The following is a 55821-nucleotide window of genomic DNA, read 5'->3' as shown; positions in this document are numbered from 1 at the left end:
TGCTGTTGCTGATCGTCTTCATGATCAAGGCGGCGCTGTTCCCGGTGCAGTTCTGGCTGCCGGGCACCTATTCCAACGCCCCTGCCCCGGTTGCGGCGCTGTTCGCGATCATGACCAAGGTCGGCGCCTATGCCATCATCCGCCTGCACACGCTGGCCTTTCACCCCGGCGCGGAACCGACCAAGGACGTGGTGACAACCTGGTTGTTTCCCGCGGCGATGGTGACTTTGGCGCTGGGTGCACTTGGGGTGTTGGCCGCGAAACGGCTGATGCCGCTGCTGTCCTTTTCCGTGATCGGGTCGATGGGGACGATGATGCTGGCGGTGGCGCCGGTCGATCCCTATGCGACGGAAACCGCGCTCTATTACCTCGTGCATTCGACCTTCTCGGCGGCGGCCCTGTTCCTTCTGGCCGATCTTGTGGTCAGCCGGCGGGGATCGGACGTGCTGGATGCGCGCCCGCCGGTGGTGCAGAACGGTCTTTTCGCGGCGCTGTTCTTTGCCGCCGCCATTGCAATGGCCGGGATGCCGCCGCTGTCTGGTTTCCTGGGCAAGCTCCTGATCCTTGATGCGCTGCGCGAACCAGAGCTGATGCCCTGGGCCTGGACGGGTATCCTGGTGGGATCGCTGGTGACAATCGTCGGCTTTGCCCGGGCGGGCAGCATGATCTTCTGGAAATCGACCTCGGTAAAACTGCCCGAGGGCACGGAGCCCATCCAGTCCGACCCGCCGCCAGCCCCCGCGCGGGGAACAGAGGTGGCACCGGTCATGATGCTGCTGGCGCTGCTGGTGGGACTGGCCGTCCTTGCCGGTCCGGCCACGGGCTACATGCGCGCCGCCGCCAACCAGCTGTTCGAGCCTTCGGGCTATATCGACTCCGTGCTGGCGCCGGTGGAAAAGCCCGAGAAAGCCAAGGCAGACCCGCCTCTCGACGCGGCCGACCCCCACGCGGAAGAGGAGCATTAAGCCATGCTGAAACGCGTCTTTCCGCACCCTCTGCTCAGCCTGACCCTGCTGCTGGTCTGGCTGATGCTGGTCAACAAGGTCACGCCGGGCAACATCCTGCTGGGCGGTTTCCTGGGGATCGTGGTGCCGATCCTGACCTCGCCCTACTGGCCCGGGCGGCCCCGGCTGAAACGGCCTTTCATGACGGTGCCCTACGTCCTGCTGGTGATATGGGACATCATCGTGGCCAACATCCAGGTGGCCCTGATAATTCTGTTCAAGCCGCGCTCAAAGATCCATTCGAAATGGGTTGTCGTCCCGCTCGACCTGACCTCGCCCGAGGCGATCACGGTGCTGGCCGGAACCATCACCATGACGCCCGGCACCGTGTCGGCGCTGCTGTCCTCGGACGGGACGTCTCTGCTGGTGCATTGCCTGCACACGGATGATCCCGACGGCGTCCGTGACGAGATCAAGACCCGCTACGAAGCCCGGCTGAAGGAGATTTTCGGATGATCACCTACGCTTTGTATTTCGCGATCGGCTGTTTCGGCCTCGGGCTCTTGTTCAACCTCTGGCGCATCGTGACCGGGCCGGGTCAGGCCGACCGGGTCCTTGCCCTGGACACGATGGTGATCAACATCATCGCGCTTCTGGTCCTGTACGGTGTCCTGCAGGGAACCGCGATCTATTTCGAAGCCTCGATGCTGGTCGCAATGGTCGGTTTCGTGTCCACCGTCGCCTATTGCCGCTTTCTTTTGCGCGGCGACATCATCGAGTAAGGAGGATGCCCATGTTTGCAGAAATCCTGGTGTCGGCCTTCCTTGTGATCGCGGGGATCTTTGGTCTGGTCGGGTCGTTTGGCCTGTTGAAACTGAACGACACGATGCAGCGGTTGCACGCCCCCACCAAGGCCACGACGCTGGGCGTCGGCGGCGTTCTCATCGCGTCGATGCTGTATTTCCTGCTGGTCAAGGACAACCTGTCCTTCCACGAGTTGCTCATCACCCTGTTTCTTTTCCTGACCGCTCCGGTCTCTGCCCTGTTCATTGCCCAGACGCATATCCTGATGGGGCTGCGGCGCACCGACCTGCCGCCAACCGGAGGTGAGCATGACTGGTCGATCTTTGACGATCCGCCAGAGCAGGACCCGCAGGAAACGGATCAGCCACAGACCTGACCGCCATTGCAGAACGAAAAACGCCCGCCGGATCGCTCCGGCGGGCGTTTTCCTTTGGTTTGTTCGGGCCTTACCCGATGATCGCGTTCAGCGTCGCGGAGGGGCGCATCACGGATGCGGTCTTGGCCGGATCACCGTGGTAGTAGCCGCCCAGATCCGCAGGGCTTCCCTGCGCGACGGCAAGTTCCCCGGTGATCGCTGCTTCGCCATCGGCCAAGGCCTTGGCAATGGGTGCGAAATGCGCGGCCAGCTCGGCGTCTTCGCCTTGTGCGGCCAAGGCCTCTGCCCAGTAGCGCGCGAACCAGTAGTGGCTGTCGCGGTTGTCGGGCTCACCCACCTTGCGGCTGGGGCTGCGACCGTTGTCGAGGATCCCCTGCGTCGCGGTTTCCACCGCCTCACCCAGCACCCGTGCCTTGGCGTTATCGCGCGCGTCGGCCAGGAACTTGAAGCTTTCGCCCAGGGCACAGAACTCGCCCAGGCTGTCCCAGCGCAGGTGGTTGTCCGCCTGCAGCTGCTGGACGTGCTTGGGGGCAGAGCCGCCCGCGCCGGTTTCGAACAGACCGCCGCCGTTCATCAGCTTGACGATGGACAGCATCTTGGCGCTGGTCGCCAGTTCGAGGATCGGGAAGAGGTCCGTCAGGTAGTCACGCAGCACGTTGCCGGTGATGGCAATCGTGTTCTCACCCTTGGTGATCGTCTCAAGGCTGGCACGGGTTGCCTCGCGCGGGGCCATGATCTCGAACTTGTCGGCCACGCCGCGGGCCTCGAGGATCGGCTTGACGAAGGCGATCAGCTGCGCGTCGTGGGCGCGGTTTTCGTCGAGCCAGAAGATCGAGCGATAGCCTGTCGCCTTCTGACGTTCGATGGCCAGATTCACCCAGTCCTCGATCGGGGCCTTGCGGGCCGAGGCGGACCGCCAGATGTCCCCCGCCTGGACGTCCTGCGCATGCAAAACGGTGCCGTCGTCGAGGATCATCTTGACGGTGCCGTCCGCCGGGATCTCGAAGGTGGTCGGGTGGCTGCCATATTCCTCGGCCTTTTGCGCCATCAGGCCAATGTTCTGCACGGTGCCAGCGGTGGCCGGGTTCAGCTTGCCATTGGCTTTGAAGAACTCGATCGCCTCGTCATAGACCGGCGCATAGCAGTTGTCGGGAATCACGCAGGTGGTGTCCGATTCATTGCCATCCGGGCCCCAACCCTTGCCACCGGCACGGATCAGCGCGGGCATCGAGGCGTCGATGATGACATCCGACGGAACGTGCAGGTTGGTGATGCCCTTGTCGCTGTCGACCATGTACATCGGCGGACGTTCGGCGCGCACGGCCTCGATGGCGGCCATGATCTCTGCGTTGTCCTTCACACGGTTCAGCAGGTCGCCCATGCCGGCGTTCGGGTTCACGCCCAGCGCCTTCATCTCGTCACCGTACTTGTCAAAGACCGGCGCCAGCCAGGCCTTGACTGCGTGGCCAAAGATGATCGGGTCAGAGACCTTCATCATGGTGGCCTTCATGTGCAGCGAGAACAGCGTGCCGTCGGCCTTCACCTTCTCGATTTCCTCGGCCAGGAACTGGTCCAGCACGGCGGCGGACATGTAGGTAGCGTCCACGACGGTGCCCTCGGGGTAGGACACGCCCTCTTTCAGGACGGTTTCGCCATCGGCGGTTTCCAGCACGATCTTTGCGGTTGCGGCCTTGGGGAGGGTCGCCGAGAGCTCGTTGGCAAAGAAATCGCTGCCGGGCATCGAGGCGACGCGCGTCTTGCTGTCAGCAGTCCACTCGCCCATACGGTGCGGGTTGTTCTGGGCGAATTTCTTGACGGCGGCGGCGGCGCGGCGGTCAGAGTTGCCTTCGCGCAGCACCGGGTTCACGGCGGAGCCCTTGATGGTGTCGTACTTGGCGCGGACGGCCTTTTCCTCATCGGTGGAAGGGGAATAAGGGTAGTCGGGCAGCGCATAGCCCTGCGACTGGAGTTCCTTGACGGCGGCGACAAGCTGCGGCTCGGAGGCCGAAATATTCGGCAGCTTGATGACGTTCGCTTCGGGCTGTTTCACCAGTTCGCCCAGCGCGGCAAGGTCGTCGGACTGCCGCTGGTCTTCGGTCAGGACCTCGGGGAAGGTGGCGATGATGCGGCCCGCCAGGCTGATGTCCTTGGTGCCGACCGACACGCCTGCGGCGGCGGCGAATTTCTGGATGATCGGAAGCAGAGAGGCCGAGGCCAGCTCGGGTGCTTCGTCAACCTTGGTGTAGATGATGTCGGGAGTGGAATCAGACATGTGTCCGGCCTTTCTCAGCAGAGGTGACGGTTTGGCCCCTCCATAGGCCAAGCAGAGGGTCGCGTCTACAGTATGCAGCCGTATACAGTGTCGCATAGCCGGGAAAGGACTTGCCTGCGGCCATCTGTCTGACCAAAGGTCAGGGCGAAAGCGCTGTTCAGCCTTGGACTTTGCAGGTTTTCGCCCATATCATATATTGAAACTGATATATGTTTGAGATCGACATGACCCGACGCACAACCATCGCCGGACTGGCCATTCTGTTTTCCACACTAGCCTTTGGTCTGTGGGCCCGCAGCAGCGGCGACAGCAAGGCCCTGTCCGAATCCCGTTCTGCGGCGGACCTTGCACCGCGCGAAGGGCGTTTGGTGGTGGATATCCGCGAACCGGACGAGTGGAAGGACACCGGGGTCCTGCCCGGGGCGCGCCTGCATTCCTGGCGGTCCGCCGAAGGACTGGTGGCGGCCCTGGGCAAGGATCTTGAAAAGGCGGATGAAATCCTGATCGTGTGCCGGTCCGGGAACAGGTCCAGCCGCGCAGCAAGAGCCTTGGCAGATCACCTTGATCGAGAAGTCATCGACGTTGCCGGTGGAATGATCCGCCTGGCCCGCGAAGGCCAGGCAAAGGTTGTGGCGCCCACGCGGAAGATGGGCTGCCCCGTCTGCTGATACGGCTCAGGCCGTCTCGGACGAGACGTGCCAGGCCGAAAAGCTTTGCCGCAAACGACCGATCAGGGTGTAGAGCAGCAGGCCGACCATCGCCAGTACGACGATCACCGCGAAAAGCTCTGGCACCGCGAGGTTCTGCAGGTGCGCCACCGCGAGATAGCCCAGCCCCTCGTTCCCGCCGATGAATTCGCCCACGATGGCGCCGATCATGGCCAAAACCACGGCCACCTCTGTCCCGGTCAGGATCACCGGCAGAGCGGACGGCACGTCCAGCAGGTAGAACCGTTGCACGGGGTTTGCCTGCAGGATCGTGAAGACGTCCTTGTCCCCCGGCTCGACGGACTTGAACGCCTGTAGCGCGTTGGAAAACACCGGGAAAAAGGCCAGGGCCGCCGCGATGACGATCTTGGATTCCAGCCCGAAGCCGAACCACAGGATGAACAGGGGCGCCAGCGCAATCTTGGGGATCAGCTGAAGCAGAACGATAAACGGTTTGGCCGCCCATTCGACCGGCGGGATCCGCGCCATGATGAACCCCAGGCTGATGCCCAGGGCGACGGCGATCAGGAACCCTGAAACGGCCTCTGTGATCGTCACCAGCGCATGGTCCCAAAGCTCGCGCGTCTGCACCATCTCAATCAGCGCCACGAGGATGGCCTCTGGCGGGGGCAGGACAAAGGCCGACACCTCTGCCGTGCGGACATAGAGTGACCAGCCGATCAGGAAGAGGCAGACGGAAATCGCGGGCAGCGCGATCTTGAGTGTACGTTCCGGCATCATTCGCCCTCGCTCAGCTTGTGGCGCAATTCACCGACCATCTTCTGAAAGGCCATCGATTGTTGCAGGTCCAGCCCGCGGGGGCGGTCGAACGGCATGTCGATCATCGCGGTGATCCGTGCCGGGCGCGGGGCCAGGACAACCACACGATCCGACAGGAAGGCCGCTTCGGCGATCGAGTGGGTGACGAGGATCGTGGTGACGTTGGCGCGGGCGCAAACGTCCATCAGCTCGATATTGAGCGCATCACGCGTCATGGCATCCAAGGCGCCAAAGGGTTCGTCCAGCAACAAAAGCTGCGGCTCGGTCACCAGGGCGCGCGCCAACGAGGCGCGCTGGCGCATTCCCCCGGACAGGGCATTGGGCCGATGATGAAGGAACTCCCTCAGCCCGACGGTCTCGCAGATTTCGGTGGCGCGTTCGGTCCGTTCCTTGCGGCCGACACCCGCGACGCGCAGGGGCAGGGCCACGTTCTCGACGACCGTGAACCAGGGAAAAAGGCGCGCCTCCTGGAACATCATCGACACGGGTCGCGTGGCCGCAGCGGACCGGCGGGTGCCGTTCCAGACCGCATTGCCGCGAATTTCGACGGTGCCTTCGGTCGGCGATTCAAGCCCCGCGACGATGCGCAAGAGCGTGGTCTTGCCGCAACCGGACGGCCCAAGGAGCGAGACGAACTCACCCCGTTCCATTGTCAGGTCCGCATTCTTGATGGCGGTGACGGCGCTGGGGCCGTCACCGAACACCTTGGTCAGACCGGAAACATTGATTTCCATCCTGTCCTGTCTCGCGTCGAAGGGCATCACCCGATAGCCTTGTCGAGCGCCGCGTTCGTGTAAAGCGACTTGGGATCGGGATTGCCTTCGATCATGCCCGCGGAACTCAGCAGATTCACGGCGTTTTCCCAGACCTCGGGAATGTTGCGCAGCAGGTTTTCCTCGCCTTTGGCGACCCAATTCTGGGCGTTTGTGGCCAGGTCGAGCTTGGCAACCTCGACATCGTCCAGCCCCCGGACGCTATGCGCGTCGCCGATGGCCTTGAGGATCGGTTCCAGGTCGTCCGACTGGGCGATTTCCAGCGCGGCGCGATGCGTCGCTTTCAGGAAGGCCGCGTATTTGTCGACATTCGCCTCGACGTCGTCCGGACGGCCCACGTAGACCTGCCCCGGCATGCCGTCGTCCATCGGGATCGCCACGACGTTGTCGCGCGCGGCCTTGGCCTTGATCATCGACGAGGTGTTGCCGATGAAGGCCCCGGCCCGGCCTGCCTCGATCAGCGCGAAAGAGGCTGCGGTATCCGCCACCTTGACCTTGTCCACCGTATCCGGCGAGGCGCCGCCGCTGAGCATGAGAAGATCCAGCGTACCTTCCATCGACCCGCCGAGCGAAGCCATGCCCACGATCCGGCCGGGAAGGTCGGTTACGGCGTTGACCGGGTTTTCGGAGGAAGAGATCAGGAAGAAGGGCGAAAGCTGCGCGATTGTGGCAATCGAGATCAGCGGCGCGCCGTTGTTGACCCGGGACAGGATGTAGTTCGTGCCGCCGGTCCGGCCGGAGTCCATCTGGTCCGCCAGCACCATCTGGGCGGCCATTGCCGCGCCCTTGCCGGCCTGGATCTGCATGTCCAGCCCTTCGTCGGCGTAGTACCCGGCCGCATCGCCATAAAGCACCGAGGCGAAGGACAAGGAAAAGCTGAAGGGCGTGATGAACCGGAAGGTCCGGTCCTGAGCCGCCGCCGGTCCTCCGGCCGACAGATAGGCCATACCGGCTGCGGATGCCCCCAGGAATGTGCGGCGGTTGAACTGTGAACGGGTCATGTCGTGGCTCTCCTGTGCGGATCTGCGTTGTGATCCCGGCCACGTTAAAGATGCATGGATACCCCACAATTAGCTGTTTTATAGGCAAAACCTGTTGTCACAAGGCTTTACAAAACCGCAAATCAAAAGTCGCATCGTCCCGCAGGCCGGTCTATTTTGCACAAGTTGTTCAATTGTGGGCGGTTTGTGCGCCTAAAGACGACCCGGACCAGGATGATTTCCAGGTCCGGGGCCAGCTATTCCTCAGAAATCGAGGTTTTCGACGGTCAGCGCATTTTGCTGAATGAACTCGCGGCGCGGCTCCACCACGTCACCCATCAGCTTGGTGAACAGGTCATCCGCCTCGGCCATGTCGTCGATCGTCACCTGCAAAAGAGTCCGCGCATCCGGGTCCAGCGTGGTTTCCCACAGCTGATCGGGGTTCATCTCACCCAGGCCCTTGTAGCGTTGCAGGGACAGGCCCTTTTCGCCCTCGTCCAGGATGGCCTTGAGCAAGTCGAGCGGCCCCTGGATCAACTGGCGGCGGTCCTTGCGTTCCAGCGTCGAGGGTGTCCCGTAGATATGCTGCAGGCTCTCGGTAAAGCTGCCGGTCTTGCGGGCTTCGCCCGAGCGGAGCATGGGGCCGTCCAGCGTGCGGACCTCTTCGACACCGCGCAGGATACGCGCCAGGCGGATGCCCTTATCCTGCGTGATCCGACCGTTCCAGCCGCGTTCGTATTCCAGCGCGATCAGGTCAAGCCGGGCGGCAACCTTGTCGGCCACCCCCTGCAGGTCGGCGTCCACAGCCCCCGGGACAAAGGCCCCCGCGATGGCCGCCTGTTCCAGGATGTGACGCGGGTAATGGGTGGGGAAGGCATCCAGCACGCGCTTCAGCTGCCGCGCTTCATCGACCACGCGGACAAGGTCCTGCCCCACGATCACCTCACCCGAGCTGAGGTTCAGATGGGTGTTCTCGATCCCTTGCTGGATCAGGTAGTCGTCCAGCGCGGTCTGGTCCTTGAGATAGACCTCGGACTTGCCGCGCGCGACCTTGTACAGCGGCGGTTGCGCAATATAGAGATAGCCGCCTTCGATCAGCTCGGGCATCTGGCGATAGAAGAAGGTCAGCAGCAGGGTTCGGATGTGCGCGCCGTCCACGTCGGCGTCGGTCATGATGATGATCTTGTGATAGCGCAGCTTTGAGATGTCGAATTCATCCCGCCCGATGCCGGTGCCCAGCGCCATCACCAGGTTACCGATTTCCTGGCTGCCCAGCATCCGGTCAAACCGAGCGCGCTCCACGTTCAGGATCTTGCCGCGCAGCGGCAGGATGGCCTGATTGCGCCGGTCGCGTCCCGTCTGGGCCGAGCCACCGGCCGAGTCACCCTCGACCAGGAACAGTTCGGTCTTGGAGGCATCCTTTTCGGAACAGTCCTTCAGTTTGGCCGCGTTGAAACTGACATCCATCGCGGTCTTGCGCCGGGTCAGCTCGCGCGCCTTGCGGGCGGCCTCACGCGCAAGCGCAGCCTCGATGATCTTGCCGACGATGCCCCTGGCTTGCTGCGGGTTCTCTTCGAACCATTCGGACAGCTTCTCGTTCATCAGGCCTTCGACCGCCGGGCGCACCTCGGAGCTGACCAGCTTGTCCTTGGTCTGCGAGCTGAACTTGGGGTCGGGCACCTTGACCGACAACACCGCCGTCAGCCCCTCGCGGGCATCGTCGCCGGTAAAGTTCACCTTTTCGCGTTTCGCGATGCCCGACTCCTGGGCGTATTTCTGGATTGTCCGGGTCAGCGCCCCCCGGAACCCGGCCAAGTGGGTGCCGCCATCCCGCTGCGGAATGTTGTTGGTGAAGGGCAGAACCGTCTCGTGGTAGCTGTCGTTCCACCACATCGCGACCTCGACTCCGATGCCGTCCTTTTCGCCTTCCATGTAGACGGGATCCTCCATGACGGCCTGCTTGGACCGGTCGAGATACTTGACGAACTCGCGCACGCCGCCCTCGTAGTGCAGCTCGGTCTTGACCGGTTCGGCGGGACGCTCATCCTCCAGGATGATGCGCACGCCAGAGTTCAGGAAGGCCAGTTCGCGCAGGCGCTTTTCCAGAATCTCGAATTGATAGTCGAGGTTCGAGAACGTACCGGTGGAGGCGAGGAAACGCACCTCTGTCCCGGTCTCGCCTTCGGCATCGCCGACAACGCGCAGGTGTTCGGTGGTCTCGCCATGCTCGAACTTGGCGTAATGCTCCTTGCCGTTGCGCCAGATGCGCAATTCCAGCCAGACGGACAGGGCGTTCACGACGGACACACCGACCCCGTGCAGACCGCCGGACACCTTGTAGGAGTTCTGGTCGAACTTCCCGCCGGCGTGCAGCTGGGTCATGATGACCTCGGCCGCCGAGACGCCCTCTTCGGTGTGGATGTCGACGGGAATCCCCCGCCCGTTATCCCGCACCGACACGCTGTTGTCGGCATGGATTTTCACGTGGACATAGTCGGCATGTTTGGCCAGCGCCTCGTCGATGCCGTTGTCCACCACCTCGTAGACCATGTGATGCAGGCCCGAGCCGTCATCGGTGTCACCGATATACATGCCGGGGCGCTTGCGCACCGCCTCCAAGCCTTTGAGAACCTTGATGGAATCGGCGCCGTATTCGTTCTGCGACGCGGGCTGGTCGGACATTGGGGGATCCTTGGTCGTTTCGGCCCAATTTATAGAGGTTTAGCGGGGGATTGTCACGCGACGGACACAATATTTGGTAATCCGTCAGAGAGGGAATCGTGACAGCGTCAGATCACGGTGCAGCGCGTCCGCCCTGGCGTAGAGCGGGCGTTTTTCCGCAGCGCTCGCAGAGGCCAGCCAACGCTCTGCCAAGCCGGTTTCCGCGGCGATCAGATCGGTCAGGATCGGGTCCGGATCGTGGGATGTGGCGCTTTCGGGCGCGGCCATCTTCTCGGCGATCAGATGGTCGATGGCGGCCTCGGTCACATGATCGAGGTCACAGCCCGAACGCAGTCGCGCCATATCCATCGGCGGCATGGCCAGGTCGTTCACGCGCATCCAGCGCAGGGCCAGGGTCGGGCGCAGGATGTAGAAGAACCGTTTGAGCCGGGGCCGCCCGTCCGGGCCGATCAATCGGGCCTCCTGCCGCCGCAAGAGCGACAGGTAATGCCAGCTGACCGACTTCCGGTCCAGCGCATCGGATGCGAAGTCAGACAGGCCCCGCACGGCCATATCGTCGGCCGAATAGACCACCGGCGACTGCAGCCATTCCGCGATGACCGCGTTGGACCCCAGCGCCAGCGTCAGCGCCTTGGACAGTTCCCAGCCTGAGATATCAAGCTCGTCGTCGATGGGCCGTTCGATCACGTTGCGTTTCTTGCCCAGCTTCAGGTGCCAGTCGATCGGACGCGCATAGATGAACCGGACATCATAATCGCTGTCGGGCGAATGAAAGCCCCAGGCCCGCGACCCGCTTTCGACGGCAAGCAGGATCTGCACCCCTTCCTCGCCGGCGATCTCGTCCAGCTTGGCCCGGATCAGGGTCTTCATCTTATCATCGACCGGATCGGTCATGGGTCTCCCGCACGGTTTCCCTGGTGTTCTACAGGATTTCCGGGGTCAGAACAGCGGACCCAGCAGGTCAAGCTCTGCCTTTTCGGGCCAGGGCGCCGCTTTCAGCGAAAGAACGCGCAGAAATCGGCTTTGCACACGATCTACGTCACCGGTGTGTGCGCCCGTCATATCGACGCGGGTGTAGACGTTCGCGGCAAGCCGAAAGCCCGCACGGTCATACAGCGTCCGTTCCCCGAAGAGGAGCGCAAAACCGGCGTTGCTGTCCCTACCGATGGTCAGCGCGCGATCCAGCAGGGCGGTTGCGATGCCCTGCCCGCGCGCCTTCGGGGCCGTTGCGATATCGCCCAGCCCGGTCACGTCGGTCAGCTGCCCGTCCACGCGAATGGCACGGTAGAACAGGGCAATGTGCCCAAGGATCTCGGGCGCGCGCCAGACGATCCGCAGGTGGGGACGTTGCTGGTAAAAGCTGCGCCCGCCAAAATCCGTGGGGAAAGAGGCGCGCAGCAGCTGTGCCACCTGCGCCTCGTCCTCGCGTGTCAGCGCGTATTCCGGGATCACCTCAATCATGACGCCGGACCCGGCTTTCGCCATTCTCTTCCGTCACCTCGAAATGCTGCGCGCGGTCGCCCAGTTCGGCAAAGAGTTCAGGCCCCGTGCCCGTCATCCAGGCCTGCGCGCCCAATCCGCAAATCTCGTCATACAGGGCAGCCCGGCGGCCCGCGTCCAGGTGGGCCGCGACCTCATCCAGCAGAAGGATTGGCGCAGAACCAAAGTCCTGCGCCAAGGCGCGTGCGTTGGAGAGGATCAACGAGATCAGCAAGGCCTTCTGCTCACCCGTCGAACAGTCCGACGCCGGCACCCCCTTGGCCGCAAAGACCCCGTAAAGATCGCTGCGATGCGGCCCGACCAGCGCACGCCCCGCAGACATGTCGCGGAACCGGCTTTCAGCCAGGGCATCCCGCAGGTCGGCCTCTGTCTGCGGTAAGCTGCCCTCTGACTGCACCAACTCCAGATCGGCGGCGGGAAAGGCGGTTTCCGCCTCGGCCTGCGCGGCCTGCAGCCGGGCAAGGGTCTCTTGCCGGTTAACCGTCAACAAGGCCCCCGCGCGGGCCATCTGCGATTCAAGCGCCATGTACCAATGCGAATCGCGCACCTCTTCCTTGAGCAGGCGGTTGCGTTCGCGCATGGCCTTTTCATAGTCCAGCGCGGCCTGGGCATGGTCGGGGAAAAAAGACAGTGTCAGGCGGTCAAGAAAGCGACGCCGCCCTTCGGCCCCCTCGATCCACAGCCGGTCCATGGCCGGGATCAGCCAGACGGTGCGGGCAATCCGGCCCAGTGCAATCTGGCTGGCGGATTTGTCGTTGATCGTGACCTGCCGCGCACCGCCGTTTTCCGAGGTAAAGGCGATCTCGTGCTCACCTTCGGGGCCGGTCATCTGGCCGGTGATCTTCCACCCCAGGCTTTCAGGCCGACGCGCCATTTCCGCGGCCGAGGCCCGGCGCATGCCGCGACCTGGAGAAAACAGCGAAACCGCCTCGATCAGGTTGGTCTTGCCCGCGCCGTTCGGACCGAAAATCGCCACCGGACGCGGATCTGCTTCCACCCGCGCCATACGGTGCGAGCGGAAATGCGACAGGGTCAGCTGGGTGAGGGCGAGCGGCATGAGACGAGACGATTTTTCAGCGAAAAATCGTCCCTGATCAGACCCGCATCGGCATGACGACGTAGACCGCGCTTTCGTCGCCGCCTTCGCGCATCAGGGTGGGGTCGCCGGAGGAGTTGAACAGGAAGACGGCGTTTTCGCGATCCACCTGGCTGGCGATTTCCAGCAGGTACTTGGCGTTGAATCCGATTTCCAGCCGCTCGTCGCCATAGGCCACGGCCAGCTCTTCCTCGGCGGCGCCGCTGTCGGGCGCATTGACCGACAGGATCAGCCGGTCTTCGTCCAGTTGCAACTTGACCGCGCGCGAGCGTTCCGAGGACACCGTGGCCACGCGGTCCACGGCCTTGGCGAACTCACTTGCGTCGACCTCAAGCTTGCGGGTGTTGCCGCTGGGAATGACACGGGTGTAATCCGGGAACGTGCCGTCGATGACCTTCGACGTCAGCGTGATGTCGGGCGTGGCGAAACGGACCTTGGTTTCCGAGACAGACACCGCGATGTCCATGTCGTCCTGGTCCAGCAGCTTGCGCATCTCACCAACCGTCTTGCGCGGGACGATGACGCCGGGCATCTCTTCGGCACCGGAGGGCAGCGGCGCGTCGATCCGGGCCAGACGGTGGCCATCCGTGGCGACACAACGCAGCGATTTGCCATCGGCGGTGTCCGCGACATGCATGTAAACACCGTTCAGGTAATAGCGGGTCTCCTCGGTCGAAATGGCGAATTTGGACTTGTCGAAGAGACGCCGCAGCACCTCGGCCTTGGCCGAGAAGTTACAGTCGTATTCCGAGGTCGCCATGACCGGGAAGTCTTCTTTGGGCAGGGTCGCAAGCGAGAAATGCGACCGGCCTGCAGAGACCGACACCCGGCCCGACCCGGGATCGGCGGCCAGAGTAACAAGGGCACCGTCCGGCAATTTGCGGACGATCTCGTGCAGGGTGACGGCCGAAACCGTGGTACCGCCGGCCTTTTCGACCTGCGCAAGCGCGCGGTCCAGCACTTCGATGTCCAGATCGGTGGCGCGGAAGGTGACACTCTCTCCCTCGGCCTCGATCAGCACGTTGGCCAGGATCGGGATCGTGTTGCGCCGCTCCACGACTGATTGCGCTTGCGCGACCGCGCGCAAGAGCGCCGCCCGTTCCATGCTGAATTTCATCGCCCTACCCTCTCCGCAACGCCCGGGAGCGCAGCCTAGCCCGCGCTGACCCGCACTCCAAGTCGGTTTTCACGATTTGTCTTGCTCTTTTGCCTAGGCGTCAAGGCGTTGCGGGCGCACCAGTTCCGGCGCGCCGCATTTTTTCCACAGCCTGTCAGGCTTCGAGCGCCCGGCGCAACATTTCGACGTCCTCGTCGATCTGCCCATCCTGAAGGCGCAACTCTTCGATCCGCTTGACGCCATGCATGACCGTGGTGTGGTCACGACCGCCGAACCGGCGGCCGATCTCCGGCAGCGACCGCGAGGTCAGCTGCTTGCACAGGTACATGGCCACCTGACGCGGACGGGCAAAATTGCGCACCCGCTTGGGGCCGATCATATCCGACAGACGGATGTTGTAGTGCTCGGCCACCTTGCGCTGGATCTCGTCGATGGAAATCTTGCGCTCCGAGGCGCGCAAGACGTCGGCCAGGCTGTCCTGCACCAGGTCCATGTTGATCGGTTTGCCCACGAGGCTGGCAAAGGCGAACAGGCGGGTCAGGGCCCCTTCGAGGACACGGACGTTGGTGCTGATCCGGTGGGCGAGGAATTCCAGCACGCCGTCGTCGATCACCAGGCCGGGATGCATGTTGCGATAGCCTTCGACCTTGGACTGCAGGATGCCGAGGCGCAGTTCGTAGTCCGTGGGGTGCAGATCCACGACAAGGCCGGACTGCAGCCGCGAGCGAATGCGGTTCTCCAGGTCCTTGATCTCATCCGGGGCGCGGTCGGCCGAGATGATGATCTGCTTGTTCTGGTCCACCAGCGCGTTGAAGGTGTGAAAGAACTCTTCCTGCGTGCTGTCCTTGCCGGCGATGAACTGCACGTCATCGACCATCAGCACGTCGACCGAGCGGAACATCTCCTTGAAGTCCATCATCTTGCGCTCGCGCAGGGCCTGGACAAAGCGGTACATGAACTGTTCCGCCGAAAGATAGAGAACGGCCAGGTGCGGATTGCGCTGGGTCAGCTCATGCGCAATCGCGTGCATCAGGTGCGTCTTACCAAGGCCGACGCCACCATACAGGAACAGCGGGTTGAAGCTGACCGGTCCACCCTCGGACACGCGTTTGGCGGCGGCATGGGCCAGTTCGTTCGGCTTGCCGACAACAAAGGTGTCAAAGGTAAAGCGCGCATCCAGCGGTGCACCGGGCAGATGGCCACGGGCGGCAGGCTGGGGCGCGGCGGCCGGCTCTGCGCTGGCAGGCGCTTTCTGGACGGCGCGCGTTTCGGTCTCGGTCATCGCCGAGGCCACCTTGATATCCAGGCGACGCATCCGGGGCGACACCGACATGATGTGCTCCAACAGCTGGTCGCCGTAGTTTTGCGTGACATAGGTGCTGAAGAAATTGGTTGGCGCCTGCAGCGTTACCGTTCCTTCCGGGGTCGATCCCGCGAAACGCAGCGGTACGATCCATGTCTTATGGTTATTTTGCCCGATAGCCTTGCAGATCTGGTCCTGCAAGACCCCCCATTGCTCTTCGGTCATCTGCCGTTTTGTCCTCGTTCCTCGATCCCCACACCGAACACCTGTCGGCGGCGGGCTCGCTTGCAGGAGAAACAGAGAAACCGTCCCTTGCGCAGACGCAAAGGTGAGGGAGTGACCCCTGGTTTTGGTCGCAAAACGCCCCGGCAATCCCGTTCGGCGCGTTACAATGCGACCCGCATTCTCTATTCCTTGGACACGGCCGGGGTTTTTCCCCGATCGTTTGACAGGAGCGACCCAACGCCCTGACAAACAGGTTTGCACACACCCCATTCGGCGTAGTGCAACCGGCAGCCTTGTCCCCCCTGCGAGTCGTGCTCGCTTGCTGAAATTAGCAATCTTCGAGAAGAACCGGCAACCGAAACTAGAGCTTGACTCTGTCTTTCGCCGAAAAGAATCCCGTGTGTGTTCAATTGGTTATAGACGCAAAAAGGACGCCACATATAGTGGCGCCCTTTCCAAAACATACTAGATACAGATTGGGCTCAGCCCAGTGCCTTGACCCGCGATGCGAGACGCGAAACCTTGCGCGAGGCAGTGTTCTTGTGGAAAACACCTTTGGTTACACCGCGCATCAGCTCGGGCTGGGCGGCTTTCAGGGCTGCGGTTGCGGCGTCGCGGTCACCCGATGCGATGGCCTCTTCGACCTTGCGCAGATAGGTGCGGATGCGCGAGCGGCGCGCCTTGTTCACGGCGAAGCGTTTTTCGTTTTGACGGGCGCGTTTCTTGGCCTGGGGCGAATTTGCCATGTGATCGATCCTGCTGTTGTCGTCTGCCGACGATGATGTGTTCAAGAATTGCGCAACGCCGACGAACGGCATCCCGTGCCGAACCGATTCTTGCCAAAGCGGGCATCACGCGCATGTATGACGGGCGCCTATACAAGAGCGCCCATCATCGGGCAAGGTCTTTCTTCCACCCTGCCCTTTTCCCAAAGGACTCGGGCAGTTCGCGACTCAGCGGTCGCGAAACTGCGCGGTCCGCTTTTCGGCGAAGGCGGCCATGCCTTCGGACTGGTCGTCGGTGGCGAACAGCGCGTGAAAGAGGCGGCGTTCGAACAGCAGACCTTCGGAAAGGGTCGTCTCATAGGCGCGGTTGACCGATTCCTTGCAGGCGATGGCAGAGATCATCGACTTCTCGGCGATCTTCTCGGCCGCGCTGCGGGTCTCTTCCATCAACTGCTTGGTGGGAACGACACGGCTGACCAGCCCCGCACGCTCTGCCTCTTCGGCGTCCATGAAACGGCCGGTGAGGTTCATGTCCATCGCCTTGGACTTGCCGATGAAGCGCGTCAGGCGCTGGGTCCCGCCCAGACCCGGCATCACACCCAGATTGATTTCGGGCTGGCCGAACTTGGCGTTCTCTCCGGCGATGATGAAATCGCACATCATGGCCAGTTCGCAGCCACCGCCCAGCGCATAGCCCGCAACCGCCGCGATGATCGGCTTGCGGGTCGAGGTGATGGCGTTGCCCTCGCGGCCAAAGAAGTCCGACAGGAACATCTCGACGTAGCTTTTCTCCGACATCTCCTTGATGTCGGCCCCGGCGGCAAAGGCCTTGGCCGAGCCGGTGATGATGATGCAGCGCACCTTGTCGTTCTTGTCCGCCTCGGCCAGCGCCTCGGACAACTCTCCCAGGAGGTGAGAGTTGAGCGCATTCATGGCGTCGGGGCGGTTCAGTTTGATGGTGGCGACGTGGTCTTCTATTTCGACGATGATCGTCTCATAGGCCATGTGTTTGGGCTCCGTCCGGTTCCGTCAAGGGCCAAGCCTTAGCATTTCATTCACATGGTTCAAGCTATCTTTGACAGCTTGCACAATAGAAGGACGACCGCCCCGACTGCACGATCCGGCGCACGGTATCGGTGCAGTCCGCGCTTCGGCAGGGCGCGCCCTCACGCCCGTAGACATCAAAATTGTGCTGGAAATATCCAAGCTCTCCATCGGCTTGGCGAAAATCCCGCAGGGACGACCCACCCGCCGCGATGGCATCCTGCAGGACCTCGCGGATGATCGGAACCAGGGCTTCCAGCCGCGCTTCGGCGATCCGGTTGACCTTGCGCGCCGGATGAATCCGCGCGCGGTAGAGGGCCTCACAAACGTATATATTGCCCAGTCCGGCGATGATTTTCTGATCGAGCAGGGCGGATTTGATCGGCGTCCTGCGTCCCTTCAACATCCCGGACAGGTAGGATTCGCTGAAGCCATTGCCCAGCGGTTCGGGGCCAAGGCTGACCAGCAGCGGGTGCCGCTCTGCCTCTGTGGTCTTCATCAGGTCCATCGCGCCAAAGCGGCGCGGGTCGTTGAAGGTGACACGCGCGCCCTGCCCCATGTCCAGAACGACGTGATCGTGTTTCTCGGGCGCCGGATGATCATGCACAAAAGTGCCCATTTCTCTCGCAAACCTACGGTTTGACGGATCGCCCGAGACCAGCATGCGCCCCGACATTCCCAGGTGAATGAGCAGCGTCTCACCGCTCGACAGGTCGGCGAGGATGTATTTCGACCGCCGCCGCAGCCGCTCGACCCGTTCACCGGTCAGCCGTTCCGCCATGTTCTCGGGAAAGGGCCAGCGCAGATCGGGGCGGTTAACGCGGGCCTGCGCGATCACCTGCCCCTCCATGACCGGGGCCAGCCCGCGACGGACTGTCTCGACTTCGGGCAATTCGGGCATCGGGCAGGTTCCTTCGCGTTGTATCACCCCGGCGGCGCCCTATAAGAAAGCAATGCAATCGAGGACGGCAAGGGCCATGAGCGAAGACACCGGAAAAACGACGCATTTCGGATATGCCGAGGTGCCCGAGAACGAAAAGGCCGGACGGGTCCAGGGGGTCTTCAGCTCTGTCGCCTCGAAATACGACGTGATGAACGACGCCATGTCCTTTGGCATCCACCGGATCTGGAAGGATGCGATGATGGACTGGCTGGCCCCGCGCCCCGGCCAGCGCCTGCTGGACGTCGCCGGCGGCACCGGGGACATCTCGTTTCGGTTCCTGAAACGTGCGGGCAGCGGACATGCCACGGTGCTGGACCTGACCGAACCCATGCTGGTCGAGGGTCGCAAACGGGCCGAGGCCGAGGCGATGGTCGATTCGCTCGACTGGGTAGTGGGCGATGCGATGGCCCTGCCCTTTTCCGACAATACCTTCGACGTCTACACGATCTCTTTCGGCATCCGGAACGTGACCCGCCCGCAAGAGGCCCTGAACGAGGCCTTCCGCGTGCTGAAACCCGGTGGCCGGCTGATGGTTCTGGAATTTTCCCAGATTCCCAACGACCTGATGCAATGGGCCTATGATCTGTATTCGTTCAACATCATCCCGCGCATGGGCCAAGTGATCGCCCAGGACCGGGACAGCTATCAGTACCTGGTGGAATCGATCCGCCGCTTTCCCGATCAGGATACCTTTCTGGACATGGTCAAGGGCGCGGGATTCGAGAACGCCAAGTACCGCAACCTGACGATGGGCGTGGCCTGTCTGCACTCCGGCTGGAAGATCTGAGGTGCGCGGTCCGCACAATATCTGGCGGTTGATCCGCACCGGCGCCACGCTGGAACGCACCGGCGCGATGCGCGCCGTGCTGGACGCGCTGGAGGCCCCCGCACCACTGCGCGTCGCCGCCCGCGTCCTCGGCCGGCCCTTCCGTTGGCTGGGCGACGAGGGCGATCCCGCCATGCCCCCGGTGGTCCGCGCGCTGACCGCGCTTGGCCCGGCCTACATCAAGTTCGGCCAGATCCTGTCGACCCGGCCCGACGTGGTTGGCGACGAGATGGCGCAGGAACTGCGCGTCCTTCAGGACAAACTGCCCCCTTTCCCCGTCGAGGCCGCCAAGACCCAGGTCGAGGCAGAACTGGGCCAGCCGGTGGACGAGATCTTCTCTGCCTTCAGTGAACCCGTCGCCGCGGCCTCGATCGCCCAGGTGCACAAGGCGACGCTGGCCGACACCGGCGAAACCGTGGCCGTCAAGGTGCTGCGCCCCGGGATCGAACGCGCCTTTCGCAAGGACATCGACGCCTTCTACTTTGCGGCCAACGTGATCGAGCTGCTCTCGCCCGCGTCGCGGCGCCTGCGACCGACGGACGTGATCGCCCATTTCGAGGGCGTGGTCATGGGCGAGCTGGACCTGCGACTTGAATCGGCCGCGGCCAGCGAGTTCGAGGCCAATACCAAGGACGACGAAGGCTTTGCCCTGCCAGAGGTGAAATGGGCCTGGTCCGGACGCCGCGTGATGACGATGGGCTGGGTCGAGGGCGTGGCGCTTGGCGACAACGACGCGCTGGATGCTGCCGGGCACAACCGGGTGAACTTGTCCGAACGGGTGCTGCAACTGTTCCTGAACCATGCGCTGCGCGACGGCTTCTTTCACGCAGACATGCACCAGGGCAACCTCAAGGTCGCGGCGAACGGGGACATCATCGCCTATGACTTCGGTATCATGGGGCACATCGACGAATACACGCGCCGGGTCTACGCCGAGATCCTCTTCGGCTTTATCCAGCGTGATTACCAGCGCGTGGCCGAGGTGCATTTCGAGGCAGGCTACGTCCCCGCAGACCGGGATGTGGATGAGTTCGCCCGTGCCCTGCGCGCAGTGGGGGAACCGATTTTCGGGATGGACGCCACGCGAATTTCCATGGGCAAACTGCTGGCCTATCTTTTCGAGGTGACAGAGCGGTTCGGGATGGAAACGCGGACCGAGCTGATCCTCCTGCAGCGGACCATGGTGGTGGTCGAGGGCGTGGCCCGCTCTCTCGACCCGCGGATGAACATCTGGAAGGTCGCGCAGCCTGTCGTCGAAGCCTACATCAAGAAGTCGATCGGTCCGCGTGCAGCGGCCAAGGACCTGTGGAAAACGGCGCTGGTCATGGCCCGGTTCGGCCCGAGGTTGCCCACGCTGGTCGAGGCCGCCCTGATCCGACAATCACAGCCAGAGTCGGTCCCGACGCGAAACCCCTGGCCGGCCCGATTGGCCTGGGTTGGTGTCGGCGCGCTGATCGGCGTGGCGGCGGCCCTGGGCTGGACGCTGCTCTCCTGAATTCGACTGTCTGAGAGCCACGAACGGGCGCAGATTCGATCTGGAGGACCCGGAAAAGAAAAACGGCGGCCAGACGGCCGCCGTTTTCCATAAAACTCTGACCGATGAAATCAGTCGGTGCCCGAGGACGCGGCGATTGCGATGATCGCTGCAATACCGCCGATCACGACGAGCGGCAGCGTCTCAATACCGGCCGAGGAAACGAAGGGGTCTTGGGTGTTCTCCTGCGCGGCCACCGGGGCGGCTGCTGCAGCTGCGATCGCTGCCGCGGCAGCAATGATCGAAAGCTTTTTCATGTGTCTCTCCAAATCTGTACAGGCTTGGACGCGGCGCGCCCGACATGACCAAACGTACACACAAACTGTTTCGCGTTCAAATGACAAATAACCGCCGAACCGGAAATCATTGCTGCACTTGCGCGAATGCGCGTCAAATCAGCAACAACCGCCCAAAGCAGCCTTGGCATGGCTGCATAGACCTTAAACCCATGTCTCAAACGACGCCACAATTTTCTGATTTTTTTCAGACGGTTGGTTCCGGCACTGTCCGGGGGGTGCCGAAGACACCCCGGTCATTTGACGATCGGCAATGATTCGCCAGATCCACCAAATGCCACGCCCAATACGCGTGCAGTTGCCGTTGTCCGGAGTTGGCCCGTCGCAGCGCAGAACGCTTCACTAGCCGGGTCGGACGGGCCTCGCCGCAGGGCCCATCAGTTCATCGGGGCGCGCAGTCCGTCAATCTGGCCGGGGTCGAGTTCGGTCCCGTCCGCCATGCGCAGAACAAGCGTTTCGCCGTTTTGGCGAACTTCGGCCACCCGGCTGTAGGCTTGGGCCGCGATGGTATCGAGCTTGGCCTCATCCTTGTAGCTTTCCACTTCGAACTTGTAGATCCCGGCTGGCAGCGCAGTGCCAGTGTCGTCGGTCCCGGTCCAATAAACCTCATCCTGCGACAGGTCGAGGTCGAACCGCTGGATCGCGTCGCCATTTCCATCTCTGACCACCAGCGTCGCGGCATCCGCGTCCTCGGCGAACTCTGGCCGGACGGCGATTGGCGTGCCGGTGAACAGAACCGGCGCGCGGACCAGGGCCTCCATCCCGATCCAACTGCTGAGCTCTTGCAGCGCGTTGCCAGTGAGCGAGGCGCTGACCTCCCGCAACAGGTCATTGGTCAGAACCTGCTGTTCAACCGAGGAAAACGTTGCAAGCTGAGTCGCATAGTCCGTCGAGTCCACTGGATTGAGAGGATCCTGGTTCTGAACCTGGACGGTCAGCATCTTGAGAAAAGTGTCAAAGTCCGAACTGAGCACACCCTTGTCGTCCAGCCCCTTGGCAGAGGTCGGCGAGGCACTGCTGTAGAGCGGCGGCGGAGAAGTGATTTCTGTCATGGTCTGTCCTAGAATCTGAGGTCAAGTCCGTCCGAATTGACTTCGGTGTTGCGCGCCACTGTGGCTGGCACATCGTCTTGCGGCATCGGCTCGGCGCGTTCGTGGCGCGGGGCCGGATCTTCACCGCCCTCCCCGCCTTCGCCGAAACTGAAAGAGGCGCTCTCGTACCCGGCATCGGCCAGGTCGCGCGCAAGCAGATCGATATGGCGCCGCATGAGATCAAGCGTCTCGGGGCGGTCTGCGGTGATATGCACTGTCATACCGCCGTCGGACGGCACCATTTGCATGCGCACCTGTCCAAGTTCCTCGGGTGAAAGGCGGATTTCTACGGAGCCCTCCCCCAGACGTGCCATCCCATCCGAGACCTGCCGAAGAATCGCCGCAACATCCGCTCGCTGCATGGCCTGCGGCATCGCCGCAACCTGGGCGGGCGAGGAATGTGTCCCTGGCCCCGCGCCCATGGCCTGGCTGTCCAGGGGCAAGAGGTCCTCGGCAAGGTCATCGAGGAAGGGCGACGTCACACGCGCCGATGTTCCCGGCAAGGGGAGACCCGCCAGAGCGGGCGTCGCGCCGCCGGGCGCAGCCGCAAGGGCATCTGCCTTGCCGGCAGCCCCTCCCTGCACGTCAGGCCGCAACCGGATCACACTGTCAGAGAAAACCCGATCCGGGCGTGGCGTAGCTTCCGGATCGTGGCGCAGGTGATCCCGTTTCAAACCCTCCGGAACGCTTGTCGCCAAGGACTGCGCCGCAGGTTCTGTCCGAGTCGCCGGTGGGGCATTTTCTACTTTCATGACAGAGGGTTCGCGACGCGTCGCAGGGTCTGCACCCCGCTGTTCCGACGGAACAACAGCTTCCCCGTTCAATGACGAGCCCGCATGGCGGATCGCCCTTTCTGGACCCCGCCCATCAGCCGCAGCATGCCCACCTTCCGCAGGACCTGTGACCCCGCCCGGCGTCGCCATCGGGCGCGAAACATCCGGCGTCAACGTGGAGGTTTCTGCGCGATTCGTTGGCGCTGTCTCTCGCGGCACCCGTAGACCTTTGGTGACTTGCAATGTAGCGGTTGGGTCAGCCTGTGTCCTTTTTCCAGACGTACCCCTGTCGGGTTTGGCCACCAACGAGAGATCGGTATTCAATCGTTCCAGCACTCCGCGCGGATCAACCATACCGGTTGCGGATTTCGGTTGTACGTTCACTGGCTCCGCACCCGACACAGACCCGCGCGGGCCTGCCGCTCCCTGTTCCGATACGATACGGTAGGACCGGTCCTGAGCGGCTCCTTCGGACCAGTCGACCGGCAATGGCGAAGCGGGTTTTTCCCGTGCCTGGAGCGTCCCGGCAACCCGGTCTTCGGGACTCAAAGCAGCCAAACCGAAAGCAGACCCGGTGCGCACCGCATGGCCGGGAGGCACGGAAACCGGGTCCGATTGGGAAACAGGCGGCTCGAACATGCGCGGCCAGGCCTGCTCTTGGGCCGGTTGTGACAGGCCGAAACGAAAGACCGGGATATCCGGCAAGCCGGGGGCTGAAGCCGTGGCAGGTTTCGTGGCCGCATTGCCAGTCAAAGGGGAGGCTGACCCGGGATTGGCAGGAAGTCGATCCGCCACGTCCGAGCGCGCGCCGCCTTGCGACATGGTTGGCGGAACCGGCGCGTCAGGGGCGACTTCCCGCGCTGCGGCGCCAGCAGGTTTAATCACAGTTTCAATGCCTTGAAGGGCTGGATGCTGTTCCGGAGGTTGCGCCCCGGCCCCTGGCACGCCCCGCATCAGATCAGAAACGGGAGAACGGTCCATCTCTGCCTTGGGAAAGACTCCGTCCGATGACGTCCCATCGATCGGGTTGTCCGCCTTCCGCCAGTCCCTTGCCGTGACAGGCCCGAGGTCAGGCAAGTTTTCGGCATCCCGGCCCAGGTCGGACGGACCATCGAGAGGGCCTCGGTTCGGTAGCAATTCCTCTGCATGTTGCAGCCAGCTGTCCTTTGGCTCCGTGGGATCAGCGGGTTGACCATCAACCAATCTGGCCAAACCCTTGGCGTCCGAATCTCCTTCCGGTTCCGGATCCAGCCACTCGCCCACCGACTCACCATCTTTGGATTTTTCCGGGCCACCGCGCGCATGATCGAGGTCGTCGACCCATTCCGTTCCTGTATCCGGATCATGCACGGGGTCTGCCGGATCGACCTCATCGGCATCCGTCAGGAGCGCAGGATCTGGCTGGAAGGTCTGCGCGTCATCCTCTGCATCGGCGAAAACCCTGGCGAAATCGGTGTCCGGTTGGGCATCCTTGCGGGCCTCCGGAATGGATTTCGCCGGGGCAAGGCCCAGCAGGCTAGTCAATTGGCTCAGCATGAGTGCTCCGGGAATTCTTCCACGGGGGCACACTAGGGCCAAGCTCCTTACCACTTTCTTTACCGCGATCAGGCCAAATCACGAAGAGCGAGTCGAATTGGAGACAAAGCAAATGGAAATTCCAAATACAGTCGCAACCACGCCAACGCCGCAGGACCGGGCCCTTCGCGAAGCCGCCAAAGAGCTGGAGGCGAACTTTCTTGCCGAAATGCTGAAATCCGCAAAGCTGGGCGAGGCGCCAGAGGCCTTCGGCGGGGGTGCCGGTGAAAACCAGTTCGCCTCTTTCATGCGCCTGGAACAGGCCCGGCAGATGACCGAAGGCGGCGGGATCGGACTGGCCGAATCCCTGTTTCACGCCTTAAAGGAGAGAGTCGATGACTGACCAGACACTGACAAACCGCCTGAAATCCCTGCTCGAGGCCGAGCGAAAAGCGTTGCTCGAGGGTGATTTCGATCGCCTGGCCGACCTTATGACGGAAAAACAGAGCCTTGCCGCAGACCTGGAGAATGCGCCGCTTCGGGCCGAGGAGGTCGCGCCCATAAAGGACGGTTTGCGCCGAAACCAGGAATTGTTCGACCAGGCGCTGGCCGGCCTGCGCAACGTTGCCGCCCGCATCGGCGATCTCAACCGCGTGCGCAAGGCGACCGATACCTATGATGCCAAGGGACGACGGCAGACCATCGATGCGCCAGCATCGAAACGGCTGGAACGGCGTGCCTGAAGATTTGTGACAAATCCGCCGAAACGGCAGTGGAGGGATTAGGGCAACGTTAGGACTCGAAAGGCCAAGTTGGCCGCGCACCAAGACGGGTGGCGCAGGCCGACAAAGGGGTCGGACTGCATACGTCAGAAGGCGTCAGAGATGCCGTTCGCGGCAAATGCAAACCGGCGCAAAAGCGCCTTTTGAAAGCAAGGACAATCTATGTCTAGCATCCTGACGAACAATGGCGCGATGGTCGCGCTGCAAACCCTCAAATCCATCAATTCCAGCCTGGCGGACACCCAGTCGCAGATCTCCACCGGCAAGAATGTCGCCAACGCCAAGGACAACTCCGCCGTCTGGGCCATCTCGAAGGTGATGGAAGCGGACGTAAAGGGCTTCAAGGGGATCTCCGACAGCCTCAACCTTGGCCAGTCCACCGTCGCCGTCGCCCGCCAGGCCGCGGAAACCACGACCGAGCTGCTGACCGAGATCAAAGGCAAGATCGTTGCCGCCCAGGAAGAGAACGTCGACCGGGGCAAGATCCAGACCGATATCGACGCGCTGCGCAACCAGATCAGTGCAGTCGTCGGTGCCGCACAGTTCAACGGTCTGAACCTGCTGTCGAACACCGACACCGCCGCCGGTTCGGGCAGCATCAACGTGCTGGCCTCGCTGGACCGCTCCGGTACCGGTGTGACCGCGTCGGACATCACTGTGGCCAAGCAGGACCTCGGCACATCGGCCGCGTCGATCGACGTGGCATCGGCATCCGCCACCGCCGCGGCCTCGGACGAACTGTCTGGTGCGGCCAACACCGCCGCCGTCGCCCTGGCCGGTAACGCAACACAGGCGACCACCGCTGCCGTTGTTGGTCAGACCGCAGGTGCAGGCACCGCCACTGTGGCGGCCGGCACCGGTTTCTCGATCGAGATCACAGCGGGTGCCGCCGGTCTGGCGACCTTCAACACCACCGCAACGGCAGGCGCACAGGAAATCACCTATGTTGCCCGCGACGGTGACACTCAGGCCGATGTGGCCGCCGGTCTTGCCGACGCGTTTAACAAGTACGTGACCGACAACTCGGCCATCACCGACGGCCTCGGCATCGGCGCGGCGGTGAATGGCACCAACGCGAACCAGATCGATTTTACCGGCGCCAACAACACCGGTGACAACTTCTCGGTCCAGGTCCGCAGCTACGCTGTCGGGGACTCCACCATCGGTGGCCGCCTGGAAGATCTGTCAAGCGTCGACGTCACCACCCAGGCCGGCGCCGACGCTGCCCTGGAATCGATCGAGGGCCTGATCCAGACCGCGATCGACTCGGCCTCTGCCTTCGGCTCTGCCCAGGGTCGCATCGAAACCCAGGCCGACTTTGTCGGCAGCCTTACCGACGCCCTGAAATCCGGCATCGGCACGCTGGTCGATGCGGACATGGAAGAGGCCTCGGCCCGCCTGCAGGCGCTGCAGGTCCAGCAACAGTTGGGTGTCCAGGCGCTGTCCATCGCCAACCAGGCGCCGCAGTCGCTGCTGTCGCTGTTCCGCTAATCCAAGACACCCCGGGGGGCCGGGCAACCGGCCCTTCGGATCATCCCCCTTGATCCTCATAACCAGAAGGTTCTGAAGTGAACGCCCATACTCTCGCACAACGAGCATATGCCCAAAACGCCCGCTCGACCCAGACCCCCCGCGGCACCGAATACGAGCTGATCGCAAAGGTCACGCATCGTATCAAGTCCGCCGCCGAGGCTGGTCCCCGGGCCTATCCACGGCTGGTCGAGGCCCTTTCCGACAACCAGCGTCTCTGGACCGCCCTGGCCGTCGATGTCGCCGACAGCGACAATGGCCTTCCCGCCGAGTTGCGGGCGCGGATCTTTTACCTGGCGGAATTCGTGCAGCAACACACCTCGCAGGTGCTGACCAAGAAAGCGCGCGTCAGACCGCTTCTGGAAATCAACGCCGCGATCCTGAAAGGATTGAGCGGCAGGAGCATACGAAAATGAGTGGACTTGTCCTGAAACTTGGCCCGCGAGAGCGCGTGCTGATCAATGGCGCGGTCATCGAAAACGGTGATCGCCGCAGCCGCCTGTCAATCGTGACGCCGAACGCGAATGTCCTTCGCCTGCGCGATGCGATCCACCCGGAAGAGGCGAAAACGCCCGTGCGTCGGCTTTGCTACCATGCACAGCTGATCCTGACCGGGGACGCCGATGCCGAAGAGGCTCGCCTGAAACTTCTTCCTCGGATCGAGGAGCTGAGTCAGATCCTGACCGATCCGGACAGCCGGCGCTTGCTGGGACAGGCGACCGAGGCCCTGCTGGGAGAGCAGTTCTACCAGTGCCTCAAGGCGCTTCGGGCGCTGATTCCGCGCGAGGACAGGTTGCTGGCCACGAGGTCACAATGAGCTTTCAACCCATTGTCGTCGGCTCCGGTCTCACCGCCTGGCAGTTCCTGAAGGCCACGCAGGACTCTCAACGCGCGAATTTCGACAAGTCGCCGACTCTTGCACGCGATGCCGAGTATTTTGCATCCCGCATCGGCGAAATCAAAAGCGCGGAGGACTTCGTATCCGATCGAAGGGTCATGCGGGTCGCGCTGTCGGCTTTCGGCCTCGAGGACAAGATCGACAGCAAGTTCCTGATCCAGAAGGTTCTGGAAGAAGGGACGGAAAACGACGATGCGCTCGCCAATCGCCTGTCGGACGGGCGTTTCGTCGCGCTGGCCAATGCATTCAACTTTGAAAAAGTCCTGGAACCCAAGACCCGGGAAGCCGGTTTCGCCGATCCGATTGCGGATCGCTATCGCGAAACCGTGCTGGCAAACATGGAGGCCGGGCTGGCCGAAACCGGCGACACGGACACGCCCTATGGGGAATCGGTACGTCGGCAGGTCGTTCTGAACATCGAGACGGAAACACAGTTCTTTCGGGACAACATCGGCGCCGTGACCTCGGCCGAGGGGATGATCAAGAACCCGCGCCTGTTCACCTATGCTCTGGTCGCCTTCGATCTGGGTGAAAAGGCTGGTAGCACCAAGCTGATGCAGAGGGTGCTGGAACAGGGAACTGACGATGCCCGCGACCTGGCCAATGTCCTCGGCGACAGCCGATATATCGACCTGGCCAAAGCCTTTGAATTCAACCGCGATCCGGTATCCGCAACCCAGAAAGAGGGGTTCGCGGATGAAATCGTCTCGGATTTCTACCTGCATGAATTCGAAGTTGCGGTCGGCGATGTGGATGAAAGCCTGCGCACGGCGTTGAACTTTGAACGTGCAATACCCGAGCTGGCGGGGCGTGGGTCCTCCGACAATACCAAGTGGTTCTCGGTCCTTGGCACGACCTCGCTGCGCAACGTCTTCCAGGCGGCGCTGGGCCTGCCCTCGGGGTTCAGCCAGATCGACGTCGACAAGCAGGTCAAGATGCTGAAAGACAAGGTCAGCAGCCGCTACGGCGTCAAGTCCTTCTCCGAACTGGCTGAACCGGACGTCCTGAACAGGGTCATCAATACCTACCTGTTGCAGAACCAGATCAACCAGACGGCAAACGCCGGGTCGAACCAGATTGCATTGACACTTCTTTCTTCCATTCCGCGTCAATCGATCTTTGGCTGACAGGCGCGCCATGAACGCCGCGCCTGTCTTTCACATCTTGCGCGCCACCGGCATCTGGCCCCCGCGTCCCGGAGCCGGGCGACCCTGCGGCACGCCGGCCTGAGCCCGGCGCAGGATCAGTTCCAGCTTTTGAAAGGCGCCCTCCGGCCCATCCGGCGATTTCTCGGACAGGAACGCATCCAGGTCCGACCAGACCTTCATCGCCTGGTCCAGCAATGGGTCCTCACCTTCCCGATACAAACCCGCCCGCACCATCGTTTCGGATTTCGCATAGGCACCCAGCAGGCCACGGACCCTCTGGATCAGGGTGTTTTCATGGTCGCTTGCCGCCTCGGGCAGGCTGCGCGAAACGGACCGCAGAAGGTCGATGGCCGGAAAGCGGCCCCGTTCGGCGATTTGCCGGTCCAACACGACGTGCCCGTCCAGGACCCCACGCAGGATATCAGCAACCGGTTCATCCATGTCCGACCCGGCCACAAGCACACTGAACACCGCCGTGATGTCACCCGTTCCCTGCAACCCCGGCCCAGCCCGTTCCGCCAGGCGCATGATCTGATGGGCAACCGAGGGCGGATGCCCGCGCAGGGCCGGGAGTTCGCCGGAGGCGATCGCGACTTCGCGGTGCGCCTCTGCGAAACGGGTGATAGAATCGGCAAGGTAGAGCACGTGTTTGCCCTGGTCCCGGAAATGCTCGGCGATGGTCATGGCCGCCAGCGGGCACCGTCGACGTTCCAACGGCGACCGGTCAGAGGTTGCGGCGACCACGACACTGCGCGCCATGCCTTCAGGTCCCAGGACGGAGGTCACGAAATCCAGAACCTCGCGACCACGTTCCCCGACAAGCGCAAGCACGACGACATCCGCCTCCATCCCCTGTGCAAGCTGCGCCAGCAGTCTGGACTTGCCCACGCCGGACCCGGCGAAAAGCCCGACACGCTGGCCGGTCACGATGGGCAGCAGGGTATCGAAAACGGACAGGTCGGTGCGCAACCGCTCACCCAGGCGCCGCCGCGCCGCCGCCGGTGGCGGGCTGGCGCGGAAAGGCCGCCGTTGCGCCCCCGGGCCGATCGGGGCACCGTCCAGCGGGCGGCCATAGGCGTCGATCACCCGGCCGATCCAACTGTCGCAGGGCGCCAGCGTCGGCGGGCCAAGAACAGCAACGCGATCGCCGCGCGACACACCCTCGGCCGGCTCATCCGGCAGCATCGCCACCAGGTCGTCGCGAATGCGCAGGACCTCGCCGCCCAGCACATTGCCCGGGTGCATCAGGCGCAGCCGGTCACCGATACAGGCGTCCTCGGCCAGGCCGCGCACCCAGATGATCGTGCCATCCACCGATTGCACGCGGCCGACCGCGCGCACCGGCTGCATCTGCGCGATCCTGGCCCTGAGGCCGGTGATGTCTTCTTCCATCGTACGCTCCGTTCATTCCTCGCAAACCATATCTAAAGGAATCAGCGTTAAGCCTTGATTGAAGCAATCGAGGGAGAAGCCCCGATGTTCCAGAATTTGGACGTCTTCAGAACGGCAATGGCAATGGCGCGGCACGCTGGCACGCAACAGGCCTACAGCGCCCAGAATATCGCGAATGCGGATACACCCGGTTACCGGGCCCGTGCACTGCCCGAGTTCCAGGACACCCTGCGCGACTCGATGATGGGCCAGCGTGCCACGCGGGAAAAACACCTGAACGGCAGTCTCGGCCGCGATGTCGATATCCGCGAACGGCGCGACATGCTGGACCCGAACGGCAACTCCGTTTCGCTGGAAGAGGAAATGGTCAATGCGGCTGGCGCCAAACGCCAACACGACCGCGCGCTGGCCATCTACCGCAGCAACCTCAGCATCCTGCGCGCCAGCCTGGGCCGCAGCTAACCGGAGAGAGCAATGAGCGATTTTTCCAATGCCCTGAAGGTCACCACCACCGGCCTTCAGGCCCAGGCCGCGCGCCTGCGGATCCTGTCCGAGAACATTGCCAATGTCGACACGCCCGGCTACCGGCGCAAGACCGTGCCCTTTGAAATGGAGCCGACACGGTCGGACGTCACCGGCGTGAAACCGGGCGACGTGCGGCTGGACCGCAGCGACCTCGAGGTGATCCACGATCCCTCTCACCCGCTTGCCGATACGACCGGCAATTACCTTGGGTCCAACGTCGACCTGATCATCGAGATCGCCGACGCGCGCGAAGCCCAGCGTTCCTACGAGGCCAACCTCAAGATGTTCGACCAGACACGCCAGATGTCGAGCAGTCTGATGGATCTGTTGCGCCGATAACCCTCTGATTTGAAACCTTGAAAGGAATCCAGAATGGACGTCCGTTCGCTTTATGCCGCGCAGAAATACGCGGCCTCCAAACCCGCCCTGCAACCCGAACCGGAGACCGCCAAGGCCCCGCTGGAAAAGGAATTTGCCCGGGTCACGGAAGAGTTCACTCAACAGCTCAAGGCCGCCGAGGACACCGCCAAGGCCGCGATGACCAGCGATGCGGACCCCCATGCCCTGGTCGAAGCGCTGGCCCAGTCGGAACTGGCGGTCGAAACCGTCGTCGCCGTGCGCAACAAGGTGGTCGAGGCCTATCAGGAAATCCTGCGGATGCCGGTCTGACGCCATGCTGACAGAGGTCATCTTCTTCGACACCCTGCGCATGGGTCTGTGGATCGCCACGATCACCGCGGTCCCGATTCTGACGGCGGCACTGGTCGCCGGGGTCGGTGTCGGCCTTTTCCAGGCGCTCACCTCGATCCAGGAAATGACGCTGACCTTCGTGCCGAAACTCATGGCCATCGTTGCCGTCTTCTGGATGTCGATGAGCTTCATGACCCGGACTCTCATTGACTTTTTCCAGGGGCAGATCATTCCCCTCATCACCGGAGGCTGACATGGAAACCGCCGGCTACGCCGCCCTTTCGCGCCAGACGAGCCTGATGCGCGAGATGCAGGTCATCGCCAACAACATCGCCAACGCCAACACCACCGGGTACCGGCAGGAAGGTGTGATCTTTTCCGAGTACGTGGCCGAAGGCGACGGCATGGCCGCCGTCGCGATGGGCGCGGCCCGCATCGGCACCACATCCCTGAAACAGGGTACGCTGGAACAGACCGGCGGCATGTACGACATGGCCATCGAGGGGGACGGCTTCTTCCTGGTGGACTCGCCCGACGGTCCCCGACTGACGCGCGCCGGGGCCTTTTCGCCCAGCGCCGAAGGCACGCTGGTGACACCGGACGGTTATCCGGTTCTCGACGCGGGCGGGGCACCGATCTTTGTCCCGCCGCAGGCCATCGACCTGTCCATCGCCCATGACGGGACCATCAGCACCGAGGGCCGCCCGATCGGACAGGTCGGTGTCGTGCAGCCGTTGGACCCCAAGGCGATGATCCGCGAGGGTGGGCAGATGTTCCGCAGCGACGCCGGGTTTGAACCTGTCGATGCGCCCCGCGTCATGCAGGGCTTTGTCGAGGCATCGAACGTGGATCCGATCCTGCAGGTGGCCCGCATGGTCGAGGTGCAACGCGCCTACGAACTGGGCCAGAGCTTTATGGAACGTGAGGATGAACGCATCCGCAGCGTCCTGAAAAACGTCATCAAATAGGAGCCGTCACATGCGCGCCCTCAAGATCGCCGCCACCGGCATGACCGCCCAGCAGATGCGGGTCGAGGTCATCTCGAACAACCTCTCGAACATGAGCACCACGGGCTATAACGCCCGCCGGGCCGAGTTCGCGGACCTGCATTATCAACAACTTGCTCGCGCAGGATCTGTCAGCGCCTCGGACGGTACGGTGCTGCCCACGGGCATCCAGATGGGCCTTGGCGTCCGGCCAGCCGCCGTCTCGATGCAGCTTCAGCAAGGGGCGCTCTCGGCCACCGGCGGAGACCTGGACCTGGCCATCGAAGGCAATGGCTACCTCGAGGTCGTCCTGCCCTCGGGGCAGCTGGGCTATACCCGGGACGGTGGGCTGAAACGCAGCGGCGAGGGGCTGATCGTCACCTCCGAAGGCTATCCCGTCTCGCCCGAGATCGTGATCCCCGCCGATGCCCGCAGCATCTCGATCAACGCCGACGGCGAGGTTTACGCCTATTTCCCCGACCAGCCCGAGGGCCAGTTGCTGGGCCAGTTCACGATGGCCGGCTTTTCCAATCCCAAGGGGCTGGAGGCCATCGGCTCCAACCTCTTTGTCGAGACCGAGGCCTCTGGTCCCGCGATCCAGTCGACGCCGGGCCAGGACGGCCTTGGCACGGTCAGGCAAGGCTATCTCGAGGGCAGTTCCGTCGACGCCGTGAAGGAAATCACCGACCTGATCGAGGCCCAACGCGGCTACGAGCTCAACTCCAAGGTAATCTCGGCCGCCGACCAGATGATGGGCGCCACGGCGCAGGTGCGTTGATGCGCTGGCTGGTCCTCCTTGCGCTTGCGCCCGGGGCGGCGGCTGCCGATGCGGTGGTCGCCACCCAGACCATCCGCCCGCAACAGATCATCACCGCCGACGCGGTGCGGCTGGACCCGGCGGAGGTCCCGGGAGCCTATGCCACGCTCGACGCGGTTGTCGGGCAAGAGGCCCGGACCGCCATCTATCCCGGTCGCGCCGTCATGCGCGGCGCGGTCGGTCAACCGGCCCTTGTCGACCGCAACCAGGCGGTCGAACTGGTCTATGCCCATAGCGGGCTGCGGATAAAGGCCGAGGGCCGCGCCCTTGGCCGTGGCGCGGCAGGCGAACGGATTCGCGTGATGAACGTGGATTCCCGGACCGTGCTTTTCGGCACCGTCGCGCCCAACGGATCCATCCTGGTGAACAAATGAGGACAGACATGCTGCGATACATCGGCCTGATCGGGCTGGCCCTGACCCTTGGCGCCTGCGCACGGGTGAACCACATCGGCAAGACGCCCGATTTCACCCCTGACAAAAGCAGCCCGGAACGGGTGGCGATGATCGCCTCCGGCCTGCCGCAGGACCGCCCGCCCCGCCGTGGCGCCGACCGCGCCTCCTTGTGGAGCGGGGGCCAGACATCGCTGCTGGGCGACCGGCGCGCAATAAAGCGCGGTGACATCATGACCGTTGTGATCGAAATCGACGAGAAGGCCGAGATCAAGAACAAGACCTCGCGCTCACGCTCCGGGTCGGAAAGCCTTGGCATTCCGCATCTCTTCGGGGTGCCGCAGCGGATCAACCAGGGCATCACCGACGGGGCCAGCCTGGACGACGCGGTGTCGATCAAGTCCTCCAGCGATGCCAGCGGTGACGGGTCGGTGCGCCGCAGCGAAAGCCTGACCCTGCGGGTGGCCGCCACCGTGATCGACGTCCTGCCCAACGGCGTGCTGGCCATCGAGGGCAGCCAGGAGGTTCGGGTGAACTTTGAACTGCGCGAGCTGCTGGTGACAGGCTATGTCCGCCCCGAAGACATCTCGCGCCAGAATGAGATCACCTATGACAAGATCGCCTCGGCCCGGATTTCCTATGGCGGCCGCGGGCAGATCACCGACGTGCAACAACCCAGGATCGGCCAGCAGGTGCTGGACGCAATCCTGCCCTTCTGAGGTCGGTTCATGCTCAAGAAACTCTTTCCCCTGATTCTGGCGCTGGTGGGAACCGGCGCCGGCGTGGGCGCCGGGCTGTTCATGGCGCCCTCGGACGAGGATCCCCAGGCGGTGGCCGCGGATGGTCATGCCGACAAGGCCCGTGCAGAGCCGCCTGTTGCAGACAGCCACAAGGACGATGGCCACGGCGGCAGCGGGAATGAATACGTCAAGATGAACAACCAGTTCGTCATCCCGGTGATGAGCGCCAAACGGGTCGAGGCTCTGGTCGTCGCCTCGCTGAGCATCGAGGTGTCCAGCGGCGGGTCGCAGGCGGTTTACGAAAGAGAGCCCAAGCTGCGCGACGTCTTTCTGCAGGTGATGTTCGACCACGCCAATATCGGCGGGTTCGAGGGAGCCTTCACCGCCGGGGAGCGCATGGACATCCTGCGGTCCGCTCTGCTGGACGCGGCGCGCTCCGTGCTTGGGGCCGATGTAAAAGACGTGCTGATCACCGAGATCGCGCGCCAGGATGCCGCCTGACGCCAGACGCAGTTTTCATGAGTATCAAGGACCCGCCCGCGAACCGGGCGGGTTTTTTGGTCTTCTGGTCAGCCCAGGCCGCGCGCCTTTGCCTCGCGCAGCACACCCAATGCATCGATGGCCTCGGCCTCGGCCTTGAGCCTGCGTCTTTTTCGGGCCTCTTTTTCGTCGCGGGCAAGCGCTTCTGCCGCCTGCGCACGGGAAAAGGCCGTGCGCGCACGGGCCAGGCTCTCGCCCTCACGGGCCCGGGCAATCGCGCTCTGGCGCAGGGCCTCGGCCCGCTTGCCCACCAGCCAGCCCTGCCAGAGCGTATCCGCCCCCAGCAATTGGCGCGCACCAACCGCCCCCTGGTCCGCCTGGGCGGCACGGCGCATGGCGTCGATCTGGGCCAGTTCCCCGGCGACCCGGGCACTTGCGGACATGTTCCGCCGGTGCGCCTCCAGCTCGCGTTCCAGCAAGAGATCCGTTGCAGCAATCAGGTCATCGAATTGGCTTGTCACCAGCCTTTCTCCTTTGCTTTGCGCCGCATGCTGTCCGCGAAACGGATGGCCGCCGCGACCGGGCGATAGTGATCCGACGCAATCTCATCGCCGATCTTCGTTGTGGCAAAAAGCGCGCGCGCCGTGGGCGGATCCGAGTGGATCGGGACACCCGCCTCATTGGCGGTTTCGCGAATACGCGCCGCCACCTCGTCCGTGCCCTTGGCGACGCAGACCGGTGCGGACCCGGGCAACCGGCTCCAGCTGAGGGCGACGGCATAGTGGGTCGGGTTGACGATCACGACATCCGCCGTCGGCACGTCGCCCATCATCTGGCTCAACGCCAATTCCTGCGCCCGCATCCGGCGATGCTGCTTCAGGTGTGGATCGCCTTCGGACTCTTTCATCTCGTCGCGCAGTTCCTTCTGGGTCATGCGGTTCTTGCGGATATGTTCCGCGCGCTGCCAGAACAGGTCGATCCCGCCGATCACGGCAGCGATCAACACGACGATCAGCAGAAAGTGCTTCATCAGCTCCGTCATGCGCAGCACCGCCTCGCCGGGGGTGGCCATCGCCGTGCCGACGATCAGGTCCAGCTGGCCGCCAAGGAACACCGCAAGCAGGACGGAATAGACGCTGAGCTTGACGAAACTCTTGAAGAACTCGAAGAGCCCGCGACGCCCGAACTTGTTCTTGGCGTTCTCGATCGGGTTGATGCGCGAGATCTTGGGCGCCAGTTTCGAGCCAGTGAAAACGATGCCGCGCGTGGCAAAGAGCGCCAGTAGAACCAGCACCCCCGGCGCGACCAGAAAGGGCAGCGCCGGACCGAGGCTCTCCGAGATCAGCGAGCCCGCAATCGACGGTGCGCCATCCCGAAAAAAAAGGGTTTTCAGGCGGTCGGGCTGTTCTATGAGCGGCAAGAGCGTCTCGGCAAAACTTCTCAGGCTGTACCCGCCAGCCGCAGTCATGCAGACCAGCATTCCCAGATAGGCCATCGCGGTGAGCAAGTCCGGGGCCCGGGCGATCTCACCTTTCTTGCGCGCCTCGTCGAGCTTGCGCTGCGATGGTTCATGGCTCTTTTCAGAGGATTCGTCCTGCTCTGCCATTGCGGAACTACCGGAAAGGCGCGGCCAGGAAGGCCTCGAAGGCCTGCAACCAGACCGAGAGCAGAAGCGGCGCCGAGACAAGCAGCAGCGCGATGGCGCCGAAAGTGATGACCGGCGCCCCGACAAAGGCAACCATGAGCTGTGGCATGGCCTTGTTGATGACCCCAAGCGTCAGGTTGTAGATCACCGACATCAGGACAAAGGGCGCCGCCAGGCTGAAGGCCAGCGCGAAACTCTGCCCGACGCGGTGGCGCCCCGCCTCTGCCACGTCGGACGGGTTGGGAAACTGCATCACCGGCAGCAGGTCGTAGGACAGCACCAGGAAGGCCGCCGCCTTGACGTGAAACCCGGTCGCCATCATCAGCGCCAACGCCGCGGTGGTCAGGATATGGCCGATGGCCGGCAGCGGATCGAGGCCGGACTGCCCCATGAGTTGCGACAACGAGGTCGATTGTGCGGCGATGGCCCCGGCGGTCTGGATCGCCAGGATGAACAGGCGCAGCATGATGCCCAGGAAGAGACCGGACAGGGTTTCGGTGGCCAGGGCACGCAGGAAACTGCCCAGCCCGGGCGGCGGCAGGTCCAGCCCGGCACCGACAGCGGGCACGACCACAGCCGTCAGCATCAGCGCCAGGATCAGCCGGACCCGGACGGAAATCACCTGTTCGCCCAGGCCGGGAAGGGCGGCCAGCGCCGCGCCGACCCGCAGGAAAACCACAAACGCGGTCCAGAGCGTGCCGCCCAGGAGGTCCAGCAAGGGCTGGATGGCGATCATGCGGCCACCACGCCGACCAGCGCCGGGCGGGCCTCCAGCCCGATCTCCTCGTAGGACATGACCGGATTGCTCAGCCCCTTGGCCACCATGACCGTGCGCAGGAACCGGCGACGGCGGGCCGAGGTCACGACAGCGGGCGACACGCCGCGCTGACCGGCTTCGCCTATGGTGTCGGCCAGGCCGCTGGTCAGGGCCTCGAACTTCTCTGGCGGCAAGGCGACGTCCAGCGCGCCCTGGCTGTTTTCCACTTGGTAAGAGATGAAGGTTTCTTCCCATTCGGGGGCCAGTTGTACCAGCGGAATGGTGCCGTCGTCGCGCCGCATCCCCGCCACCAGCTGAAAACCCAGCCGCTGGCGCACGTGTTCGCAGATCACCTCGGGCTGGGTCTGCTGACCGCGCATTTCGGCGATGGTTTCCAGGATCAACGGCAGGTTGCGGATCGACACCTGTTCGTCCAGCAAGAGCCTCAGCACCTGCAGCAGCGTGTCGATCTGCACCTTGTCGGGGATCAACTCGTCGAGCAGCTTCTTGTTGGCTTCCGCCCGGCTCTGATTGCTGAGCGAAACCATCTCGTCCAACAGGCGGCGCAGGGCCTTGAGCGTCAGCAAGCGGCCAAAGTTGCGTCTGATAACCTCCAGAAGATGCGTGGCCAACACTTCGGTCGGGGCGACAATCGTGGCGCCGGTGATGGCCGCCCTTTCCTGGTCCTCGGGGCGGATCCAGCGCGCCGGCGCCCCGTAGACCGGTTCGGTCACATCCTTGCCGTTCGGCAGCGCCCCGTTGTTCTCGGGCACAAGCGCCAGCACGAAATCCGGATTCAACTCGCCGCGCGTCATCTCGACCCCGTGAATGCGTACGACATAGGTGCCGGTTGGCAGGGACGCGGCGTCGGTCAGCCGGATCTCGGGCAGAATCAACCCGAAATGCGAGGCGATGTGGCGGCGCATGTTGGCGATCCGCACATCCAGCCCGGTGCCGGGGTCAAGCACCATGTTGACCAGGTCCGGTGCGAATTCGACATGGATATCGTCCAGATCCAGGACATCTCCCATGTGTTGAACCGGCAGAGACGCCTCTTCCTCACCCTCGTCGTCCGTGTTCTCGGGCTCCGGCGGGCGCCTTGCCAGCCACCATGCGGTCGCGCCAAGGACAGCGGCGCCCAGGATGAAGGGCACGAAGGGCAGGCCGGGCACGAGCGCAAAGAGCACCATGAGCACCGCAACCGCCAGCAGGGCCGAAGGGTGGCGCCCAAGCTGGGCCGCAAGGGCCACATCGGTGGCGCCAGTCGCGCCGCCCCGCGCCAGCAACAGGCCCGCAGCGATCGAGATGATCACGGCGGGGATCTGCGACACCAGCCCGTCGCCGACGGTCAGAATCGCATAGGTTTCCAGCGCGTTGGACAATTGCATGCCGTGCACGACCACGCCCATGATGATGCCCATCACGAGGTTCAGCAGCGTGATCAGCAGACCCGCCACCGCGTCGCCCTTGACGAACTTCGACGCACCGTCGAGCGACCCGAAGAAGGTGGTTTCCTGCTGTTCGGTTTCGCGGCGGCGCTTGGCCTCGGCATGATCGATGGCACCGGCAGACATGTCGGCGTCGATGGCCAGCTGTTTGCCCGGCATACCATCCAGCGCGAACCTTGCCGAAACCTCGGCCATTCGCGCCGACCCCTTGGTGATAACCGCAAAATTGACGATCATCAGGACGCCAAAGACGACAAGCCCAAGAAAGACGCTGCCTCCCATGACGAAGTTGGCGAAGCCCTCGATCACCTCACCCGCGGCATGGGTCCCGGTGTGACCCTGGCCGATGATCAGCTTGGTCGAACTGACGTTGAGAGAGAGCCGCAGCATCAGGGAGGTCAGCAGGATGGTCGGAAACGCGGAGAAATCCAGCGGTCGCTCGATGAAGAGAGTGACTGTGAAGATCAGGATCGCGAGCCCGAACGAAGCCGCCAAGCCCACGTCCAGTACCCAGGACGGCATTGGAAGGATCATCATGACGATCACCGCCATGAGCGCGACCGCCATCAGGATGGTGGGTTTGAAAAGGGTCGAGACCGACATGTTCAGCGACCTCGCTCTGGCGACAACCCGCAAACGCAGGGCACCGGCCTCGGGCCGGTGCCGCGTTCAAAGTTCTTGTCGGTTCGGTCGTCTGCCAGTTTGCACGCACGCGCCATTTTCCGGCCTCTCCAATCCTTCTGCCCTACTCTCTGGCTAAGGCAGAAGAATTGAGAAACCGTAACGAATTTTATGGGTTGGGCGGAATAGCAGTGGCATCAAGGAGCGTGCGCAACGTCTCTCGCGAGCGGATGCTGGCATCAAAGACAGCATCGACACCGGCCAAGCTGACACGCGCCGGGTCAAAGGCCGGCGGATCCTGCTGCATCAACTCGGCCGCAGGCGCCAACGCGGTGTCGCTTTCCGCAACGTCCTGCCAATCGCCCGACAGCCAGGCAGAGGTCACCGCCTCGCTGGTTTTCCCTGCATCCGCGAAAATGGACTTTGCGAAGACATGATCTCCCATCTGGCTGCGAGCCTCGGCTCGAAGGCGCGCGACCTCGTCCCCACGCTGGCCGATCAGGATGATCTCCGCCTCTTCCGGCCGATCCAGCGCCAACAGTGCGCGCGCACGGGCGATTCGCGCCTCCGGTGCGCTGGTCGGCTCTGACAGGGTATCGAGTTGCTGCACGGCGGAGTCGGCAAGGCCCAGATCGAGAAATCTCTCCGCGATCGCGATTCCCAGGGCGTCCTGCCCGGGATTTTCCCCGTCTGCGAGGGCGCGGGTCGCGAATTTCAGGAAAGTGACATCCGCTGCCTTGTCGACAAGGAAACGCATGGCCGTCTGCCGCATTGTCTCGGCAATCTCTGGGGGCATGCCGTGCGGCGAGTCCAACTCATTGAAAGCTGTATCGAAATGACCGTTGATCAGCAAAGACCGCACATGGGCTTGCCAGAGTTTCGGGCCATCCTCACTGTTGCGCAGTTCGGTCGCGAAGGCATCCGAAAGCTCGACGATCCGTGTCGGAACCGGCGCATCCGTCGCTTCAGCCAGGTCGATGGCTGCGGCCACGGCCCGCGCCGCCTCGGGTCCGCCGGCGATGGAGAGATCCTGCAACCTTTTGCCCGCTTCAACAGGATCGCCATCGCGAAGCGCAAGTTGTGCCTTGCCCAGCGCGATACTGTCCGTCTCTTGCCCCTCCATGCGTTGCATCCGACGCAGGACATCGCGTGCCGTATCGGGATAGCCCGCCGTGGCAAGATGCTCGACCAGGATCGGTCCCAGATATGTTCTAAGGTGTTTTGGCAATGCCTCGAAGCTGCGGAGGATCGCCGACTCGGCGATTTGAGGCGACCCGCTCGGTGGCGCCTGAAAAAGAACGGACCAAAGCGCGGCCGGTCCCTCGCAATGTGCCTGTCGAGAGAAGAGAGCCATGGGATCACCGTCACCGTCCACCAGATAGGACAGCGCCGTCACGACCGGCGCCTCCACCTCTGGCTGCAGTGACAGGACACTGCGTGCCTCGGCACCGAACCCATAGTAGATCAAGGTCTTGGCGTAGCTCAACAGGGCCTCTTCCCCGATGCGGTCGAACTCGCCGAAGACCGCGCTGCGTCGCTTTGCCAGCGCCAGGTTGGGATCGTCGTCGGGTTTGGCCCAGGTCGCGAGGGCCAGGCTGCTGTCCGGCAGGCAAGTGTCGCCGCCGATCGAGATGCGACCTTTCTGCAGGGTCTTGTGATCCAGTCCGGACATACCGGCGGCCAACTGGCGCGCCTGTTCGCCGGGGTCAGCCGCAGGGGATGCGCTGCGGGATTTGGGCGCCGGCTCGACAAGTTTCGGAGCAGGTGCCGGGGGCGGGGTCACCGCCGGATCCAGCAAGCCCTGGGTAGCCGCAATCGCCAGGTCAGCCGCAATCTGGTTGCCCAGGTCCCGCGCGACAGAAGGATCGCGATCCGCGCGATCAAGCGCGGCAGCGGTGGGATCCAGGTCCACGCGCTGAGCAAGATAGGAAAGACCCGGGTCGCGAACAGGCTCCGGCCCGATCCTGGGACCATCGGCAATGCGGACGCGGGAAAGATCCAGAACAACCGACGACGGTCGAAGTCCTCGAGGCTCTGGCGGTTTCGGACCGGTGCGGACCGCCTGCGCAAGCGGCACCTCGGAGGCGGAGATATCGACGACCAGCATGGTATTCCGCAGCACGAAGGCCTCGGCCTCGCATTGGCAGGCCAGCGCGATATCCAGCTGGCGCCCGCCCTCCGCCACCACGAGATCACGGATGCGACCGGTTCCGATCCGATCGAAGACCGACGAGGTGTCGAATTCATAGGGCCCACCGTCGAGCTCCAACCCCAGTTGATTGCGTTCTGCGTCAGGGGATAGCGCCCATTTCGTGCCCGCAGGGACCGTCAGCACCAGGCGCGTGAACTCTCCGTGTTCACCGCTGCGCACGGTTACGGTCTGCGCCGAGAGAACGAGGGGCCAGACCGAGAGAAGGATCAGGAATGCGATACGGATCATGCCGCCTCCTGCTTGACGGATTTCAGCGCATCCTCAAGATCCTCGAAGCTGGGCCGGTAGTGATCCGGCGTGTTCTGGCGGCCGACCTCGATACAGATGTTGGTTGCATGGTTGTGCAGGTTCGCGACCAGCACTTCGCGGATCAGGTGGTAGAAGTGCAGGTCCTCTTCGGCCACGGTCTTGACCTTGGCCGCGAAGGGTCCAACCAAACCATAGGCCAGGAAAACGCCCAGAAAAGTCCCGACCAGCGCGCCGCCAATCAACTTGCCCAACACCTCGGGCGGCTGATCGATCGAGGCCATCGTCTTGATCACGCCCAGAACCGCCGCGACGATCCCCAACGCAGGCAGCGCGTCCGCCATGCTTTGCAGGGCGTGACTGGGCATCAGGGCGTGGTGCTGCATCGCATCCAACCGCTTGTCGAGCACCTCTTCGACCTGATGGGGATCGTCGTAGTTCATCGACACAGACCGCATCGTGTCACAGATCAGCTCGATCGCGTGGATGTCCGCCAGGATCTTGGGATACTTGGCAAAAATATTCGACTCGGAGGGAGTTTCGACGTGCTCCTCGATGGCGACAGGGTTCTGCCGTGCAAGTCGGATCAGCTCGAACAGCAGGCACAAAAGATCGCGGTAGTCGTCCGGTTTCCACTTGGCACCCTTGAAGACCTTGGCGACGTCCTTGATCGTATGCTTGACCGTCGCGCCGTCATTGCTGATCAGGAAGGCACCCGTGGCCGCGCCTCCGATCATCATGAATTCGAAGGGCAGCGCCTTGAGGATGATCGCCAGCTTGCCACCCGCCGCGAGATAGCCGCCGAAGACCATCGCAAAGATCACAACGATACCAATGATTCCGAGCATCTGCGCTCTCCCGCTCCTGTGCCGTCGCCAGCCTGACAGCCAGCCGTTAAGAAAGCCTCAGCGGCTCTTCACATCACCACGAAATCCGCATGCAGGGCGCCGGCGGCCTTGATGCTCTTGAGAATGTCGATCATGTCCCTCGGGCTCACACCCAAGGCATTGAGGCCGGCGATGACCTCGGACAGGTTGGTGCCGGTCGGCACTTCGGCCAGGCCGATGCCCGGGTCTTCCTCAATCAGGGCACCGGTCCGCGGGACCACCACGGTGTCACCATCGCTGAAGGGGTTGGGCTGGATCGCAAGCGGTGCCTCCTCGATCCGAAGGGTCAGGTTACCCTGCGATACCGCGACGCGGGAAATCCGCACGTCCGCGCCCATCACGATGGTGCCCGAGCGCTGATCGACGACAACCCGTGCGCGTCGCTGTGGCTCAACCGCAAGGTTCTCGATCGCCACGACGGCGCGGGCCGGAGACCGCGCGCCACTGCGCTGCAGGTCGACCTGGACCGTCCCCGCGTCCAGCATCGTGGCCGCCCGGCGCCCGATGGCCCGGTTGATCACGTCCTCTATCCGCGCGGCCGTGGTGAAATCCGGCTCGCGCAGCGCAAGGCGCAACGTCGACAACTGCGTGAAATCAAAGGGTACTTCACGCTCGACCCGTGCGCCCGAGGGAATGACGCCCGCCGTCGGCACACCTTGTACCACACGGGCTGCCTCACCCTCGGCCTCGACACCGCCCGCAATGATCGTGCCCTGGGCGACAGCGTAGATCTGCCCGTCCGCCGCGTTCAGCGGGGTCATGATCAGCGTTCCGCCCAAAAGGCTTTTTGCATCGCCTATGGCCGACACCGTGATGTCGATCTGGCTGCCGATCCGCGCAAAAGGCGGCAGTTTGCCCGTCACCAGGACCGCGGCCACGTTGCGCGGGCGAAACTGTTCGCCGGTCACGTTCACACCCAGCCGTTCCAGGATGTTGGTCATGATCTCTTCGGTGAAGGGTGAATTGCGCAACCCGTCCCCGGTGCCGTTCAGACCCACGACCAGGCCATACCCGACCAGGTCGTTCGACCGCACGCCGTCGACTTCGACCAGGTCCTTGATCCGGACCGATTGGGAGGCCGCCGGAAGGGCAAGTGAAACCACTATGACAAAGGCGGTGAAGAAACGTGTCAGCATCAGAGGAACTCCGCAAGCGACAGTCGCTGTGACCGCGCGGTGATCGTATAAAGGCTTTCCAGTTGGGTCCGGATGTTCTCGTAGCGGGACGCGGTGTAGTACTGGTCGGTCCCGACAAGATCGAGCCGCGCGATATTGGTGGCCGTATGCTCGGCCGAGTTGCGCGCGGTGGTCTCTTCGACCCGCGCCTCCAACGCGCCAAGCCCTGCGCGCAATTCGACCACGTCCTGCTGGGCGGCCAGCAGGTCCTGCCCGGCGGTTGTGAGCATCTCGATCTGCACGTCCTGCGACAGGCCCAACGTGGCATCAGTGGCCAACGCCGCCATGATCATCGGCTTCAGCACCTCGCGGAACACCGGGTCGGTGGCCCGGATGTCGAGACTGGCACTTTCGGTCTCGCTGAGTTTCAAGGGTGCAAGCCCGGTGTCAGATCCCTGATAGACGGTAGTCTCATAGGTTCCGCCCGCGCCAAAGAAACTGTCCAGCGCCGCCTCGATCCCGGCCAAGTCGGTCTGTCCGGTCAACGCCGTGCGCGCCGCGGTCAGCACATCGTCGACGTCCTGTACCGCCTCGCGGTCGGTCGCGGTGCCGGAAAACAGGAACCGCCCGGCCACCGAGCGGTTCAACCCGTTCAATACCTGTCCCAGCGCGTTTTCCGCATCGTCCGACATCGTGTTCAGCAGGGCCGAATTCGGCGTCAGCTCGGCGGCGATCAGCGATTGCGAAAGGATCTCGCTGCGGTCCTGGATCTCGTCCAGGGCGGTCTGCATCGTTCCGGAGAGGAAAGTGGCCTCGGTCGTATTGACGCGATAGGTGTCCAGCCGCGCCAGCGACCGGTCGATGGACTGCAGGCCGGTCAGGTCGCCGTGCAGGTGCTGTCCCGCGTCTTTGACAAACCCGGTGGCGACCTCGACTGCCAGCTGGTCCATTTCCTGGCGCAGACGTACCTGGTTGGCACGCAGCACCAGTGAGCGTGCCATATCCCCGATAACTTCCATCACGGGCCCTCCTTAAATGGACATCAACCGCTCGAGCAGGCTGTCGACCGTCGACATGACCTTGGCGTTGGCGGAATAGTGTTGTTCGATCTGCATCAGCCGCTGCAGTTCCTGGTCGGTATCAACGCCCTTGGACAGTTCCAGTTCGGACAGGGCCGTGTTCTGGATCGACACGAAGGTCTGGGCGTTTTCGGCGCGCACCCGTTCTCCGACCGCGGAGGAGGCGAATTCCGAGATATGGTTCGCAAAGCTGCGCGCGATGGCGGTCAGGCCGCCAGAGGCCGGGACGCTGGAGGCGCCCAGCGCATCCGAGATACCCTGGAGCAGGCGGGCGTCCCCTACGTCGCCCTGGGTCACCGCCCCAAGGCCGTCACGCAGGCGCCATGCCCCGCCGCTGTCAGGGGCAACAAGGCCGTTGATCTCGATCCGGCCGGCAATGCCGGTTTCATCCACAGCTGCAAAGGCAGCGCCACCGTCAGTGAACAGCCCGGGATCGGTCGCGGCCAGCGTTGCGTCCGGCCCGCCGGGGCCAAGCCGTTCGATCAGGTCGCGCGCGATCCCGTCCAGTTGCGCCTGGCGTTCGACCGCGTCCACGTCGCGGATCTCGAACTGGGCAGCCAGGCTGCCGCCGGCGAACATGCTCATGCCCTGGGTGTCGACGGGAACCCCGTTCAGCGTCAGGCCCGACAGATCGTCGTTGGCGAAGGTCATGCCCGGACCGATGGCGCTGTTCGGTTCGAACCCCACCTCGAAGGGGCGACCATCCAGCAGAACAGCCCCCCCCCGGGTAAAGACCGCGATGTCGCCTTTTTCCCGTTCGACAACCCGCAACGGCACGGTTTCGGCGATGCTGTCGAGCACCCTCTGGCGTTCGTCGTAAAAGCTCGTCGGGTCGGTCCCGGTCGAACCGGCCCGAACGATATTGTCGTTCAGCGAATCCAGCCGTGAGAGGGCGGAATTCAGGGTTTCGACCTGTGCCGCGATCCGGTTATCCGCCGTCTGCCGGGCGGATTGAACCTCGTCGCTGAGGCCGTTCAGCGCCCGGGCCAGTGAGTCCGCCGTATTCGCCACCAGTTCCAGCCGCTGGGTCGAGGCCGGGTTGGATGAGGCCGTCAGCAGCGCGTTCTCGAAGGCATTGACGCGATCGGTCAGCGATCCCGGCGTACCGGACTCGCCCACCAGATCCTCGATCCGGCTGGCGAATTCGAACCCGACCGTCGCATGAGCGAGGGTTGCGTCCGACGCCATCCTGTCCCCGGTCAGAACCGGATCGGAATGGCGCACCGTTCCGGTGATGCGCACGCCGCCGGTGGTCCCGACGGCACCGGGCGCAAGGCCCAGTGTTCGCCGGCCATACCCTTCGGTGGTCGCGTTTGAGATATTCGTCGACACCAGGCCCGCGGCCCGTGAATTGGCCTTGAGCCCGCTGAAGGCATTGTACAGCGCACCGGATAGAGACATTTAGCGACCCCCTGGAAAAGCTGACGGATGATCCGTCAGCGCTTGATATTGGTGGTTTCCTGCAGCATCTCGTCGACGGTCTGGATGACCTTGGCGTTCGACGAATAGGCCCGCTGGGTCTGGATCATCGCGGTCAGTTCGTTGGCCACGTCGGTCGAGCTTTCCTCGCGCGCAAAGGGTACGACATCACCGACCGGACCGTCGCCCGCGTCCCAGAGGAAGAAACTCCCGCTTTCCGGCGAGGGCATGTAGATCTGCTTGTCCATCGAGATCAGCCCGTTGGGGTTCGGTACGTCGACCAGGGGCACCTGGTAGATCACGCGCGAGGCGCCGGTATCGAACAATGCGTGGACAAAACCGTTTTCGTCGATCTCGACCGTGGTCATGGACCCGGCCGCCGAGCCGTCCTTGGAAATATTCAGCGCCTTGAAGCTGTCACCGACCTGGGTCAGCCCGCCGCTGGTACCGGGAGCGCCGATGGTGATTTCGACCGGGCCACCGTTGGTGGTGACAATAATCGTTCCATCGGTGGCATTGTAGGTGCCGCCCGTGGTGGTCGTCACCGTGGACAGCGTACCGCCGTCCGCCGCGCCGGTGTTGAAGGTCACGGTATATTCGCCGACCGGGTTGCCGCCCGCCGCCGTGGCGGAATCGACGATGGTCATCGTCCATTCGTTCGAGGACCCGGTGGCCGGGATCGTCGGCGAGAAAGTCACCGTCAGGGTTTCGGACCGGCCCAGGTTGTCGATGTATTCAATCGGCAGGACCTCTGGCCCCCCGGCGGCATCGAAATCGGTGGCCGAGGCCGCAAGGTTCGCACCCAGTGTGATCGCCGTCGTGGGCTCTGACGTGACCTGGTTGCGGTTGATCCGGACCGGTTCAAGACTTTCCGCCGTATCCCGCGCATAGGTGGCCAGAGAGCCATCCGAATTGGCCGGCCACCCCATCAGCATCAGGCCCGATTCCGTGCGCAGATAGCCGTCGGCATCGACCCTGAACGATCCGGTGGTCGTCAGGAACATCTGCGGATCGCCGGTTGCCGCGAATTCCGTCGCCTCGGCGACGGGGATGAAACCGTTGCCGCGCACCGCGATGTCGGTCGCGTTGCTGGTGCCAACCAGCGCCCCGCTCTGGTCGATGATCCGCGTGGTGGTCGTGCGCACGCCGCCGGCGGTATAGCCTGACCCGTTCGACGCGATCACCATCGAGGAGAAGTCCGTCTCGACCCGTTTGTACCCCTTGGTCGCGGAGTTCGCGATGTTGTCGGAAATGGTTCCCAGCCGGGTCGCATTGGCCGCGAGACCCGCAACACCTGCATTGAGGGAAGAGGAGATTGTCATGGACTAGCCTTTCTGCTGTCGCTCCAAATTCACGACAACAGATAAAGGCGTGGGTTTAACGCGGGCCTAACAGGTAAAATCCCACGAAAACTGAGTCAGTTCCTTCTCAGAAAGACAACCTCGATCCGGCTGTTGCGCGGGTCCAGCAGGTTGGAGGTGCTGGGTTCCCGGTCCGCATAGGCCGTCAGGCGCTGCACGCGCTCTTCCTTCAGACCGCGCGCGATGACCAGTTCGCGAAAGACCTCTGCCCGGTCGCGCGATATCTGCCATGCCGGGTTCTCGGCCAGGACAACCGGATAGCTGGTCGTATGCGTTTCGATCGCAACGGGATTGGTCACGACATCGGATGCACGTGCCAGCACCAGGGCCAGGTCCTTCAACAGCTGCGTCGGCCGTGCCTCGTCATCGAAAAGCCGCGCCTGCGCGGTTTCGAAGAACTCGATCACCAGACCTTCGTCCGTCACCTCGGTGACGATGTGCTTCAGCAGCTCGTCAGCGACCATGCTTTCGCCGCCGCGGCCCATCAGAAACTCTTCGACCTTCTTGAACTCGGCGGTTTCCGGACCTTCCGACACCTTGCTGTCCAGGCCAGGATCCCGGCTGCTTTCGGCCTGTGGCCGCAGGCTGGTGGCCCCGGTACCGACCCTTGGCAGCGTGTTTTCGGCAAAGACGGAATCCCCGCCCAATGCACCGCTGCCACCGCCCGAAACCCGGGCCACTGCAATCGTCGGACTGAAGTAGTCCGCGATCCCCTTGCGTTGTTTTTCCGTTGTCGCGTTCAACAGCCACATCAACATGAAAAAGGCCATCATCGCGGTCACGAAGTCGGCATAGGCCACCTTCCAGGCACCGCCATGATGCCCTCCACCCGCAATCACCTTTTTGCGTTTGATGATGACTGGCGCGACATTGCTGTCGCCACTCATCATTCCCACCTTTCTCTCACCTGGGTACAGGTTTAAAGTTGGGCGGCTTACCACTCGATTAACGTTTCAAAATGTACCGTTAAAGCGCGGCCCCTGCACATCTTGTGGACAAGACGGCAAGGGCGTGCCGATTTTCCCACAATATGATCCAGGCCGACGCCTTCGAATGGACAGGGCCAGAGGAACACATTAGCAAGGGTCGGGAAACAGTGTTGGCAACGAGGTGGGGGACCATGCCGGGTTTTCACAACGGAAAATCGGGCCTCGTAAAGCGCGTCGCGCTTGCGGGCACCATACTGTCGGCGCTCGGCGGGGCTGTCTGGCCAGAGGAGGCGGTCAACAGCCTTCCGTTCAACCTGTACGGCTCTCCCGGCCTGATCGATATGCCCACCGCCCAGGTGCCGCCCGACGCGACACTTGCCGGCACTTACGCGAACTTCGGCGGCACATCGCGGACAACTCTCTATTTCCAGATCCTGCCACGCCTGTCGGGCAGCTTCCGGTACTCATCGATCCCGAACTTCACTGGCGGCGGAACATCAACGCTTTTCGACCGCAGTTTTGACCTGCGCTACCAGCTCCTGACCGAAACCGAACGCCGCCCCTCGGTGGTTGTCGGCATCCAGGACTTCATCGGGACGGGGATCTACAGCGGCGAATATCTCGTTGCGAGCAAGACTGTCATGCCCGGCCTGACGGTCACCGGCGGTCTCGGCTGGGGCCGTTTCGGATCGTACCAGCCCTTCGCAGAGATGGGCACGCGGCCCGGGGGCTTTACCGGTCGTGGCGGCCTGCCCGAGATAGATCGCTTTTTCCAGGGCGACGTGGCCGCCTTTGGCGGGATCGCCTACTCGCCGAACGACCGATATACATTCAAGGTCGAATACTCCTCGGACGACTACGTCGAAGAGGTCAAGCGCGGCACGTCGGACAAGTCCAGCCCCTGGAACTTTGGCGTGGACTACCGGTTCAGAAACGGCGGCCAGCTGTCGCTGTATCACGTGCTGGGCACGGAGATCGGCGCACAATTCACCTTTGTGACCAACCCCAAGACGCTGGGTGTGCCAGGTGGCACCGAGCCGTCGGGCCTTCCGGTCGCGCCCCGCGCACCTGGAGCTGCGGCGGATCTTGGCTGGACGCTGGATTCCCAACGCTCGGCTTCTGTCACGGCCTCGCTCAAGAACCTTGCCGCCAAGGACGGGCTGGAGGTCGAGGGTATCGACCTGCAGAGCAACCGCGTCACGGTCCGCCTCGTGAATCCCAAGTACGGCGCCCCGTCGCAGGCCTTTGGCCGGCTTGCCCGTGTCATGACCCGTGTCATGCCCGCTTCGGTCGAGGTGTTCGAGATCGTTCCCGTGGTCAATGGCATGGCCATGTCTGCCGTCACCTTCCGCCGGTCCGACCTGGAGCGGCTGGAACATGATGCCGCCAACGAGATCCTGGCCCGAACCAACTTCGGCGACGGCTTTGGCAAGGCGCCACAGCCGGATGACGGTATCTATCCGAAATTCACCTGGGCCATTTCACCCTTCGTGCAGCTCTCGGTTTTTGACCCGGACAACCCTGTGCGGTTCGACGCGGGCCTCCGTGCCTCGGCGGAATACGAGATCATGCCGAACCTGATTGCCAGCGGCTCGATCACCAAGAAGCTCACCGGCAACCTCGACAAGGTGAAACGCCTTGACGAGTCGAACCTGCCGCGCGTGCGCACCGATCACGCCCGCTACTCCGCCGAGGGGGACCCCGCGATCGAGTACCTGCAGCTGGCGCATTATGGACGCCCGGCCAAGAACCTCTATTCCCGCGTGACGCTGGGCTATCTGGAACAGATGTACGCCGGCGCCTCGGCCGAGCTGCTTTGGAAACCCGTCGACAGCCGCCTCGCGCTCGGGGCCGAACTGAACTACATCCAGCGCCGCGATTTCGACCAGCTTTTTGGTCTGCAGTCGATGACGACAACGGACCCGGTGACCGGGGTCAAGCGCGAGATCCCCAACGTCAACGGCCATGTCTCGGCCTACTATGCCTTCGGCAATGGCTTCCACGGTCAACTTGACGTGGGTCGCTACCTGGCAGGCGACTATGGCGCGACCGTCTCTCTGGACCGCGAGTTCGCGAATGGCTGGCGCGTGGGCGCCTACGCCACCTTTACCGATGCCTCCTTCGAGGACTTTGGCGAAGGCTCGTTCGACAAGGGCATCCGTTTCACCATGCCGCTGGCCACCTTCTTCGGCCAACCGTCGCGGCGCCGCAACGATGTGGTCATCCAGTCGCTGTCGCGGGACGGCGGGGCGCGTCTGAACGTCAACGGGCGTCTCTACGAACAGGTCCGCGACTACCACAAACCGGACGCTGTCAATTCTTGGGGAAGGTTCTGGCGATGACCCGGCGCAGCATTACACGCATCGGCCTGGCCCTGACGGCGGCTCTGGCCCTGGTTTCCTGCGGCAACGCGAACAAGGACACCACGGCGCTGCTCAAGCAGCTGCCCAAGGCGATCTTTTCGAAAAAGCAGGCGCCCAAGCCGCTGACACCGCAGCAGATCGCGCAGGCGCTGGGATCCACTACCGATTCCGTCTACCTGTTCGAACTGGAAAGCCGCGGCAAGGTGCAGGTCCTCCTGCAGGACATCCAGCGCAACGGCCCCTACCAGACCTACGGCAACCCGGCCCGCCAGGTGATCGTCCTGCGCGATGGCATGATCACCTCGACCCGTGGCCTGGGTGGCGACCTGATGTCCTCGGAAGAGGATCAGCTGATTGCCTACGTCAAGGCGCGCCGCGAGGGCCGTGTCAGCTATGATCAGCGCTTCCTGACGCCCGAGGACGTGACCGAGGTGCGCCGGTATTCCTGTTACCTGACGACGGGCGGAAACGTGCCCGTGGCAGCCGGGCTTGTCCGTGCCAGCGGTCAGCTGGTCACGGCCAAGTGTACCGCCGCCGACGGCGTGTCGCGCGATTTCACCAATGCCTATGTGGTCGGCTCTGACGGATATATCTATAGCGGCAGGCAATGGCTGGGCAGCTACATCGGCTACGTGAACTCGCAGGTTCTGCGCCGCTGATCCTCAGCGGCGCCGGTGCATGGACACCCGCCGAAACACCGTCGCCCACATCAGCCTTTGATCCGTGCAGGGGTTGCGCCGCGCCGCGTACAGCCGGTCCAGTCGGGCCTTGCGCGGGATGCAGCGGCGGCAATAGACCTCTTCGGTCTCTTCTGCGGTCTCGGTCCGCGCCAGCAGACGTTCCTCTGACTTGTGAAACGCCATCGAGGCCATGCCCGTGATCCCGGGCCGTTCCTTCAGCACCTCTGCGTATAGTTCGGGGTATTTCTCGACGTAGCGCCGCAGGGGCGCGCGGGGTCCGACAAATCCCATATCTCCCCGCAGGATATTCCAGAGCTGGGGCAGTTCATCCAGACGCTTGCGCCGCAGCCAGGCGCCCGTGGGCGTGATCCGGCCAGACTTGGACGGACCGGTGACACCCGCATCGCGCGGATCGTTCTTCATCGTTCGGAACTTCCACAGCATGAAAGACTGCGTCGGGCTTTTCATCCGTTCCGAACGGTAGATGATCGGCCATCCGTCGTTGCGCCAGACAACAACGGCCACGTAAAGGATGAGCGGCGACAACAGCACCGACATCCCGATTGCATAAAGGAAATCAAGCGTATGCAGCAGGGGCCGCCTTGTCTTCATGGCCAGGTGCCCCCTGCGCGCGCGCCCTCGACCAGGTGATCCGGCGCGGCGGCCTCGGGCGGCAGCGCGAGGATCGTGGACAGCCGCGAAGTGTCGAGCCAGACCATCGGCATCGCCGTCTCCGGCGCCGCGCGCCAGTCAATCGAACAGCCCGCCACGCGGGCAATGTCGCCCATTGCCGTGGGAGTGGGCGCGGCCACATTGTATGTGCCCGCTGCGGTGCCGTCCTCCACCAACGCCTCGATCACCCGCACAAGGTCAGGCGGCGCAATATAGCTGCGGGTCGGGCTGGTGCCATCTGCAAAACGGTCCAGCGTGATGCGACCACCGGACCGCAGGTTGGCAAAGAGGCTGTCCGCCCCCGCGACATTCCCGATCCGCAGGATGATATTGCGCATCCCCTCGCCACTGGCACCGTCCTCGATCGCCTTTTCCATTGCCAGCTTGGCCCGGCCATAGTCCGACCCGGGACAAACAGATCCGGTTTCCGAAATCGGCTGTGCCCCCGGCTGATAGACCGCCGCGCTGGAGCAATGCACGACCGCCCCGGCGCCCAGCGCCTTGCCCAGATCCATAGCCGCCAAGGCAAGCCGTGTATTGTCGTCCAGGTTGATTCCAGATCCCGGCGTCACACCCCATAGGGCGATCACCGCGACCACGCCCTCGACCGCCGGCACGGGGTCTCCGGGGGCCCAGACAAGCCCGCCCTGCCCTTCGGACCGGTAGACCGGAACCAGCGCGAAAGCCCCGGATTGCCACAAAGCGCAGAGCATTCTGCCCAGTTTTCCGCCGGCACCCAGCAGCAGGACCTTGCCGGATTGCTGTGTTCCTGCCACGGTTTGACCCTCAATTCGCTTTCAATCGACCGTCAGACTGTCTATCAGCGGATTGAACCGCTAGAAAGAGTCAATCACCGGTTGGGGGACTGGAGTGTCTGGAAAACTGAGACTTATCACCCTGTTGGCCGCCGTCCTTGCCTTGGCGGCGTGCAGCCTGCCGCGTGGCGCGGCGATCCAGTCCGAGGTACTCAACCAGAAGGATGCGGAAAAACCGACCTTCCAGGTGATCGAAGTGACCCGCGCAAACGTGCCCGGGCTGGCCACATGGTCCGCCAGCGGATGGCACGGCCATTATCATTGGCCCAACACCAGCCACGGCAGCAGCTCTTCGGTAATCCGCACGGGCGACCGGATCGACATCATCATCTGGGACAGCCAGGACAATTCCTTGCTGACCAGCCCCGGTGAACGCTTTGCCGAGATCAAGGGTGTCGAGGTCGATGCCCAGGGTTCGGTCTTTTTGCCCTACGTCAACAAGGTTGGCATTCGTGGCCTGACCGCGACCGGCGCCCGCGCCAAGATCCAGGAACGGCTGGCGCCGATCCTGCCCTCGGCGCAGGTCCAGCTGAACCTGCAACAGGGCCGCGATCACACGGTTGACGTCGTGGGTGGTGTGGGCAAACCCGGTGCTTACCCCCTGCCTTCGAGAAACTACAAGGTTCTCAACCTCTTGGCAGATGCCGGGGGCGTAATGCCCGATCTGCGCAACCCCCGTATCCGGCTGCTGCGCGGCTCCAAGACCTACGAAATCTCAGTGTCGCAACTGCTGTCGGACGGGTCCAAGAACGCGCTTCTTCTGCCGCGTGACACGGTGGTCATCGAGCAGGACGAGCGCAGCTTTACCGCTCTTGGCGCCAGCGGGATCGAGAACCTGATCTATTTCCCCAAGGATTACGTCACCGCGCTTGAGGCCGTATCGCTCATGGGTGGCCTGTCGGATACGCGTGCCGATCCCAAGGGTGTTCTGGTGCTGCGGGAGTACCCCGCCGAGGCCGTCAGCCCCACCGGGCATGGCCCCAAGATGCAGCAGGTCGTGTTTACCCTGGATCTGACCAGCGCTGACGGCCTGTTCGCGGCGCGCAAGTTCCAGATCCAGCCGGATGACACCGTCCTGGCCACCGAAAGCCCGATCACCTCGGCCCAGACGGTCTTTGGCCTGGTCGGAGCGGTGCTGGGCGTCTCTGCCCAGGCAAACGCCATTTCGAACTGACCTCTGGCGGGCGCGTTCAGCGGCCGCCTCTTCACACATCGCGGGACAAGGGAGGGACATGAGTCTCATTCGCTTTCTCGCCGAAAACGCGCGCTGGCTCTCCGCTGGCGCGCTGCTCACATTTTTGTCGAGCTTCGGCCAGACCTTCTTCATCTCGATCTTTGCAGGCGAAATCCGCGAAGGCTTTGACCTCAGCCACGGGCAATGGGGCGGGATCTACACGATCGGCACCAGTGCCTCGGCGGTGGTCATGGTCTGGGCAGGCGCATTGACGGACCGGTTCCGCACCCGGGTGATCGGTTCTATCGTATTGATCTTGCTGGCAAGCTCTTGCCTGTTCATGGCTTTGAACGCCTGGGCGGCCCTGCTGCCCCTGGTGATCTTCGCCCTGCGGTTCTGCGGCCAGGGCATGGCCAGCCATACAGCCGTCGTGTCGATGTCGCGCTGGTTCGTGGCCACGCGGGGCAAGGCGCTGTCGGTCGCCGGGCTCGGTTTCGCGCTGGGTGAGGCGCTGCTGCCGGTCAGTTTCGTCTCGCTGATGCTGGTGATGGACTGGCGCTGGCTTTGGGTCGGGGTGGCTTGCGTCAGCCTTGCGGCAATTCCGGTTCTGCTGTTGCTGTTGCGGCGGGAGAGGACACCGCAGAGCCATGCGGAAACGGATCATTCCGTCGGAATGGGCCAGCGGCACTGGGCACGGCCCGAGGTGCTGAAACACTGGCTGTTCTGGTTCATGGTTCCGGCGCTCCTGGGACCGGCGGCCTTCAACACGGCGTTTTTCTTTCAGCAAGTGCATTTCGCCGAAGTCAAGGGATGGTCCCACCTCGAGCTGACGGCGCTGTTCCCGATCTACACGGCGGCGGCGGTCGGCGCGATGGTCATGGCCGGTGGTCTGCTGGATCGGCTGGGGACCGGACGGCTGATCCCGTGGTCGCAACTGCCCATGTTTGTTGGCTTTTTCTGCTTCGCGCTGGGGGATAGCCTAGGCTGGACGCTGGTCGGGCTGCTGTTTGTGGCGATGACCACGGGGGCCACACATACGCTGCCGAATGCTTTCTGGGCCGAGTTCTATGGCACCCGCAGCCTTGGCGCGATCAAGGCGATGGCGGCGGCGGTGATGGTCTTCGGCTCTGCCATCGGACCGGGGATTACCGGCTATTTGATCGACTTCGGCGTCGGGATCGAGACGCAGTATATCGGCGTCGCGATCTATTTTCTCTTTACCACGGCGATGATGTGGATGGGGGTTTCACGGGCCCGGAGGGTGCTGTGATCGCACCCGAAATCTTGTACAAAACGTACGTTTTGTACGTCGTTTCCAGCATTTTGTACAAAGCGGCAGGACATCGTTAACCCCGGCACCGGGGCCGAGCATTGATAGGCTCAGCGCCGGCGCTTGAGATAGACATAGTAGGCGCCTTCGCCGCCATGTTTGCGGTGCGACAGCGACACCTGCAGGACGGCCCCGGCCAAAGGCGGCATCTGCAGCCACATCGGCACCTGCGTCTTGAGCACACCCCGGCGGCGGGGCATCGGATCATAAGGATCTTCGCGCTGGCCCTTGCCGGTGATGACCAGCACCAGGCGGAACCCCCGCGCCTGGGCATTCAGGATGAACTGGGCCAGGGCACCATGCGCGCGGTCCACGGTCATCCCGTGCAGGTCGATGCGCGCCTCGGGGACCAGCTTGCCACGCTTGAGCCGGGTAAAGACCT

The 55821-nt window shown here is 63.3% G+C and carries 57 protein-coding genes (2 of these 57 only partly in view); 26 read left to right on the top strand and 31 right to left on the bottom strand.

What is annotated here, in order from left to right:
- The 4 genes in view from KZZ07_RS02890 to KZZ07_RS02875 are tightly spaced (at most 5 nt apart) and all read left to right on the top strand, a layout consistent with a single transcriptional unit that may run on beyond the window.
- Nucleotides 1-965: the 3' portion of a monovalent cation/H+ antiporter subunit D gene (locus KZZ07_RS02890; RefSeq protein WP_219512127.1), read on the top strand. Its footprint begins 634 nt before the window's first position; 965 of the gene's 1599 nt are visible here — the last part of the coding sequence; the start codon falls outside the window, past its left edge; it ends in the stop codon at nt 963-965.
- Between the two features lie 3 nt (nt 966-968).
- Nucleotides 969-1460 carry a Na+/H+ antiporter subunit E gene (locus tag KZZ07_RS02885; RefSeq protein WP_219512125.1) on the top strand — a complete coding sequence of 164 codons (492 nt, stop codon included), beginning with the start codon at nt 969-971 and terminating at the stop codon, nt 1458-1460.
- The gene (locus KZZ07_RS02880) at nt 1457-1726 is read left to right on the top strand and encodes a K+/H+ antiporter subunit F (protein ID WP_219512124.1); all 270 of its coding nucleotides are present in this window, start codon (nt 1457-1459) and stop codon (nt 1724-1726) included. Before KZZ07_RS02885 ends, KZZ07_RS02880 begins: the two co-directional genes overlap by 4 nt.
- A gap of 5 nt (nt 1727-1731) precedes the next feature.
- Nucleotides 1732-2124, top strand: coding sequence for a Na+/H+ antiporter subunit G (locus KZZ07_RS02875; protein WP_219512123.1), 393 nt, complete (start codon nt 1732-1734; stop codon nt 2122-2124).
- Between the two features lie 70 nt (nt 2125-2194).
- On the opposite strand, the gene KZZ07_RS02870 is transcribed toward KZZ07_RS02875, so the two are convergent.
- Nucleotides 2195-4396 (bottom strand): NADP-dependent isocitrate dehydrogenase, encoded by a 2202-nt coding sequence (locus tag KZZ07_RS02870; protein WP_219512122.1) that lies wholly within the window; start codon nt 4394-4396, stop codon nt 2195-2197.
- Nucleotides 4397-4620: 224 nt separating this feature from the next.
- Between KZZ07_RS02870 and KZZ07_RS02865 the strand changes: the two genes are divergently transcribed.
- A complete protein-coding gene (locus tag KZZ07_RS02865) occupies nt 4621-5064 on the top strand; it encodes a rhodanese-like domain-containing protein (RefSeq protein WP_219512121.1) in 444 nt (147 codons plus the stop codon).
- 6 nt (nt 5065-5070) lie between these two features.
- Here the strand turns inward: KZZ07_RS02865 and KZZ07_RS02860 are convergent, their stop codons facing one another.
- The 12 genes from KZZ07_RS02860 to mutM all read right to left on the bottom strand — a co-directional run bounded on the left by KZZ07_RS02860 (nt 5071) and on the right by mutM (nt 18229).
- A complete protein-coding gene (locus tag KZZ07_RS02860; RefSeq protein WP_219512120.1) occupies nt 5071-5841 on the bottom strand; it encodes an ABC transporter permease in 771 nt (256 codons plus the stop codon).
- Complete coding sequence (locus KZZ07_RS02855) at nt 5841-6617, bottom strand: ABC transporter ATP-binding protein (RefSeq protein WP_255564115.1); 777 nt, start codon at nt 6615-6617, stop codon at nt 5841-5843. The genes KZZ07_RS02860 and KZZ07_RS02855 overlap by 1 nt, the downstream gene beginning before the upstream one ends.
- A gap of 26 nt (nt 6618-6643) precedes the next feature.
- Entirely contained in the window at nt 6644-7657 is a 1014-nt protein-coding gene (locus KZZ07_RS02850; RefSeq protein WP_219512118.1) for an ABC transporter substrate-binding protein, read from the bottom strand.
- Nucleotides 7658-7900: 243 nt separating this feature from the next.
- Complete coding sequence (gene gyrB / locus KZZ07_RS02845) at nt 7901-10318, bottom strand: DNA topoisomerase (ATP-hydrolyzing) subunit B (protein ID WP_219512116.1); 2418 nt, start codon at nt 10316-10318, stop codon at nt 7901-7903.
- An 84-nt stretch (nt 10319-10402) separates the two neighbouring features.
- On the bottom strand, nt 10403-11212 hold the full coding sequence (locus KZZ07_RS02840; protein ID WP_219512115.1) for a nucleotidyltransferase domain-containing protein: 810 nt from the start codon (nt 11210-11212) through the stop codon (nt 10403-10405).
- Nucleotides 11213-11257: 45 nt separating this feature from the next.
- Entirely contained in the window at nt 11258-11779 is a 522-nt protein-coding gene (locus KZZ07_RS02835) for a GNAT family N-acetyltransferase (protein WP_219512114.1), read from the bottom strand.
- Nucleotides 11772-12875: a DNA replication/repair protein RecF gene (gene recF / locus KZZ07_RS02830; protein WP_219512113.1), complete on the bottom strand. Its 1104-nt coding sequence runs from the start codon at nt 12873-12875 to the stop codon at nt 11772-11774. Before recF ends, KZZ07_RS02835 begins: the two co-directional genes overlap by 8 nt.
- Before the next feature lie 37 nt (nt 12876-12912).
- Nucleotides 12913-14031, bottom strand: a complete 1119-nt coding sequence (gene dnaN, locus KZZ07_RS02825) for a DNA polymerase III subunit beta (RefSeq protein WP_219512112.1) — start codon at nt 14029-14031, stop codon at nt 12913-12915.
- 154 nt (nt 14032-14185) lie between these two features.
- Nucleotides 14186-15559, bottom strand: a complete 1374-nt coding sequence (dnaA, locus tag KZZ07_RS02820; RefSeq protein WP_219512111.1) for a chromosomal replication initiator protein DnaA — start codon at nt 15557-15559, stop codon at nt 14186-14188.
- Nucleotides 15560-16041: 482 nt separating this feature from the next.
- The gene (gene rpsT, locus KZZ07_RS02815) at nt 16042-16305 is read right to left on the bottom strand and encodes a 30S ribosomal protein S20 (RefSeq protein ID WP_219512259.1); all 264 of its coding nucleotides are present in this window, start codon (nt 16303-16305) and stop codon (nt 16042-16044) included.
- Between the two features lie 207 nt (nt 16306-16512).
- Nucleotides 16513-17289 carry an enoyl-CoA hydratase gene (locus tag KZZ07_RS02810; RefSeq protein ID WP_219512110.1) on the bottom strand — a complete coding sequence of 259 codons (777 nt, stop codon included), beginning with the start codon at nt 17287-17289 and terminating at the stop codon, nt 16513-16515.
- A gap of 64 nt (nt 17290-17353) precedes the next feature.
- Nucleotides 17354-18229 carry a bifunctional DNA-formamidopyrimidine glycosylase/DNA-(apurinic or apyrimidinic site) lyase gene (gene mutM / locus KZZ07_RS02805; RefSeq protein ID WP_219512107.1) on the bottom strand — a complete coding sequence of 292 codons (876 nt, stop codon included), beginning with the start codon at nt 18227-18229 and terminating at the stop codon, nt 17354-17356.
- Between the two features lie 76 nt (nt 18230-18305).
- Between mutM and ubiE the strand changes: the two genes are divergently transcribed.
- On the top strand, nt 18306-19058 hold the full coding sequence (gene ubiE, locus KZZ07_RS02800; RefSeq protein WP_219512106.1) for a bifunctional demethylmenaquinone methyltransferase/2-methoxy-6-polyprenyl-1,4-benzoquinol methylase UbiE: 753 nt from the start codon (nt 18306-18308) through the stop codon (nt 19056-19058).
- Nucleotide 19059: 1 nt separating this feature from the next.
- Nucleotides 19060-20592, top strand: a complete 1533-nt coding sequence (gene ubiB, locus KZZ07_RS02795) for a 2-polyprenylphenol 6-hydroxylase (protein WP_219512105.1) — start codon at nt 19060-19062, stop codon at nt 20590-20592.
- Nucleotides 20593-20702: 110 nt separating this feature from the next.
- On the opposite strand, the gene KZZ07_RS02790 is transcribed toward ubiB, so the two are convergent.
- The 3 genes from KZZ07_RS02790 to KZZ07_RS02780 form a co-directional block, all read right to left on the bottom strand.
- Nucleotides 20703-20888, bottom strand: a complete 186-nt coding sequence (locus KZZ07_RS02790) for a hypothetical protein (protein WP_219512104.1) — start codon at nt 20886-20888, stop codon at nt 20703-20705.
- A gap of 416 nt (nt 20889-21304) precedes the next feature.
- Nucleotides 21305-21979: a flagellar hook capping FlgD N-terminal domain-containing protein gene (locus KZZ07_RS02785; protein WP_219512103.1), complete on the bottom strand. Its 675-nt coding sequence runs from the start codon at nt 21977-21979 to the stop codon at nt 21305-21307.
- An 8-nt stretch (nt 21980-21987) separates the two neighbouring features.
- Complete coding sequence (locus KZZ07_RS02780) at nt 21988-24327, bottom strand: flagellar hook-length control protein FliK (RefSeq protein ID WP_219512102.1); 2340 nt, start codon at nt 24325-24327, stop codon at nt 21988-21990.
- A 112-nt stretch (nt 24328-24439) separates the two neighbouring features.
- On the opposite strand from KZZ07_RS02780, the gene KZZ07_RS02775 reads away from it, so the two are divergent.
- From KZZ07_RS02775 to KZZ07_RS02750, 6 genes are all read left to right on the top strand, one after another.
- Complete coding sequence (locus KZZ07_RS02775; protein WP_219512101.1) at nt 24440-24709, top strand: rod-binding protein; 270 nt, start codon at nt 24440-24442, stop codon at nt 24707-24709.
- On the top strand, nt 24702-25049 hold the full coding sequence (locus tag KZZ07_RS02770) for a flagellar protein FlgN (RefSeq protein ID WP_219512100.1): 348 nt from the start codon (nt 24702-24704) through the stop codon (nt 25047-25049). The genes KZZ07_RS02775 and KZZ07_RS02770 overlap by 8 nt, the downstream gene beginning before the upstream one ends.
- A gap of 201 nt (nt 25050-25250) precedes the next feature.
- Nucleotides 25251-26579, top strand: a complete 1329-nt coding sequence (locus tag KZZ07_RS02765; protein ID WP_219512099.1) for a flagellin N-terminal helical domain-containing protein — start codon at nt 25251-25253, stop codon at nt 26577-26579.
- Between the two features lie 77 nt (nt 26580-26656).
- On the top strand, nt 26657-27034 hold the full coding sequence (gene flaF / locus KZZ07_RS02760; protein ID WP_219512097.1) for a flagellar biosynthesis regulator FlaF: 378 nt from the start codon (nt 26657-26659) through the stop codon (nt 27032-27034).
- The gene (gene flbT / locus KZZ07_RS02755; RefSeq protein ID WP_043142932.1) at nt 27031-27435 is read left to right on the top strand and encodes a flagellar biosynthesis repressor FlbT; all 405 of its coding nucleotides are present in this window, start codon (nt 27031-27033) and stop codon (nt 27433-27435) included. The genes flaF and flbT overlap by 4 nt, the downstream gene beginning before the upstream one ends.
- Nucleotides 27432-28643: a DUF1217 domain-containing protein gene (locus tag KZZ07_RS02750; protein WP_255564114.1), complete on the top strand. Its 1212-nt coding sequence runs from the start codon at nt 27432-27434 to the stop codon at nt 28641-28643. The genes flbT and KZZ07_RS02750 overlap by 4 nt, the downstream gene beginning before the upstream one ends.
- Nucleotides 28644-28673: 30 nt before the next feature.
- On the opposite strand, the gene KZZ07_RS02745 is transcribed toward KZZ07_RS02750, so the two are convergent.
- Nucleotides 28674-30056, bottom strand: a complete 1383-nt coding sequence (locus tag KZZ07_RS02745) for a FliI/YscN family ATPase (RefSeq protein WP_219512096.1) — start codon at nt 30054-30056, stop codon at nt 28674-28676.
- An 84-nt stretch (nt 30057-30140) separates the two neighbouring features.
- Between KZZ07_RS02745 and KZZ07_RS02740 the strand changes: the two genes are divergently transcribed.
- Genes KZZ07_RS02740 through KZZ07_RS02700 form a run of 9 tightly spaced genes read left to right on the top strand, consistent with a single transcriptional unit; the run spans nt 30141 to nt 34707 of the window.
- Nucleotides 30141-30518, top strand: coding sequence for a FlgB family protein (locus KZZ07_RS02740; RefSeq protein ID WP_219512095.1), 378 nt, complete (start codon nt 30141-30143; stop codon nt 30516-30518).
- 12 nt (nt 30519-30530) lie between these two features.
- The gene (gene flgC, locus KZZ07_RS02735; protein WP_219512094.1) at nt 30531-30920 is read left to right on the top strand and encodes a flagellar basal body rod protein FlgC; all 390 of its coding nucleotides are present in this window, start codon (nt 30531-30533) and stop codon (nt 30918-30920) included.
- Nucleotides 30921-30953: 33 nt separating this feature from the next.
- The gene (gene fliE, locus KZZ07_RS02730) at nt 30954-31250 is read left to right on the top strand and encodes a flagellar hook-basal body complex protein FliE (protein ID WP_219512093.1); all 297 of its coding nucleotides are present in this window, start codon (nt 30954-30956) and stop codon (nt 31248-31250) included.
- Nucleotides 31251-31254: 4 nt separating this feature from the next.
- Nucleotides 31255-31524, top strand: coding sequence for a flagellar biosynthetic protein FliQ (locus tag KZZ07_RS02725; protein ID WP_219512092.1), 270 nt, complete (start codon nt 31255-31257; stop codon nt 31522-31524).
- A 1-nt stretch (nt 31525) separates the two neighbouring features.
- The gene (locus KZZ07_RS02720) at nt 31526-32239 is read left to right on the top strand and encodes a flagellar hook-basal body complex protein (protein ID WP_219512091.1); all 714 of its coding nucleotides are present in this window, start codon (nt 31526-31528) and stop codon (nt 32237-32239) included.
- Nucleotides 32240-32249: 10 nt separating this feature from the next.
- Nucleotides 32250-33035, top strand: coding sequence for a flagellar basal-body rod protein FlgG (flgG, locus tag KZZ07_RS02715; protein WP_219512089.1), 786 nt, complete (start codon nt 32250-32252; stop codon nt 33033-33035).
- On the top strand, nt 33035-33448 hold the full coding sequence (flgA, locus tag KZZ07_RS02710; protein ID WP_219512088.1) for a flagellar basal body P-ring formation chaperone FlgA: 414 nt from the start codon (nt 33035-33037) through the stop codon (nt 33446-33448). Before flgG ends, flgA begins: the two co-directional genes overlap by 1 nt.
- A gap of 8 nt (nt 33449-33456) precedes the next feature.
- Nucleotides 33457-34185: a flagellar basal body L-ring protein FlgH gene (gene flgH, locus KZZ07_RS02705; protein ID WP_255564113.1), complete on the top strand. Its 729-nt coding sequence runs from the start codon at nt 33457-33459 to the stop codon at nt 34183-34185.
- 9 nt (nt 34186-34194) lie between these two features.
- Nucleotides 34195-34707: a flagellar basal body-associated FliL family protein gene (locus KZZ07_RS02700; protein ID WP_219512086.1), complete on the top strand. Its 513-nt coding sequence runs from the start codon at nt 34195-34197 to the stop codon at nt 34705-34707.
- Between the two features lie 68 nt (nt 34708-34775).
- Here the strand turns inward: KZZ07_RS02700 and KZZ07_RS02695 are convergent, their stop codons facing one another.
- From KZZ07_RS02695 to KZZ07_RS02645, 11 genes are all read right to left on the bottom strand, one after another.
- Nucleotides 34776-35207 carry a hypothetical protein gene (locus tag KZZ07_RS02695; protein WP_219512085.1) on the bottom strand — a complete coding sequence of 144 codons (432 nt, stop codon included), beginning with the start codon at nt 35205-35207 and terminating at the stop codon, nt 34776-34778.
- Nucleotides 35204-36292, bottom strand: coding sequence for an EscU/YscU/HrcU family type III secretion system export apparatus switch protein (locus KZZ07_RS02690; protein WP_219512084.1), 1089 nt, complete (start codon nt 36290-36292; stop codon nt 35204-35206). Before KZZ07_RS02690 ends, KZZ07_RS02695 begins: the two co-directional genes overlap by 4 nt.
- 7 nt (nt 36293-36299) lie before the next feature.
- A complete protein-coding gene (locus tag KZZ07_RS02685; protein ID WP_219512083.1) occupies nt 36300-37067 on the bottom strand; it encodes a flagellar biosynthetic protein FliR in 768 nt (255 codons plus the stop codon).
- Nucleotides 37064-39139: a flagellar biosynthesis protein FlhA gene (gene flhA, locus KZZ07_RS02680; RefSeq protein WP_219512082.1), complete on the bottom strand. Its 2076-nt coding sequence runs from the start codon at nt 39137-39139 to the stop codon at nt 37064-37066. The genes KZZ07_RS02685 and flhA overlap by 4 nt, the downstream gene beginning before the upstream one ends.
- A gap of 187 nt (nt 39140-39326) precedes the next feature.
- Nucleotides 39327-41597 carry a hypothetical protein gene (locus KZZ07_RS02675; protein ID WP_219512081.1) on the bottom strand — a complete coding sequence of 757 codons (2271 nt, stop codon included), beginning with the start codon at nt 41595-41597 and terminating at the stop codon, nt 39327-39329.
- Nucleotides 41594-42463, bottom strand: a complete 870-nt coding sequence (gene motA / locus KZZ07_RS02670) for a flagellar motor stator protein MotA (RefSeq protein WP_219512079.1) — start codon at nt 42461-42463, stop codon at nt 41594-41596. Before motA ends, KZZ07_RS02675 begins: the two co-directional genes overlap by 4 nt.
- 68 nt (nt 42464-42531) lie before the next feature.
- Nucleotides 42532-43638 (bottom strand): flagellar basal body P-ring protein FlgI, encoded by a 1107-nt coding sequence (locus tag KZZ07_RS02665; RefSeq protein WP_219512078.1) that lies wholly within the window; start codon nt 43636-43638, stop codon nt 42532-42534.
- Nucleotides 43638-44636: a flagellin gene (locus KZZ07_RS02660; RefSeq protein WP_219512077.1), complete on the bottom strand. Its 999-nt coding sequence runs from the start codon at nt 44634-44636 to the stop codon at nt 43638-43640. The genes KZZ07_RS02665 and KZZ07_RS02660 overlap by 1 nt, the downstream gene beginning before the upstream one ends.
- A 12-nt stretch (nt 44637-44648) precedes the next feature.
- The gene (gene flgK / locus KZZ07_RS02655) at nt 44649-46097 is read right to left on the bottom strand and encodes a flagellar hook-associated protein FlgK (RefSeq protein ID WP_219512076.1); all 1449 of its coding nucleotides are present in this window, start codon (nt 46095-46097) and stop codon (nt 44649-44651) included.
- 35 nt (nt 46098-46132) lie between these two features.
- Nucleotides 46133-47437: a flagellar hook protein FlgE gene (locus tag KZZ07_RS02650; protein WP_219512075.1), complete on the bottom strand. Its 1305-nt coding sequence runs from the start codon at nt 47435-47437 to the stop codon at nt 46133-46135.
- A gap of 95 nt (nt 47438-47532) precedes the next feature.
- On the bottom strand, nt 47533-48363 hold the full coding sequence (locus KZZ07_RS02645; RefSeq protein ID WP_219512074.1) for a flagellar motor protein MotB: 831 nt from the start codon (nt 48361-48363) through the stop codon (nt 47533-47535).
- A gap of 233 nt (nt 48364-48596) precedes the next feature.
- Here KZZ07_RS02645 and KZZ07_RS02640 point away from each other — a divergent pair, with 233 nt between their 5' ends.
- Nucleotides 48597-50747, top strand: coding sequence for a YjbH domain-containing protein (locus KZZ07_RS02640; protein ID WP_219512073.1), 2151 nt, complete (start codon nt 48597-48599; stop codon nt 50745-50747).
- Entirely contained in the window at nt 50744-51427 is a 684-nt protein-coding gene (locus tag KZZ07_RS02635) for a YjbF family lipoprotein (RefSeq protein ID WP_219512072.1), read from the top strand. The genes KZZ07_RS02640 and KZZ07_RS02635 overlap by 4 nt, the downstream gene beginning before the upstream one ends.
- A gap of 3 nt (nt 51428-51430) precedes the next feature.
- On the opposite strand, the gene KZZ07_RS02630 is transcribed toward KZZ07_RS02635, so the two are convergent.
- Both KZZ07_RS02630 and KZZ07_RS02625 read right to left on the bottom strand, forming a co-directional pair.
- Nucleotides 51431-52060 (bottom strand): sugar transferase, encoded by a 630-nt coding sequence (locus tag KZZ07_RS02630; RefSeq protein WP_219512071.1) that lies wholly within the window; start codon nt 52058-52060, stop codon nt 51431-51433.
- On the bottom strand, nt 52057-52896 hold the full coding sequence (locus tag KZZ07_RS02625; protein WP_219512070.1) for an NAD-dependent epimerase/dehydratase family protein: 840 nt from the start codon (nt 52894-52896) through the stop codon (nt 52057-52059). Before KZZ07_RS02625 ends, KZZ07_RS02630 begins: the two co-directional genes overlap by 4 nt.
- 94 nt (nt 52897-52990) lie before the next feature.
- Between KZZ07_RS02625 and KZZ07_RS02620 the strand changes: the two genes are divergently transcribed.
- Nucleotides 52991-54109 (top strand): polysaccharide biosynthesis/export family protein, encoded by a 1119-nt coding sequence (locus KZZ07_RS02620; RefSeq protein ID WP_300438415.1) that lies wholly within the window; start codon nt 52991-52993, stop codon nt 54107-54109.
- A 58-nt stretch (nt 54110-54167) separates the two neighbouring features.
- On the top strand, nt 54168-55379 hold the full coding sequence (locus tag KZZ07_RS02615; protein ID WP_219512069.1) for an MFS transporter: 1212 nt from the start codon (nt 54168-54170) through the stop codon (nt 55377-55379).
- A 110-nt stretch (nt 55380-55489) separates the two neighbouring features.
- Here the strand turns inward: KZZ07_RS02615 and KZZ07_RS02610 are convergent, their stop codons facing one another.
- Nucleotides 55490-55821: the 3' portion of a Smr/MutS family protein gene (locus tag KZZ07_RS02610; protein WP_219512067.1), read on the bottom strand. 268 nt of this gene lie beyond the right edge of the window; only the last 332 of its 600 coding nucleotides appear in the window; its start codon lies beyond the right edge, outside the window; the stop codon is at nt 55490-55492.

It is taken from the genome of Mameliella sp. CS4, from assembly GCF_019392335.1.
Lineage (GTDB): Bacteria > Pseudomonadota > Alphaproteobacteria > Rhodobacterales > Rhodobacteraceae > Antarctobacter.
The sequence above is the reverse complement of the archived record's forward strand: the minus strand, read 5'-3'. Positions and strand labels throughout refer to the sequence as shown.

Coding starts and splice junctions, on each gene's coding strand:
- KZZ07_RS02725 (WP_219512092.1), top strand. CDS start 31,255: ATGCTGACAGAGGTCATCTTCTTCGACACCCTGCGCATGGGTCTGTGG.
- KZZ07_RS02875 (WP_219512123.1), top strand. CDS start 1,732: ATGCCCATGTTTGCAGAAATCCTGGTGTCGGCCTTCCTTGTGATCGCG.
- flbT (WP_043142932.1), top strand. CDS start 27,031: ATGAGTGGACTTGTCCTGAAACTTGGCCCGCGAGAGCGCGTGCTGATC.
- KZZ07_RS02645 (WP_219512074.1), bottom strand. CDS start 48,363: ATGAGTGGCGACAGCAATGTCGCGCCAGTCATCATCAAACGCAAAAAG.
- flgC (WP_219512094.1), top strand. CDS start 30,531: ATGAGCGATTTTTCCAATGCCCTGAAGGTCACCACCACCGGCCTTCAG.
- KZZ07_RS02700 (WP_219512086.1), top strand. CDS start 34,195: ATGCTCAAGAAACTCTTTCCCCTGATTCTGGCGCTGGTGGGAACCGGC.
- KZZ07_RS02750 (WP_255564114.1), top strand. CDS start 27,432: ATGAGCTTTCAACCCATTGTCGTCGGCTCCGGTCTCACCGCCTGGCAG.
- KZZ07_RS02665 (WP_219512078.1), bottom strand. CDS start 43,638: ATGCTGACACGTTTCTTCACCGCCTTTGTCATAGTGGTTTCACTTGCC.
- KZZ07_RS02690 (WP_219512084.1), bottom strand. CDS start 36,292: ATGGCAGAGCAGGACGAATCCTCTGAAAAGAGCCATGAACCATCGCAG.
- KZZ07_RS02640 (WP_219512073.1), top strand. CDS start 48,597: ATGCCGGGTTTTCACAACGGAAAATCGGGCCTCGTAAAGCGCGTCGCG.
- KZZ07_RS02880 (WP_219512124.1), top strand. CDS start 1,457: ATGATCACCTACGCTTTGTATTTCGCGATCGGCTGTTTCGGCCTCGGG.
- KZZ07_RS02615 (WP_219512069.1), top strand. CDS start 54,168: ATGAGTCTCATTCGCTTTCTCGCCGAAAACGCGCGCTGGCTCTCCGCT.
- KZZ07_RS02810 (WP_219512110.1), bottom strand. CDS start 17,289: ATGGCCTATGAGACGATCATCGTCGAAATAGAAGACCACGTCGCCACC.
- dnaN (WP_219512112.1), bottom strand. CDS start 14,031: ATGAAATTCAGCATGGAACGGGCGGCGCTCTTGCGCGCGGTCGCGCAA.
- KZZ07_RS02840 (WP_219512115.1), bottom strand. CDS start 11,212: ATGACCGATCCGGTCGATGATAAGATGAAGACCCTGATCCGGGCCAAG.
- dnaA (WP_219512111.1), bottom strand. CDS start 15,559: ATGACCGAAGAGCAATGGGGGGTCTTGCAGGACCAGATCTGCAAGGCT.
- KZZ07_RS02775 (WP_219512101.1), top strand. CDS start 24,440: ATGGAAATTCCAAATACAGTCGCAACCACGCCAACGCCGCAGGACCGG.
- KZZ07_RS02635 (WP_219512072.1), top strand. CDS start 50,744: ATGACCCGGCGCAGCATTACACGCATCGGCCTGGCCCTGACGGCGGCT.
- flgK (WP_219512076.1), bottom strand. CDS start 46,097: ATGTCTCTATCCGGTGCGCTGTACAATGCCTTCAGCGGGCTCAAGGCC.
- KZZ07_RS02855 (WP_255564115.1), bottom strand. CDS start 6,617: ATGGAAATCAATGTTTCCGGTCTGACCAAGGTGTTCGGTGACGGCCCC.
- gyrB (WP_219512116.1), bottom strand. CDS start 10,318: ATGTCCGACCAGCCCGCGTCGCAGAACGAATACGGCGCCGATTCCATC.
- mutM (WP_219512107.1), bottom strand. CDS start 18,229: ATGCCCGAATTGCCCGAAGTCGAGACAGTCCGTCGCGGGCTGGCCCCG.
- KZZ07_RS02685 (WP_219512083.1), bottom strand. CDS start 37,067: ATGATCGCCATCCAGCCCTTGCTGGACCTCCTGGGCGGCACGCTCTGG.
- flgG (WP_219512089.1), top strand. CDS start 32,250: ATGCGCGCCCTCAAGATCGCCGCCACCGGCATGACCGCCCAGCAGATG.
- KZZ07_RS02770 (WP_219512100.1), top strand. CDS start 24,702: ATGACTGACCAGACACTGACAAACCGCCTGAAATCCCTGCTCGAGGCC.
- KZZ07_RS02860 (WP_219512120.1), bottom strand. CDS start 5,841: ATGCCGGAACGTACACTCAAGATCGCGCTGCCCGCGATTTCCGTCTGC.
- KZZ07_RS02740 (WP_219512095.1), top strand. CDS start 30,141: ATGTTCCAGAATTTGGACGTCTTCAGAACGGCAATGGCAATGGCGCGG.
- flgA (WP_219512088.1), top strand. CDS start 33,035: ATGCGCTGGCTGGTCCTCCTTGCGCTTGCGCCCGGGGCGGCGGCTGCC.
- fliE (WP_219512093.1), top strand. CDS start 30,954: ATGGACGTCCGTTCGCTTTATGCCGCGCAGAAATACGCGGCCTCCAAA.
- flhA (WP_219512082.1), bottom strand. CDS start 39,139: ATGTCGGTCTCGACCCTTTTCAAACCCACCATCCTGATGGCGGTCGCG.
- KZZ07_RS02785 (WP_219512103.1), bottom strand. CDS start 21,979: ATGACAGAAATCACTTCTCCGCCGCCGCTCTACAGCAGTGCCTCGCCG.
- KZZ07_RS02765 (WP_219512099.1), top strand. CDS start 25,251: ATGTCTAGCATCCTGACGAACAATGGCGCGATGGTCGCGCTGCAAACC.
- KZZ07_RS02660 (WP_219512077.1), bottom strand. CDS start 44,636: ATGGAAGTTATCGGGGATATGGCACGCTCACTGGTGCTGCGTGCCAAC.
- KZZ07_RS02850 (WP_219512118.1), bottom strand. CDS start 7,657: ATGACCCGTTCACAGTTCAACCGCCGCACATTCCTGGGGGCATCCGCA.
- ubiE (WP_219512106.1), top strand. CDS start 18,306: ATGAGCGAAGACACCGGAAAAACGACGCATTTCGGATATGCCGAGGTG.
- KZZ07_RS02720 (WP_219512091.1), top strand. CDS start 31,526: ATGGAAACCGCCGGCTACGCCGCCCTTTCGCGCCAGACGAGCCTGATG.
- KZZ07_RS02630 (WP_219512071.1), bottom strand. CDS start 52,060: ATGAAGACAAGGCGGCCCCTGCTGCATACGCTTGATTTCCTTTATGCA.
- KZZ07_RS02835 (WP_219512114.1), bottom strand. CDS start 11,779: ATGATTGAGGTGATCCCGGAATACGCGCTGACACGCGAGGACGAGGCG.
- motA (WP_219512079.1), bottom strand. CDS start 42,463: ATGCTCGGAATCATTGGTATCGTTGTGATCTTTGCGATGGTCTTCGGC.
- recF (WP_219512113.1), bottom strand. CDS start 12,875: ATGCCGCTCGCCCTCACCCAGCTGACCCTGTCGCATTTCCGCTCGCAC.
- KZZ07_RS02650 (WP_219512075.1), bottom strand. CDS start 47,437: ATGACAATCTCCTCTTCCCTCAATGCAGGTGTTGCGGGTCTCGCGGCC.
- KZZ07_RS02675 (WP_219512081.1), bottom strand. CDS start 41,597: ATGATCCGTATCGCATTCCTGATCCTTCTCTCGGTCTGGCCCCTCGTT.
- KZZ07_RS02780 (WP_219512102.1), bottom strand. CDS start 24,327: ATGCTGAGCCAATTGACTAGCCTGCTGGGCCTTGCCCCGGCGAAATCC.
- KZZ07_RS02745 (WP_219512096.1), bottom strand. CDS start 30,056: ATGGAAGAAGACATCACCGGCCTCAGGGCCAGGATCGCGCAGATGCAG.
- rpsT (WP_219512259.1), bottom strand. CDS start 16,305: ATGGCAAATTCGCCCCAGGCCAAGAAACGCGCCCGTCAAAACGAAAAA.
- KZZ07_RS02790 (WP_219512104.1), bottom strand. CDS start 20,888: ATGAAAAAGCTTTCGATCATTGCTGCCGCGGCAGCGATCGCAGCTGCA.
- KZZ07_RS02870 (WP_219512122.1), bottom strand. CDS start 4,396: ATGTCTGATTCCACTCCCGACATCATCTACACCAAGGTTGACGAAGCA.
- flgH (WP_255564113.1), top strand. CDS start 33,457: ATGCTGCGATACATCGGCCTGATCGGGCTGGCCCTGACCCTTGGCGCC.
- KZZ07_RS02865 (WP_219512121.1), top strand. CDS start 4,621: ATGACCCGACGCACAACCATCGCCGGACTGGCCATTCTGTTTTCCACA.
- KZZ07_RS02885 (WP_219512125.1), top strand. CDS start 969: ATGCTGAAACGCGTCTTTCCGCACCCTCTGCTCAGCCTGACCCTGCTG.